The organism is Ruegeria sp. YTSC325 (assembly GCF_059609525.1).
Genome location: NZ_JBXWLY010000002.1, coordinates 55,242 through 112,479, shown reverse-complemented (window position 1 = coordinate 112,479; position 57,238 = coordinate 55,242). Strand labels below are relative to the sequence as shown.

Below are 57,238 nucleotides of genomic sequence, written 5' to 3'. Positions count from 1 at the left end.
CGCTCCGCTGCCGGAACCGGATCCGAACGACCCCGAACCGGCCGAAAAACGCAAACTGTTTGGGGCCTTCATGAGCATCGTCGTCGCCGGATTTTCCACCGTTCTGTTTATCCGGGCCGCGTTTTTCGAGCTCTCAGGCTCGAACGCTGCCAGCCAGGGCGAGCCCGCGAGGCTGGGAACGGCTGACTACATGCCCTGGTTTGCCGGCATCACGATCGTTGCCCTTCTGCTGATCTTCTTCGTCTTTGGCAGAGAGCGCGCTAAAATCGGGTGGGAAATGGGCAAAGGCCTCGTCGCTCCGCTGGTCGTCATCGGCGTCGTGCTCGGCTCGATCTATGGCGGGATCACAGGCATCACCGAGGCTGCGGGCATGGGCGCCTTCGCCGTTCTGATTATCGCCATCCTGCGGGGCGAAGGATCGTTCGAGCTGGTTTGGGACAGCTTGATGCGAACCCTAAAATCCACAGGCACCATCATCTGGGTTACGATCGGGGCCGCCGCGCTGGCGGGTGCCTACACCATTGCTGGCGGGCCCCAATACGTGGCTGACCTAATCGTCGGCCAGGAGCTGCCAACCATGCTGGTCATTCTGGTGATGATGCTGATCTTGCTGTTCATGGGCGCATTCATGGATTGGGTCGGCATCGTGCTGTTAATTATTCCGGTCTTTCTGCCGATCGTCCTGCGCCTTCCTATCGAAGAAATCGGAGTCTTTGGCCAGTTGGAGCCGAGTCATGTCGCCATCTGGTTCGGCGTCGTGTTCTGTATGAACATGCAGGTCAGCTTCCTCTCGCCCCCATTTGGCCCGGCCGCGTTCTACCTGAAGTCGGTGGCCCCGCCACATATCAGTCTGACGGATATCTTCCGCGGCTTCCTGCCATTCATCGGGATCCAGTTGCTGGCGCTTTCCGTTCTTCTGATTTGGCCGGGCATAATCGCGCTGCTGTTGTGAGGTCGCACCCATGCTGACACAAGATCAGATTGGCAAGTTCCAGACGGACGGATACCTCGTGGTCGAGGATGTTATCCCTGCCGATGTCCTTGATCGTGTACAGACCGAATACTCGGATGTCCTGAGCCGGCTCTATGACGGTTGGTACGAAAAAGGGCTGGTCAAGGACGAACCGTCTGGAATGACCTTCTGGGACAAACTTCTGTCCGCTTATCAGGCCGGTTGCGACTATTTCCAGCCGCTGGACATCTCGTTGCCCGGCGATCGGATCATGGCGGACACACCGTTCCATATCGGGCCTGCAGTGTTCGACTTGCTAACGGCCCGGCCCATGCTTGACATTGTCGAGCAGTTGATCGGGCCAGAGTTGGTGAGCAATCCAATCCAGCACGTTCGGCTGAAGCCCCCCGCTCTCAAGCTGTCCAAGGATGAGGTGCGCGCGCACATCACAGCGACGGACTGGCATCAGGACCGGGCGGTTGCGTTGGAGGATGCGGATCAGACCGACATGGTCACGGTGTGGATTGCCGTCAACGATGCAACGCTCGAAAACGGCTGCCTGCAAGTGCTGCCAAAGGCACAGGACCAATCCATCCTACCGCATTGCGCGCGGACGCAGACTGGTATTGCCGACGGATTCATTGACGAAGGCCGGGCTGTGCCCCTTCCTGTCAAGGCGGGCGGGATCATCCTGTTTCACCCTCTGACGCCACATGCTTCGCTGGTCAATGAAACGGACCGGTTCCGCTGGTCGTTCGACGTTCGCTTCAGTGCGGCAGGCCAGCCCACCGGTCGAGACCATTTCCCCAGCTTCATCGCGAGGTCCAGATCGCACCCCGAAACCGAACTGCGAGATTGGCGTGTCTGCAATTCCAATTGGGAAGCGGCGCGAGCAAGGCTGTCCGGACAACCGCACATAGATATTCACCGATGGACATCGGACTCACCATTCTGCGCCTAGCTGCTGCCGCCAGGAAAGCTAATTATGACTTTTGTACGTTTAGATCGAACGGATAGCGTGGTTGTTGCAACTCGGTCCCTGGAGGCCGGCAGTATGGTGGAGGATGTCATGACCAATACGCGCATCCCCTCGGGACACAAGGTCGCCACGCGGAATCTTGCACCCGGCGATCCTGTCAGAAAATACGCCCAGATTATCGGTTACGCCACCCAACCGATCGAACCTGGCGACCATGTGCACACCCACAATATCGAGTTCCGCAACACTAGTGTGGACTACGAGTTTGCGACGGATCACAGGCCCATGAAACCCGCCACCTCGGTCGATACGTTCATGGGCTACCACCGGGACAGTGGTCGGGTCGGCACGCGCAATTACATCGCGGTTCTGACAACAGTTAATTGTTCGGCGACTGCGGCCCGTATGATCGCCAACCACTTCACGCCGGACAAGTTGGCCGAGTTTCCGAACGTCGACGGCGTGGTGGCCTTTGTCCACGGAACGGGCTGCGGAATGGCCGATTCCGGCGACGGTTTCGAAGCACTTCAACGGGTCATGTGGGGGTTTGCGAAACATCCCAACCACGCTGCCGTTCTAATGGTCGGTCTGGGCTGCGAGATGAACCAGATCGACTGGCTGCTGGACGCATATGGTCTGAAGCAAAGTCCCACCTTCCAGACGATGAACATCCAGAACGTCGCCGGATTGCGCCGGACCGTGGAAGCGGGCATCGGCAAGATTAACAAGATGCTGCCCATTGCGAATGAGGTGAGGCGCAGCGAAGCCCCGGCGTCTGAATTGATAGTTGCGCTGCAATGCGGTGGATCGGACGCTTGGTCAGGCGTGACCGCAAACCCTGCGCTCGGACACGCCTGCGACCTGTTGGTTGCCCAAGGCGGCACCGGTGTCCTTGCGGAAACGCCCGAAATCTACGGAGCCGAACATCTTTTGACCCGCCGCGCCCTTGGTCGCGTAACTGGGCAAAAACTTATCGGACTGATCGATTGGTGGCAGGACTATACCGCTCGCAATCACGGCTCGATGGACAACAACCCAAGCCCCGGCAACAAGCACGGGGGGCTGACGACCATCCTTGAGAAATCGCTGGGGGCAGCGGCGAAGGGTGGAACCACCCCTTTGACCGGTGTATTCAAATACGCTGAACCCATCACCGCCAAAGGCTTCACCTTCATGGACAGCCCCGGATATGACCCGGCCTCGGTGACCGGGCAGATCGCGGCCGGGTGCAACCTAGTGTGCTTCACCACGGGGCGCGGCTCTGCCTTTGGGTCCAAACCAGCGCCCACGCTGAAAATCGCTACCAACTCTGAGTTGGCAGCGCGCATGCCTGAAGACATGGACGTGGATACGGGTGATATTCTGACCAAAGGTGCCAGCGTCGAAGAAAAAGGACAGGAAATATACCGGCGGCTGCTCCAAGTCGCCTCGGGCGCGCGAACCAAGTCCGAGGCGCAGGGCCTGGGTGACTACGAATTCGTTCCTTGGCAAATCGGAGCGGTGATGTGAAACGGATCCTTGTAGCTGGCGGCGGGTTGATCGGCATCCGCCACGTCCGCGCCGTGATTGAGCATCCCGACTGCATGTTGGTCGGGTTGGCCGATCCAGATGGTTCGATCCAGATCGACGCGCCGCGTTTTGCCAGTATGGACGAGGTGCAGAGCCCCGTAGATGGCGTCATCATCGCGACGCCCACCCGCCTGCATGCCGAACATGGCATTCTAGCCGCATCCCGCGGTTGGCACATGCTGATCGAAAAGCCGGTTGCCGCATCGGTCGATGATGCCCTGCGCCTGAGAACGGCCGTTCGCCAGGCCGATGTCCGCAGCCTTGTGGGCCACCATCGGCGGTATCATACAACCTTGCAGCACCTGAAAGAGGTGATCGCGCAAGGTACGATCGGACAAGTCATCAACGTCTCGTTGCTGTGGGCCATGCGTAAACCCGAGAGCTATTTTGAACAGAACTGGCGGACTTCTGATGGCAGCCCAGTCATGATCAATCTGGTGCATGATATCGATGTCCTGCGGTTTGTGATCGGAGAAATCTCGGATGTCGTCGCCCTGCCCGGCGCGTCGATCCGCGGATCGGATCGGATAGAAAGTGGGGCTATCGCGACCGCGTTCGAAAACGGCGCGACGGGCACTATCAGCTTTGCCGACACAGCACCCAGCCCTTGGGGGTTTGAGGCTGGAACCGGCGAGAACCCGAACATCGGCACGACCCACCAGGACATGATGTGGATCACGGGAACCAGTGGTGCTGTGAGTTTTCCCTCCATGACTCTGTGGCGTGGAAAGGATTGGGGGACTGCGGCCCAAAAGGACCAGCTTACACGACCGGAACAGCAACGCGCACCATTGGAGGTGCAACTGGATCATTTCCTTGACGTGATCGACGGCGCCCCTCCACTGATCGACGTCGAGGATGCAGCCCGGACGCTCGAGGTCACATCATGGATAGAAGAGGGGCTAAAGGCGCGAACAACTCGAGCGCGGGCGCCGGCCTGATGGACATGCGGCCCGGCAAAATACCGGACCACTCAAAAATCAATGATATTCCACCGGGCAAAATGAGCAATTAAACTGAAAAGCCGCCCGCACCAGACACAAGAATGGAAACCTTACACATTCACGGAAAGGGAGACCTATGAGCAAACCATCAATCGGGTTTATCGGCTTGGGACTAATGGGCGGCGCCATGGTGAGCCGACTGTTGGACCAAGGATACTCGGTCGCTGTACTGGGAAACCGCGACCGCACGCACCTGGACGCCGCGATTGACCGAGGCGCCCGCGAGATGCAAAACGCCCAAGAACTGGCTGAAGCCAGCGACATCGTGATGCTGTGCATGGGCACCTCCGAACAGGTCGAGGGTCGTATGCGGGGTACAGATGGAGTGATTGCGGGATTGAAACCCGGGGCGGTCGTCATCGACTTTGGCACCTCTCTCCCAGGCAGTACACGCGCCTTGGCCGAAGAGGTTGCCGCAGCCGGTGGAAGCTATCTTGATGCGCCGCTTGGCCGGACGCCGGCGCACGCGCACGAAGGCAAGCTCAACATAATGACTTCCGGCAACAAGGTTGCCTTCGACAAAGCCGAGCCGACACTGAAGGATTTGGGCGAAAACGTCTTTTTCCTTGGCCCCGTTGGGTCCGGGCACACGGTAAAGCTGATCAACAACTTCTTCGGAATGACCGTCGCGAACGCGATGGCCGAAGCCTTTGCCATGGCAGATATCACCGGTGTTGACCGCAAGCAGCTGTATGACGTTATGGCCGCAGGGCCGCTGCATTCCGGAATGATGGATTTTGTCAAAGCCTACGGCCTTGAGAGCGACCCAAATCAGCTGGCCTTTGCCATCAAGAATGCGGCAAAAGACCTCGGGTATTATGACCGAATGGCGCGCGAGGCGGGCGTTGCCAGCGTGATGTCGCAGGGCGCGCTTTCGGCGCTGAATGACGCGCGCGACCACGGTCAGGCGGATGATATGGTCAGCCAGATGGTTGACTACTACGTCAAGCGTTTCAACACCTGATCGATGGCTGTCACCGCCAACCCCAATGCGGACCTGCCGCGCCTTGGCATCGTGCTGATGCTGACGGCGTGGCTATTCTTTTCGCTGGTGGACCTTGGGGCCAAGTGGTTGGCATTGGCCGGCGTGCCGGCATTTCAGTTGGCGTTCATGCGCTACGCGGGGCACTTCGTGATCTCTGTGGGCGTGATCGCCAAGGGCGGGATTGAGGCCAGCCGGTTCAAGACCGACCATCCATGGCAGGTCATTAGCCGGGCCTTGCTGCTGATCTCGGCGACCGTTTTCAATTTTTTTGCCCTGCGGTTTTTGCCTCTGACCGTCGTGTCGGCAATCATGTTCTCAAGCCCGGTCATCGTGTGCTTCCTGTCCGTTTTCGTTTTGAAGGAGAGAGTGGGACCATGGCGTTGGGCGGCTATCATCCTGGGTTTTCTGGGGGTGTTGGTTGTCGTGCGGCCCTTTGGTTCGGCCTTTCATCCGACCATGCTGCTGATCGTTTACAACGCCACCGCGTTGGCTTTTTACTCGATCATGACGCGCAGGCTGTCCGGGGTTGTTGCCGTGGACACCATGCAATTCTACCTCGGGCTTACCGGGACGGTGGTCCTGCTGCCCTTCGCCATCTGGTTTTGGGTTCGGCCGGAAAACATGTGGAGCCTGATAGTCCTGATCAGCCTAGGCGTCTTTGGCTGGTGCGGGCATCAACTGCTGACGAACGCGCATCGGTTCGGAACGGCGAACCAGTTGATGCCATTCACCTATTCGTTCCTGATCTACGTTGCGATCTGGGGCTATCTGTTCTTTGACACAGTACCGGACGCATTCACGTTGGCAGGGGCTGCGCTGATCATGGTCGCCGGGCTCATCATCTGGAAAAGAGAAAAGAAATGACGCGAATTGCCTGCATCGGTGAAGCAATGATCGAATTGTCCATGCTGGAGACCGGCGCGAAGGTGGGCGTCGCGGGGGATACGCTGAACACAGCCATCTACATGCACCGCGCGGCTCCTGATCTGCAGGTGGAGTATGTGACATGTCTGGGCGACGACCCGTTCTCAGGGCGCATCGCGGACTTTATCGCCAGCCATGGCATCGGGACATCCGGCATCCGCATCATTCCCAACGCTTCTCCGGGACTATACGCGATCACGACCTCTGCGGACGGTGAACGCAGCTTCACCTATTGGCGCAGCGAGGCGGCCGCCCGCCAGCTTTTTGCCGATCATGACTTCAGCTCGCTGAAAGGTTACGACGTGCTGTACTTGTCAGGGATTTCCGTGGCCATTCTTCCGCATTCAGTAAGGCTTGCGCTTCTGGACTGGCTCGAAGGCTCTTCAGTCCGGTTGGTCTATGACAGCAATTTTCGTCCGCGTCTTTGGGACAGCGCCGAACACGCCCGGCAGATCAACCAACGGCTTTGGCAGCGTGCAGATATTGCCCTACCATCTATCGACGACGAGATGGCACTGTTCGGGGAATGCGCGGATCAAGTGGCGGCACGCTTTACCGATCATCACGGTGTCGGTGCATTGAAACGCGGAGAAGATGGCCCTCTGTCCATTGGTCAGAACATTGACCAAACCTATGAGCCTGCCAAAAACGTGCTGGATACCACAGCGGCGGGCGACAGTTTCAACGGTGGGTACCTCGCAGCCTTGCTGACAGGAAAATCGCAGGCCAAGGCCCTGATGGCCGGACACAATCTGGCGTCCACCGTTGTTCAGTTCCGCGGCGCGATCACTCCCGGATAAGTGACGCGAGATCCTCAGCGCCAACAAGGTCCAAAAGCGGCACTACCGGATCTGGCTGTGTGACAGCCGAGGCGATTTCCAACGCGCAAGGATCGTTCAGCGTCCTGCCCTTGGCGATCTCGGACATGCAAAAGGAGATCCAGGCCCGCATCCCTGCGATCACCGCCTGAGAGCCGGTCTCACGGAGTGTGGGAACAAACCGATACGGCAGCTTCTGGCTGCCATCCATCGCGATTTGGTCCAGACGGTGCGCCAGCTCGAGGTTTTCAAAGCGGCGCAACAAAGCCTCGGCATAGTCCGGAACCTGTACTTGCAGTGCTGCGGGCAGCGTTGCGCCCGCATCCTTCATCAACTCGGTAACCAGCGGGCGCAAAACCGGGTCTTGAACCGCTTCGTGAACGTAGGTCAGGCCTCGCTCCAACCCGGCATAAGCCAAGAGGGAATGAGCACCGTTCAACATGCGTAGCTTTCGCATCTCGTGCGGGGCCACGTCATCGACCAGTTGCACGCCCGGCCAATCCGGATGTGGCCCGACGAAATTGTCCTCGACCACCCACTCCGAGAACGCCTCGGTTGGAACAGCCATAGGATCGCCGCTGATTGCGCGAACGGCGTCCGTGGTAGCCGGGGTGATCCGGTCGACCATCGCGTTGGGAAAGCGAACTGCGTCCCAATTCACGTCCAGACCGGCTGCATTTGCAAAATCGGCAACTGCCGTTTCAAGCGTTTTGCCGTTTTCCATGCGATTGTCGCAGCTTAGCACCGTCACTGGCTTGCGCCGTTCCGCGAGGCCAAAAGCGAGAAACCCGATCAGCGTTGCGGGCCCCTGCCCCGCCAGATCGGCAGCAATCGCTGGGTCCTGAAGGTTCAGATTGCCCGCTGCGTCCAAGTGATAACCTTTTTCGGTGACGGTCGCCGAGATGATCTCGGCATCCGCCATCACATTGAGAATCTCGGCGCGATCCTCGGGCGCGACCAGAACGTCCCGCAGAGCTTTTATGCGCCGGACGCCCTGCCCCTGTACGCACAAATCGTACTCGAAACCCTGGCCGGCCAATCCATCCCGAACCGAGGATGAACGCAGGCTAACGCCGACAACGTCCCATCCGCCCGCTTGATCGGTGTAGTCCAGCAAATGCGCCCGGGCGAAGTTTCCAAGACCGAAGTGAAGAATGGTACCCATCTAGCTTTGCAACCCGTAAACCTGTTTCGCCAGATCGACCGCCAGCAATCGCGCCAGATGCTCGGCACTGTCCCGGTCGAAATAGCCGCGCGCAACCTGCTCGGCCAAATGAATAGAAACACCTCGTCGCCACAGGTCGTGACGAGCTGGAATGGACAGAAAAGCCCGCGTGTCGTCATTGAATCCGGCCAGATTGTAGTATCCGGCCGTTTCAACGACCTGATCGAAATACCGCGCAATCCCGGCTGGGCTGTCGTGGAACCACCAAGGCGGCCCGATCCGAAGGCACGGCCAATGCCCCGCCATTGGCGCCAGTTCACGGGCATAGGTGCTTTCGTCCAATGTGAAGAGAATGATCCGCAGTTCCGGCGAGTTTCCGACCCGGTTCAACAGCGCCTCAAGGCCCGTGACCCAATCCATCGCGATTGGAATGTCAGCCCCCTTGTCCCGTCCGAAGTCCCGCATTACCGCGTCGTTCGTGTTGCGCTTGCTGCCCGCATGTATCTGCATGATTAGACCATCATCGACAGACATCTGCGCCATTTCGATCAGCATATGCCCGTAGAAACGGCGAGCATCCTGTTCGGCCCCTTCCCGCCGTCTCAGCCGTTGGTACAGCGCATCCGGGTCTTCCAGCCACTCGGTCTGCACACGTTCGATACCGTGGTCGGTAGCCGTACAGCCCAGCCGGATGAAATAAGCCCGCCGCATTCGCAGCGCATTGAGGTAGCCATCATAGCTGCCCAGATCGCAGCCTGTCAGCTCGGCCAACTTGTTCAGGTTCTGTACGAACTCCGGGTCTGCCCCATCCAAAACCCCGTCTGGGCGGAACGTCGGAATAACTCGCCCGCCCCAACCGCTTGCACGGATATCCCGATGCTCCGCGAGGCCGTCGAGAGCGGAATCCGTGGTGGCCAGAACCTCGATCCCAAACTTGTCGAACAAAGCCCTCGGGCGAAATTCGGGTCGCGCCAGCTTTTCGGCGATCTTATCATAGATCAGGTCTGCTGTGCGTGAAGACAACTCCTCAGACACGCCCAGCGTTTCATGCAGCACGTAGTTCACCCAGATCCGGGATGGCGTTCCCAGAAACAGATGCCAGTGCTCGGCAAAGGTGCGAAACACGTCGCGAGGATCATTCTTTCGCCCCTCTTCCCCAACGCCAAGTTCGGACAAGGGAACACCCTGCGAATAGAGCATTCGGAACACGTAATGGTCGGGAACCACCAGCAGCTCTGCCGGATTGGGAAACGGCGCATCGGTTGCGAACCACCCCGGATCGCAGTGACCATGCGGAGACACGATCGGGAGGTCCTTGATGCCCAGGTACAGGCCTTCTGCCATCCCATTCAAATTACCAGTCAATTCTGCCTCCGATACTGCTGCCCGCAATTGTTAACACAGTTTTTAATGGTTGCATCTTTCCCGTTCGAACCCGCAGACTGACCGGGTGATCCGGGGGAATGAATGAATATTGCGCTGATTGGTTTGGGGATGGTTTCGGGAACGCATGTTGCTGCCATTCAGGCATCGGAGCGAGGTCTCAATCTTGCTGGCGTCCTAGGGCGCAATCCTGAAAAAGCAGCTGAGTTCGCGCAGCGAAACGACACCCGCGCGTTCAGCTCGGTTGAGGAAATCGCAAACGACTCAAACGTCGACTTTGCGATCATCGCAACCCCGCCTGATCAGCGCACAGAGTTGGTGCGGGTTCTTTCGACCGCTTCGAAACCGATCCTAATGGAAAAGCCTATCGAAAGAACGCTGGGCGCCGCGACAGCCATAGTCGAGCAGTGCGAGGTGTCTGGCGTGCTGCTGGGCATCGTTTTTCAGCACCGCGCTCGCACCGCCTCGCAGGCGCTGAAATCAGCCATTGTACAGGGTGAGTTGGGCGCGATCGCCACGGTGGAAATCCGTGTCCCCTGGTGGCGCAATCAGAGCTACTATGACGAGCCAGGTCGCGGCACTTATGCACGCGACGGAGGCGGTGTCATGATTTCGCAGGCAATCCACACGCTTGACCTCGCGATGTGGCTGCTGGGGCCGATCTCGGACATTCAAACCATGATGAGAAAAACTCCGTTGCACGATCTCGAGGCCGAGGATTGGGCAGGTGCAATCTTTGAAATGGATAACGGCGCGGTGGGAACGTTGATGGCAACCACCGCCGTATTTCCCGGGGCCGCTGAATCTATCACGATCCAGGGCACGCACGCTAAAGCGCATCTGGAATCAGGTGTTCTGACCTTGACCACTTTCGACGGTCAGAAATCCACGGTTGGCGAAACGTCCGCCACAGGCGGCGGGGCCGATCCCATGGCGTTCACCCATGAATGGCACCAGGCGGTCATAGAGGATTTTGCCAACGCACTCGCCGGTGGAACGCGACCCATGGCCACCGGACGCAGTGCCCTTTTGACCCACGCCGTCATAGACGCGATGCAGATCGCCAATCGAACCGGCCAGAAAACACGAGTCATCTCATGAGCCTAACCTGCGTCGCCCTTGGCCTGGACCACCGCCATATCTATGGCATGACGGAAAACATGCGCAAAATCGGCGTGGACTGCGTTGGCTATTGGACACAAGGCGAACCCGAAACGCTGGCGGGCTACGTCAAAAGGTTTCCCGATATTCCACGATTGGCCCGACTGGAAGACGCTTTAGCCTGCGGGGCGGATTTGGCGCTGATTTCCGCAATTCCGGCAGATAGGGCCGCGTTGACGATCCGTGCCATGCAGAACGGTATGGATGTCATGAGCGACAAGCCGGGCTGCACGTCGTTCGAGCAACTCGACCAGATCAAACGGGCGGTTGCGGACACCAGTCGAATCTGGTCGGTGGATTTTTCCGAAAGGTTTGAAACGCCGGTCAGCACCCGGGCGACCGAGTTGATCGAGGCCGGTGCCATCGGGCGCGTGATCCAGACGGTCGGACTTGGCCCGCACCGATTGAACCGGGCAACCCGGCCGGAATGGTTTTTTCAGCGTGACCGCTATGGCGGCATTCTGACCGATATAGCCTCGCATCAGATCGATCAGTTCTTGCACTACACAGGTTCGAAAACCGCAGAAATCACAAACGCCTATGTAGCGAACTACGCAAACCCCAATGATCCCGGATTGCAGGATTTCGGAGAGCTCAATCTTCGAAGCGAGAATGGCACCGGGTACATCCGGGTTGACTGGTTCACTCCGGATGCCTTGCCAAACTGGGGGGATGGTCGCCTGACGATCCTAGGCACCGAAGGCTATATCGAGTTGCGGAAATACGTCGATGTGGGTGGTGCCTCGGGAACAGACCATCTGATCCTCGTCAATGGTGAAACCTGCCAAAAGATCGACGCAACCAACGCCGACCTTCCCTACTTTTCGCGCCTCGCCGATGACGTCCGTAACCGGACCGAAACCGCAATGGCGCAGACCCACTGCTTTACGGTCATGGAACTGGCGCTGCGTGCACAGGAAATGGCGGAACGAAGATGATCAACGTTGCGATCCTTGGCGCAGGTATCGGTGCGCAACATCTGAGCGCACTGGAACGGCTTGACCGCACCTTCCGCGTAGCCGCCGTCGTCGACCAGAATACGGACCGGATCGAGCAGATTCGACAAAACTCGGATTTTCAAGCATTGACCAACATTCAAGACGCTCTGGATGATCCGGCGATTGATGTCATCGACATCTGCCTGCCACCCCATCTGCATGTACCGACCACCCTTGCGGCACTGGCCGCAGGAAAACACGTTGTATGCGAAAAGCCCCTTGCGACCTCTATGCAGGATGTAGATCGGATCACGGAAACCGCCCGCAGCACGGGCAAGCATGTGTTTCCGGTCTTTCAATACCGGTGGGGCCCGTCACTGGCCCAATTGCGCCAGTTGCAACGTTCAGGCCTCACCGGAGCGGTCCAAACTGCCGCGCTTGAAACTCATTGGTCCCGGGGGGCAGACTATTACGCGGTGCCGTGGCGGGGAACATGGGCCGGTGAACGCGGCGGCGCAGTGCTGGGCCATGCCATCCACAACCATGATCTGCTGACTCATATTGCGGGTGATATCGCCTGGGTGTCCGCAATGGCCACAACGCGAGTTAACCCGATCGAGACGGAAGACTGCGCTGCGATCTGCTTTGGCATGACTTCTGGAGCTTTGTGCACAAGCAACATCACACTAGGCGCCGCTAAGGACGAAACCCGCCTGCGGTTCGTCTTTGAAAAAGTGACCGCCACCTCTGGCACAGAACCCTATGCCCCGGGTCAAATGCCTTGGACATTCGTCGCGCGGGACCCGTTGGATCAAGCCACTATCGACGACGCTCTTGCCGCCTCCGCTATGGAGCCAACAGGTTTCGAAGGGTTCTTTACCCAAGTCGGCAAGGCGCTACGGTCCGAGGCAAATTCAGGCGTTACACTGCAGGACGGTGCTGCGTCCATCGGCCTTGTGACGGCGATTTATCACGCGGCGCGCACCGGGCAGCGTGTTGCCCTTCCCATCGAGCCCGATCACCCTCTGTATGAAGGATGGCTGCCATGAAACAATGCTGGCGTTGGTTCGGACCCGAAGATCCGATCGCCCTGGTCGATCTCCATCAAGTCGGGGTTCAGGGCATTGTCACCGCGCTGCATCACATCCCACCGGGACAGCCCTGGGACGAACAGAGCATCGCCGACCGGCAGGCCGTTCTGACCGCTGACGGGTACAGTTGGGACGTTGTCGAAAGCCTGCCCGTCTCCGAGGCGATCAAGACGCAATCCACAGACATGGCCGAACATCTCCAGGCTTACAAGTCCAGCCTCAGAGCCCTGTCCGCCCGTGGAGTCAAAGTCGTTTGCTACAACTTCATGCCAATCCTGGATTGGACACGCACCGCCCTTCGCGCCCCGCAGCCGCATGGCGGAACGGCCATGCTGTTCGACCTGACCGATTTTGCTGCATTCGACATATATATTCTCGAACGTCCAGGTGCGTCGGAAGACTATTCCAGCGACGTCCAGCAAACGGCCAAGGATCGTTTCTTGCGCATGTCGGATGAATCCAAAGCCCAGTTGCAGCACAATGTCACTGCGGGGCTGCCCGGCGCCAACGATCAGTGGAGCGTGCAGGACGTACGCTCTTTGTTGCGGACATATGCGCACATAGGCCGTGACCAGCTTCGCGCAAACCTCATAGACTTCCTTTCCGAGGTCGCCCCAGAGGCCCAAGAACTAGATCTACGCTTGTGCTGTCATCCGGATGATCCGCCGTTCTCGTTGCTCGGTCTGCCGCGGGTCATGTCCAGCACCGATGACTACGGCGCCGTTCTGAATGCGGTTGATTTGCAGGCGAACGGCGCAACGTTGTGTACCGGCTCGCTGGGAGTGTCCCCCGAATTCGATGGGCCGGACTTCGTGCGTAGACATGGCGGCCGGATTCACTTTGTTCACTTGCGGAACACCAGACGCATCGCGGGGTCATACAGCCAGAAGCCAGACTTCTTTGAGGCCCCGCATCTGGAGGGCGACACCGACATGGTCGGCACCATTCGCGAGTTGATGAACGAACAGCGCCGCCGCAAATCCCAAGGGCGTGGCGACTGGCAAATTCCGATGCGGCCTGACCACGGACAAGAACTGCTGAGCGATCTGGGCGGACACAGTACTCCCGGTTATCCGCTGATCGGACGAATGCGCGGGCTGGCGGAACTGCGCGGCATCATGGCGGCGTTTTCCTAACGCGTCGGATCAGACAGTTTCTTTCCACCCGCAACACTTCTTTGCTTGCCTGCGCGCCGCATTCTTCGTTTACTTACATTACGTATACGGGCAGCGGGGTGTCTTCCGGACTCGCCCGACGTCTGTTCAAGACGCGTGAAACTCCCGCGAAAACCGATGCGATTGGGCATCATTTTTCGAAACGTCTGCCATACGGAAATGGCGGAAAACGGGAGGATTATTTATGAAAACTGCAGGCGTAATCGGTCTTGGCGACATGGGCAGCGGCCTTGCCAAGAACCTGATCAAGAATGGCTTTGAAACATCAGGTTTCGACCTGAGCGAGACGCGCATGAAGGCATTTACCGACATGGGCGGCTTGGCCAAGGACAGCGTGGGACAGGTCGGCCGTCACGCCGCCGCTGTGTTTGTCATGGTGATGAACGGAGATCAGGCCCGCGATGTCATTCTGGGTGAAAATGGCTTGGTTGCGAACATGGCCAAAGGCGGAACTGTCATCCTATCGGCGACCATTACCCCGGCCGAAGCAAGCGCTATCGGGCAAGACATGGAGGGCGCAGGCATCCACCTGATCGACACTCCGGTCTCGGGTGGATTTCCCGGCGCGCAGACCGGCACATTGACGATGATGGCTGCCGGCGCTGCGGATGTGCTGGACCAAAATGCCGAAGTCATGCAGGCAGTGTCGGCAACCATTCATCGGGTTGGAGAAAACGCCGGCGACGGGCAAACCGTGAAAGCCTGCCTGCAATCCCTTATCGGATCGATCTTTTCCGCCACATTCGAGGCTGCGGCCCTGGCGGCCAAAGCCGGTGTCAGCGGTCAGGCATTGCTTGATGTGTTCTCCTCATCCAGCGCGGGGTGCGGCGTCGTGAATACCGCCCTTGAAAACATCATTGATCGCAAGTTCGAAGCCACCGGTAGTCATATCGCAACCATGCATAAGGACCTGACGATCTCTCTAGCACTGGCCGGTGCATTGGGCGTTCCCATGCACACAGCGTCATCCGCAATGCAGATCTTTCACGCCGGAAAAACCAAGTACCCGAATGGCGACAACTGGGTGTGTACTCGCGTCATCGAAGAGATCGTTGGCGCAGAATTGCATCGCTGAGGGGACCGGACATGAAATTAGGTGTAATTTGCGACGGCATTTCCCGCGATCTGCGGCATGCCGTGGACGTAATGGACGAATTCGGTCTGGACTATGCAGAGCTTCAATTCGTTGGCGATTCAGAGGTCGGAGACCATTCCCCGCAGGAAATTGCCGAGATCGACGCGCTTTTGCGCGACCGGGGCAAGCCTGTGTCGTGTCTGTCGCGCCATATCTTTGCGGGGATGACAGCTGCCAACAGGCCCGGCGACGACCTGCACACTCGGCATATGGACGCCTTGAAACGCGTGATCGACATGGCGCATGTTGTTGCGTCTCCGCTGGTTCGGATCATGACGCAACGAAAAGAGCAGATACTCTGGGGAAAAAACGGCGCCGAGAAGTGGAACGTGGCGCATGGGGTATGGGACTCGATGCCGCCGCTGATCGCGCCGGCGGTTGAACTGGCAAGAGCTGAGGGCGTGACGCTTGTCGTGGAAACCGGAAACGGCACGCTGGTCAATTCCAACTATACAGCCCGCAAGCTGATTGACGAGTTAGACGCAAAAGACTCTTTGAAAGTGCTGTGGGACCCCGGAAACAACTGCTGGTGCCATGAACTGGCATACCCAGACGGTTATGAAGAACTGCGCGGCGGCTACCTGGGTCACATTCACATCAAGGACGTAAAGGTCGACACGCCGCGGGCAACGCTGGAAGTGCGCCGCATGGGGGAAGGTCAGCTTGCGCCTTTGTTCCAACCCATCGCGGACGCGCTCAGATCCGACGGCTATGATGGCGTCATTTCTTTCGAAAGCGTTTATCAACCCGGCAACGGGAACTTCGAAGATGGTTTTCGTCTGTGTGTGGACCAGTTTAAAAGCCTGTTTGCATGAAAATGCAGTCAATATGCGTTCAAAATCAAAAGTTTGACCCCCATTGCTGAATGCCAAGTGAGATGTAGAAAGCTGGGCGCGTTCGCGTGAAATCAAGGAAAGGGCCTGCTGGATGAAACAACAGTTTTTTGACCTGTCCATTGAAACGCCGGGCAAATCCCTCATCGACATCAGCGGGATCGTTCAGCGTGCGGTGTTCGAACACGAATTTGTCTCGGGCTTGCTGACCCTTTGGTGCGCCCACACCGGTGCCGCGCTGTTGGTGCAGGCCAATGCCGATCCCGAAGTGCTCAAGGATATCGAGACGTTCTTCGAGAAACTCGTACCCAAGTCACCAGGCAAGTATCACCACCGCCCGACCGAGGACGACAACGCTCCATCGCATCTGCGGGCGCTGTTGACGCAAACTCAGGTATCGATCCCGGTCGAACAGGGGCAGCTTCCGCTGGGTCGCGTACAAAGCCTGTACCTGTTCGAACATCGGGAAGCACCCAATGCACGCCGATTGAAGGTGCACTACATCGGGAGGTGATGCCTTGGATGACATGGAGCGTTGGCAGTGCTAACGCCCCATCCAGCCCCCGTCGACTACAAGGATTTCACCGTTGACGAAGTCCGACGCAGCAGAGGCCAGAAAGACCACCGGTCCGGCAAAATCAACGGGCGTACCCCAACGGCCTTGGGGTGTTCGTTCCAGGATCGACTTCGACCGGACCGGATCATCCCGCAGGGCTTGGGTGTTGTCGGTCGCGATGTAGCCAGGCGCGATCGCATTCACGTTTACGCCCTGCCCGGCCCATTCGTTGGCCAAGGCTTTGGTCAGCTGTCCAATCCCGCCTTTCGAGGCCGCATAGCCCGGAACGGTGATGCCGCCCTGAAATGTCAGCAGCGATGCAGTGAAGATGATCTTCCCCGAGCCGCGCGCCAGCATGTCCTTGCCGATCTCGCGTGACAGAACGAACTGCGAGGACAGGTTCACCTCCATCACTTCGTCCCACCAGTCGTCCGGGTGTTCGGCGGCGGGTTTGCGTTTGATCGTGCCGGCATTGTTGACAAGTATATCAGGGATTTGTCCGTCGGCCCTCAACTGATCAATGAACCCATGCAGCGCGGCGCGATCCGAGAAGTCGCATTGGTAGGCCCGGAAATTGCGTCCCATCGCCGTCACGGCTTTTTCGACATCCGAGCCAGACAGCTCGAGCGAGGCGGACACTCCGATGATATTGGCTCCGGCCGATGCCAATGCTTCAGCCATACCGCGCCCGATACCGCGTTTGCACCCGGTCACAAGGGCCGTCTTTCCCGTCAGGTCGAAACTTTGCAAAACACTCATGAACGCGGTCCTACTTCGATCAGGCTTTTCATCGCGGTTGGGCTGCGATCCAGTGCTTCGAACGCGGCCTGGATGTCTGCCAGTGGGCTGACGTCCGTGATCACAACATCCGCGTCCACTCCGCCCGAGGCGACAACTGCAATGGCTCTCTCGTAATCCTCTGGCTCATAGACCCGAGCACCGATCAGTTGCAGCTCTCGCCAGAAGAACTGGAACAGGTCTATCTGAGGTTTTTGAGCATGAATCGCGACCATTACGATCCGGGCCCGAGTCGCGGCAACGGCGGTCATTGCATCGACACCGGGCTGCGTTCCTGACACCTCGAAAACCACATCTGCCCCTTTGTCGCCCGTGCGCGCATTGATTGTGGACACTAGGTCGGTTTCGGTTGGGTTGATCGTGTCAAAGCCAAGTTTTTCAGCTATCGCAAGACGGTTCGGATTCACTTCGGAAATTACGACATTTCCACCCGCGTCCCGCGCAACCATGGCAACCAGGATGCCAATCGGGCCGCCGCCGATAACGACAACGTCCTCTCCAGGTTGCAGGTCAGACAGCCGCACATCGTGGCAGGCAACGGCAACCGGCTCGATCAGCGCCGCGTGATCCATGCGCAAGTCATCCGGCAGAACGTGCAACGTGTGGGCCGGAACAGTCCAGATCTCTTGCATCGCGCCATCGGTGTCGAGGCCGAGAAACTTGAGATTCTGACAGATATGCTGATGCCCCCGCTTGCAAGCTGGGCATTCTCCGCAGTGATCAAGCGGTCGGACAACGACCTTCTGGCCGGGTTCGACCGTATCGACGCCCTCGCCCACCGCTTCGACGACACCTGACATCTCATGCCCAATCACCCGGTTCAGGCCGACGCGGGCATCCATGTTGCCGTGGTAGACGTGCATATCCGTCCCGCAAATCCCGCAATAGGCAACGCGAACGGCAACCTCGCCTGGGCCCGGAGCAGTCGCTTGGGCTTGCTCTACAGCAAAGCTCTTATCGCCCCTGTAGTATGCCGCAGAGATCGTCTGGGTCGTCATTATTGCATCTCCTTGTGTTCCGCATTCAATTTTTCCCAGTCGAACGCCACTCCGGTTCCCGGGGTATCCGGGGCTACGGCCAGACAGTCTTCCACAACCAGCGGACGGGTCGTGTACTGGTCTATCGGAAATGAGTGTACTTCCAGCCACCCTGCGTTGGGTTGCGCAGAAACAAGGCTGACGTGCAGTTCCTGCATCCCATGACTGCAAACCGGAATGCCGTGTTGTGCGCTTAGCGCGGCCACGCGCAGCCAGCCGGTGATTCCACCGCAGTTTGAGGCATCGGGCTGGATAAAACTCAGTTTCGCGTCATCAAAGGCGTATTCAAATTCGTGCATGGTGTGCAAGTTTTCACCCATGGCAAGGGGAACGCCCGTCGCTTCGACAATTCGGCCATAACCTTTGTAGTCGTCTGGAATTGTCGGTTCCTCGAACCACAGGATATCGCAGTCGGCGAACCCTCTGGCAGCGACGATGGCCTGTTCGACACTCATAGAGTAATTCGCATCGACCATGAAGAACCGGTCCGGCCCTAGCATCTCGCGCACCGCCCGGGCACGTGCAAGATCGTCGGCCAGGTCTGGTTGACCGACCTTGATCTTGACTGCGTTGAACCCACGCGCAAGGTACCCTTCGGTCTGACGCAGCAGTTTCTCCAACGAGAAATTCAGGTCGATCCCGCCGGCATAGGCCTTGCACCTTTTCGACGCTCCACCGGCCATCTGCCACAATGGCGCATTCTGCGTTCTGCCGCGAATATCCCACAGTGCAATATCCACGGCCGAGATGGCAAACGAGGCGATCCCGCCCCGTGCGACGTAGTGCACGTGCCACTGCATGGCATCGTACAGGCTTTCGATCTGTTCGGCGTCTTGTCCAACAAGGAACGGTGACAGGTCATGCTTGATCATCGCCAGAATGGCGTGACCACCCTTGCCCCCGGTATAGGTATACCCGACCCCCTCGACCCCATCCGAGGTTTGAATGGTGACCGTGATCAATTGAAAAAACGTGTGATCCCCATGTTTGGCGTCGACCAGGACCTCTGCGAGCGGAACGTTGAACAGCCGCGCTGATACACTTTCTATGCGATTCATTAACCCAAGACCTTCTGCTGCCTGGCAATAACCCGAGACTGTAAAAGGATGACCGCAAATAGAAAGCCTCCACGTATGACCATTTGCCAATAGGCACTGAAACTGATGGTGCCCTGACCGTTTTCAAAGTTTAGAACGTTGAAAACCAGCCCCAGCAACAACGCGCCGGCGACCGTCGCAGGGATCGATCCCATCCCACCCGTCAACAAAGTGCCGCCTACAACCACGGAAGCGATAGCTGACAATTCCCATCCGATGCCTTCAAGGGGTTGCCCAGCTCCAAAACCCGAGGCCAGAAAGACTCCGGCCAGCCCCGCACAGCCACCCGACAGCAGGTAGCCAAAAGCCTTGGCGCGATTGACCTTCAGGCCCATGAGGTTCGAGGCATCCTCGCTGCCACCGATCGCCAAGACGGTCCGCCCGATGGTGGTTCTTTCCAGCACCAGCCAAAGTGCCAGAGTCAGTCCGGCCACGATGACGATTGCCCATGGAAACAGGCCAAACGCCTGCCCCATGCCAAGCTTGGTGAAGTTCGACCCCCAATCGACCGAAATTGTCTGGGCGCCCGAAATCACCAATGCGCCGCCTTTTGCGGCCAGCATGGTGGCCAGCGTGGCGATGAAGGGCGGGATCCGAAGGATGATTATGCAAAAGCCGTTGATCGCCCCGAAACCAACCCCGGCAAGAACGGCCCCCGGCAACGCAACCTGAATCCCATACGGGCTGAGATAGGCCGCAACAACCGAGGTAAAGGCCGCCACTGATCCGACCGACAGATCAATCCCGCCGGTCATGATCACAAAACACATGCCCAGCGCAATCGCGATGAACATCGCGTTGTAATTCAGGAAAGACGAGAAATTGTAGGCGCTGCCAAAGTTGTCATAGCGCATCAGCCCGAACAGAATCAAAGCCAGCAGTGCGATCCAAACCGTCACCGAGGCCGAATTACGCCGAAGGTATTTTCGCAGGTCAAAAGCCGTTTCATCCAACATCGATTAAGCCCTCCGAAACTGCTGGACCCAAACGGCCAGGATAATGATGACGGCCTTGGCGATCAGTGCAACTTCGTCCTCTACCCCGTTGGCCAACAATGTATATTTGACCAACTGGATGATGACGGCACCCAGTATGGCACCAAAGATCGGCGCTCGCCCGCCTTGCAAAAGAGCCCCGCCAACAACAGCGGCCGCGATGGCATCAAGCTCCATCAGATTGCCGTTGCGCGCGGCGTCCGAGGCCGAGTTGATTGCAACCACGATCAAACCGGCTAGGCCCGCAAGCACCGCGCAGATGACATAGGCCCCGATCTTGACCCGTCGGACGGGACCACCCGACAGATAGGCCGCGCGTTCATTGCCCCCTATGGCCAGCAAGTAACGGCCCCATGTGGTTCTGGTGATCACCCAAAACAGCACACAGGCAATGGCCAGCGCCAGCCAGCCCTGGAACGGCAATCCAAGCACTTTACCAGTTCCAAGATAACTGAATGAAGGGTTTGAAAACGTCTGCAAGTTCCCGTTCGTCAGGACTTGGGCAATACCGCGACCAGAGATGAAGAGAATGAGCGTCGCAACGATGGGCTGCACGTTCAACACGGCAACCATCACGCCGTTGAATACCCCGCATAGCCCCGCAATGAACAGCGGCAGGACAATGGCCAAAGTGACGCCTAGCATCGGATTGGCAGAGCCCAGATCCGACAGAAAGATCAACGGAGCAAGCGCCCCCGCCAGCGCCATGACCGCCCCAACCGACAGATCGATCCCACCCGTGGCGATTACCAGCGTCATCCCCATGGCCACGATGGCGATCGTAGCGACCTGGCTGATATTTACGAACAGGGTTTGCAGTTGCAGGAAATTAGGTGTGAAAAACGCGTTGAACACCAGCAGGGCGACTAACGCGGCGATGCCGCCGTGAAAGCGGAAGGGCATTGATGCGACCCGTTGCGGCAACTTCATTGCGCGTTCCATGAACCAGTTCCTTCTTCATGATGCGCAAGCGCGCGCACCAGTATGTTCTCGGTGACCCCGGGGTTGGTCAGTTCCTTGACCGAGCGTCCCTCGTGCATGACCACGATGCGATCGGCGCCTTCCACCAGTTCTTCGAATTCCGAACTGATGAGAACGACGCCAAACCCCTTCTCGACATAAGACCGAATGAACGATTGGATCTCTCGCTTGGCGCCAACATCCACGCCTCGGGTCGGCTCGTCGAGTATCAGGATGTCGGGCTGCGTCGCCAGCCAACGGGCAAGCAGCACCTTCTGCTGGTTGCCGCCGGACAATTCGCGAATGGGTTGGTCCATATGCGCCGCCTTGATGCCCAGATCGTCGATAAAGGCCTGAACAATCTCGCGCTCGCGGGCAAAGTCGATTTGACCACGACTGGCCAGTTTCGGCAGCAGGGCCAGCGTCATGTTCTCGCGCACGGACATGTCTGGAATGATCCCTTCGGCCTTGCGATCTTCGGTCAGAAAGCCGACGCCGTTTACGATCGCGTCACCCGGTCCGGACGGTTGCCCGACCACGCCATGCAACTCGATTGCGCCGCTGCGTTTCCCGTCCACTCCGAACAAAGCGCGCGCCGCCTCGGTCCGGCCTGAGCCCAGCAATCCGCCCAGCCCAACGATTTCCCCGCGGTGGAGAGTGAGGTCGAAATGCGTCAGCCGCGGGCCTGTTGAAACAGAGTCCGCCCGCAAAACGATATCGCCTTTCTTGGCCTTGGCACCTGCGAAGTCCGTCAAACCGTCTGCCGCGATCTCATCCTTGTTGCGGCCCAGCATGTCCGCGATCATTTCCAGTTTGGTCGTATCCTGGACGTTACGCGTGCTGACGGTGCGCCCATCTCGCATCGTTGTGACTCGATCGCATATTTGGAACAGCTCATCGAGGAAATGCGAAACATAAAGAACAGACACGCCCTGTTTCTTCAACTCGCGCACAACACCGAACAGCACCTCGACTTCGCTGGCATCCAGCGACGACGTGGGTTCGTCCATGATGACAAGTTTCGCATCCAGCGAAACAGCCCGCGCAATCGCAACCAACTGCTGGATCGCTGTCGAGAAATTTCCTAGCGGCTCGGTCACGTCGATATCTATGCCAAAGCGCGTAAGAACCTCGCGTGCGCGCCTGTTGCCCTCGCGCCAGTCGACCAGAAAGCCGAGACGTTTGGGCTCGTACCCCATGATGATGTTTTCAGTCACTGACCGCAGCGGCACCAGGTTGAGCTCTTGATAGATGGTGGCAATTCCGGATTCCTGCGCTTCGCGCGGAGTGGAAATGCGGCTTGGCACACCCGCCAGATGAACGTCGCCGGCATCCCGATCGTAAACTCCGGTCAGAACCTTGATCATCGTCGATTTGCCCGCACCGTTCTGGCCGATCAGCGCATGAACCTCGCCGGGCACGATTTCCAGGTTGGCCTGGCTAAGTGCCGGCACGCCGGCAAAGGACTTTTCAATTCCCGACATCGAGACGAGCGCATTCATGAGATGTCTTCCTCCGATTGCTTGCAGGTGGCGCCGACCACAGGCCAGCACCACCCACCAGGGAGAATCAATAGGCTTCGTCGATGTGATCGGCCGCATTGTCCTTGGTAAAGATGCGATCTTCGACTTTCACCCATTCCGGGATCGCCTCGCCAGCCGCGTATTTATTCATGACTTCACAAGCCAGAGGGCCGAAGAAGGGTGAGCTTTCCACCGTCACCCCCATCTTGCCATCGATAATAGCCTGAAGTGCATCGCGTGTCCCGTCGATCGAAACGATGGTCACGTCCTCGCCAGGCTTGCGGCCGGCCAGTTCCAGAGCCTGGATCGCACCGATTGCCATCTCGTCATTGTGGGCGTAGACCACGTTCACATCGGGGTGCGCCTGCAGCAGGGTTTCCATCACCTGACGACCCAGGTCGCGCGCAAAGTCACCGGTCTGAGAAGCCACGATCTCAAAGCGGTCATCCCTTGCAATCGCGTCGTCGAAACCTTTTTTGCGGTCATTTGCAGGTGAAGAACCAGTCGTGCCTTCCAACTGGACGATGACGCCATTGTCGCCGTCGAAATTCTCCATCAGCCACTGTGCGGCACGGTTGCCCTGATCAATGAAATCCGACCCAAGGAACGCCACAAAATGCTCGCCCGGCTTGGCAACGGCCGGATCAACCGAGCGGTCCACCAAAAAAGTCGGGATTCCCGCGGCACGGGCCTTCATAACGGCTGGGATCAACGGCTTTTCTTCCCGCGGGGGCAGGAACAGAACGTCGATGCCTTGGGCGATCATGCTGTCCACATCCGCAACCTGCTTTGCTGCAGATCCGGCTGCATCCGTCGCGATAAGGTCCCAGCCGCAGGCCTCGGCCGTGTCATGGAACGATTTTGTCTCGGCAATGCGCCACGGATTGTTCGACTCCATCTGCGCAAAGCCGACCTTGTAGCGATCCTTCTGCTCAAGCGGTGGCAGATCCTGCGCTATCGCAGTCGTGCCCAACAGCGCACCCGCGACAACCGTCGAGATCAAAAGAGTTCTGCGTTTCATGGTTATTCCTCCTCCATTGGTGCGGTCGCCTCCGTTTTGACCGCGAGTTTTAGGTCATGCCCAATTCATGTAAGTCGTCTGTTTCCTCAGATAGCCATCGAAGCCATACGCGCCGTCTTCGCCCCCAACCCCGGACAAACCCCAACCGGTGTGAAATCCCTGTACGGCCTCACCATTGGAGCGGTTCAGGTACAATTCGCCGAACTTCAAACGGCTCGGGGCCTCCATCAATCGCCGGTGCGATGCCGTAAAGAGATAGGCGGACAGCCCGAATGACGTGTCATTCGCAAAACTTATCGCCTGATCAAAATCATCGACTCGCATGGCTGTCGCCACGGGTCCAAAGACCTCCTCCTGCATCGCGGCATTGCCGTTGTCGGAGACCTCGAGAACCGTTGGGGACATCCAGTGCCCTTCGCGGTGCGCGCCGTCCGTCAAAGGCCCGCCTTCCAGATGGACCGTGGCACCTTCGGCGATGCTGCGCTGGATGATTTCGGCGACCTTGGTCATTTCGACCTTGCTGACTTTGGGCCCCAGGTCGCAGTCCTCCATCGGATCTCCGATCGACAATGCGCGGGCTGCTGTCACGAATTTTTCCAAGAACTGATCCGCAATACCGCGATGCAGATACATACGCTCGTTGCAGGTGCAAATCTGGCCGCAATTGGCAAACCGGGCGGCAATGGCGGCCGAAACAGCAGCGTCAATATCCGCATCCTCCATCACGATGAACGGCGCCTTGCCGCCAAGCTCGAGCCGGACAACCTTGATCCGGTCGGCCGCGGCGCGAAAAATCTCTTTACCGGCTCGTGTGCTGCCGGTCATTGTGATCAGTGAGGTATCGGGGTGTTCGACCAACCGCTGCCCTACCACCGGCCCCTTGCCTGTCAGAACATTCAGAACACCGGGCGGAAACCCGACCTTTTCGGCAAGCTCGGCGATCGCGAGACCGGACAGCGGCGTGATTTCGTGTCCCAACAGAACAACAGTGTTGCCCGCGACCAGCGCAGGCCCGACTTTCCTGGCGGCCAATGCCAGCGGATAGTTCCAAGCCGTCAACGCAACAACAACGCCATAAGGATGACGCCGGATCTGGATTTCCTCGGACTTGTTGTCCGATGCCACTATGTCACCCGAAATCCTCCGGGCCTCTTCAGCCGCATGGCAAAGAAAGGTAACAGCGGCATCAACTTCACTTCGGGCCTGCGTGATGGGTTTGCCCTGCTCGACCGTGATCAGAGCGGCCAGACGCCCGGCGTCAATCCGGATGGCTTCGGCCAACCGCTGAACCAGTCGCGCCCGCTCGATCGCCGGGCGCGAGGACCACGAGCCAAAAGCACGATGGGCCGCCTCGACGGCCGCATCCGCATGAGCGGCACCGCCATCTGGAACTTGCGCAACGATCTCTTCATTTGCAGGGTTCTCGACACCAACCGTGTCCGCGTCAGAGTCGGCAAAGCGGCCATCGATGAACATCGAATGCCGAACCACCTGACCCAACTCCCCCACTACAGACCGCAATTTCGCCTCCCACGCTTACTCGGTCAGACCACATTGGCGACCCCACCATCGATCAAAACACTAATAATATTATTTCGTCAACACTAATATTAATTACTATTCACTAATATTAGTTGCGCGTCCTCCGTATAGTCGATAAAAAGGATGCGAACAAAAAGGTTGAGCGATGAATGATCAAGCGAATAAAGCTGGGCAGCACAGGGGTGTGGGACGAGTCGCAGGCCGGCAGCGCGTAACGATGCACGACATTGCGCGCGTCGCTGGATGCTCGCAGACGACAGTATCGCTGGTTCTCAACAAAAACGATTCCGTCAAGATATCCCAGGACACGAAGCAACGTGTCCTGGATGCCGCGAAAACGCTTGGATACGCAATGCCCTCTCAGCTCAGGAAACCTCAGGACAGCGCGCGTCGTCCAGCGGCGTTGGACGGCACCATCGCTTTCGTCGTGGACGATCTGGCGTCGAGCCCTGAAATGGTAAATGCGTTCAACGGCGTGAAACAGGCCGTTCGTGACACCGGAAACCTTGTATTGCTGGCAGAAACCCAAAACGACCCCGAGGTCGAGCCCAGAACGCTCCGGTATTTTCTCGACCAACAGGTCGCAGGCATCATTTACGCAACCGTTTTCACCCGGCGGGTGATCGTTCCGGATATCCTACGTCAGACGGCGACCCCGGTTCTGCTGCTGAACTGCTTTTGCGACGATCTCACCTTTCCTGCGGTGATCCCCGGCGAAGTCGCTGCGGGACATACGGCGACTAACGCCCTGATCAAGGCCGGGCACAAGCGAATCGCCACCATCACCGGCGAGCCGTTCATGGAATGTGCCGCGGGGCGTACGACCGGCTACAGAAACGCCCTTGCTTCCGCCGACATCCCATTTGACGAAGATTTGGTCATCGAAGGCAACTGGCTACCCAGCGCAGGCTATGCTGCCACGCGCGAATTAATGGACCTGCCCTCTCCGCCAACCGCCATTTTCTGTCAGAATGACCGCATGGCCATCGGTTGCTATGAGGCGCTCAAGGAACTTGGCCTATCCATTCCCGAAGATATCTCGGTGATCGGTTTTGACGATGACGAAACTGCGCGCCACCTGTCGCCGCCTCTGACCTCGATGATTCTTCCGACCCGGGCGATGGGGCGCTGGGTGATTGAACAGCTGTTCCACGGACCGACGGATAGTCAGCGGCACCCCCTGGTCAAGCTTGAATGCGAACTGGTCGAGCGCGACTCGATCAGCGAACCCAAGCGTTGGACCTGAAGGCAAAATCATGACGGAAACCTTCGATCACATCGTCATCGGCGGCGGCTCGGCCGGCGCCGCTGCAGCAGCGCGTCTGGTCAATCAGGGCAAGTGCAGGGTTCTGGTGCTGGAGGCAGGACATTCGCACCGCCATCCGTTGCTGGACATGCCGCCGGGCATCTTCAAGATGATCAACGGGTCCAAGTTCATGACCTACCACCAGACTGAACCGCAGGATCACCTGGATGGTCGCGTGCATGACATTCCCCAGGCCAATGTGTTGGGCGGCGGATCGTCGGTTAATGCGCAGGTCTATATGCGTGGCCGCCCTTCTGACTATGACGCGTGGGACGACCTGCTACGACACACCAACGACGGGGTCAGTTGGGGATGGGACGATGTTCTGCCCTATTTCCGAAGGATGGAAGGCAACAACAGGCTTCACAATGACCTGCATGGCAGCGACGGCCCGGTGCAGGTCTCTGATCCGGGGTACATCGACGACATGTCCCGTTGGTTCGTTCAGTCGGTGCAGGCCCTTGGTGAACCATTCAACACGGACTTCAACGGCGCAACACAGCGCGGTGTCGGATTCTATCAGTTCACCAATCGCGCCGGAAAACGCAGCTCGTCAGCCTATGCTTTCCTCGCCCCACTTGAGACAAACCCGAACTTGACCATTCGGCTTGGCGCAACGGTCAGCAAAGTCATCATCGAAAACGAAAAGGCCGTCGGGGTGCAGTATCGAGACAAACGCGGAGCCCACACTGTCCGGTGCGATGGTGAGGTTGTCCTTGCGGCGGGCGCTCTGGTCACGCCGAAAATCCTCATGCTGTCAGGCATCGGACCAGAGGCACATCTTGCTGAGCACGACATTCCCTTGGTCTGCCCATTGCCCGGGGTTGGCCAGAACCTGATCGACCACCCCGAAGTGCCCATCACTGCCTTTGCAAACGGTCCCTACGGATACTTCAAACAAGGTGAGGGCTGGCGGATGCTTCGCAACGGCATCCAGTTCAAACTGTTCGGCAGCGGACCGGTGACTTCCGCCGGAGTCGAAGCCGGCGCGTTTGTCAATCCGTCGATTCCTGATGGAGAACCGACCATCCAAGCCTTTTGCGTGCCAATTGTTTATCTGGATCGCGACGCTCTGGACGAGGTGCAGGATGACTTTGGCCTGACCGTTACGACCGTCGTGGTCAAACCGAAATCACGCGGAGAGGTCCGACTTCGCTCGGCCGATCCTCACACCATGCCAGTGGTCTCGCCCAACCTTCTGAAGCATGAAGACGACATGCAAGAGATGATCCGGGGGCAGCGGTTCTTTCGCCGGGCATTCACGTCGGGCCCGCTTGCTCAAAGGGTTCGCGAAATCGTCATTCCGATAGCGGACGACGAACAGACGCTGCGAACACATTGTAAGAGATTCGTAAAAACCAACTATCACCCGGCGGGCACTGCCAAAATGGGTCGGGACGGCGACGGAATGGCAGTGCTGGACGCCAGAATGCGTGTGCGCGGGATCGAGCGCTTACGGGTTTGCGACATGTCCGCAGTGCCTGACATCAACGCCGGCAACACAAACGCACCTGCCATGATGCTTGGCGAACGATGCGCCGACCTGATCCTTGGCATCGGATCAGCACGCGAGGGACGCAATTCTTAACCTAAGCTGCGGCGTCGTCCGTCATTGATCCGATTTCTGGCGCAAAAAATGGCGTCGCGCTGCCCGCCCGACCGAAAACGGATTTCCCTAGATGTTTTCCGACTAATTCGAACTAGCCTCAGTTTGCCGCGGAAACCGCGAACCTATCCGGAACAAAGTTGACGCCACTCGCTAAGGGCGGCGGCGCGGGTCAGCTTGAATGTATCTCTGCTGGTGAGATCGCTCCTCGTTAAAGTGGTTGTAGACGGAGGAATGGACGGGGGCGAATGTCTGTAAACTTCGCACCCGTATGAACCGCTGCATTACGCGTTCGCGTCGTCGAAACGGCAGGTGCGAATTCTCGACGCGGTTGTTGAGCCACCTGCTCGTCCTTTGTTTTTCGGTAACGCCAAGCTCTCTGAGAGCGGCTCTGTATGAGGCAAAGAGATCCGTGACGATAGTTTCCGCTTTGCCGTGTCGCTTCATCAATTTCTCAAGGAATTTCAATGCTGCAGCATTGTTTTGGCGCTTGGTGACAACAGCTTCCAGTACCTCGCCTTCCTGATAAACGGCCCGCCAAATATAATGCCGCTTGCCATTTACCTTCACGAAAACCTCGTCAACGTGCCACTTCCATTTGGAGAACGCGCGCAGCAGCTGAACACGCTTCCGCCTTATATCAGCAGCAAACATCGGGCCAAACCTGTGCCACCAAAATCGAACAGTTTCGTGGCGCACGTCGATGCCTCGCTCGTGCACCAGATCTTCGACATTCCGAAGCAAGAGCGGGAAAGGATGTACAGCATCACCGCAAAGCGGATGATCTCGGGACTGGTTTTGAAGCATTTAAATGGTGATCGTCTTTCCATCCACAAAGGCTATGAATGCCCCCTTGCCCGCCTCAAGCCAAGTTCTTCTGACAAAACCTACATTGCAGCGATTCAGACATCAGTCAGAGAGCCGCGCGCGCCAGACCTCAAATCGTTCGAGAACGTCTGGGTCGGTTGCAGGATAAAGTCCAATTACGGGGGTGCTTTTTCGCACCTCTTCCAGAACGAAGCGTTCGAACAGCTCCATTGGGCCTGCCTCGATCGCAATGTCATCGGCGAGGTGGCGTGGGATAATCATGACACCATCGCCATCACCCAGAACGATGTCACCAGGATAGACCGCCACGCCGCCACACCCGATTGGCAAACCGATATCTACCGCATGATGTTTCGTAAGGTTGGTTGGGGCAGACGGTTTTGCAGCAAAGACTGGCATCTCAAGTGCTGCGGCACCGTCGGCGTCGCGAATTCCACCATCCGTGACAACGCCCGCTGCTCCGCGCATTTCCAGTCGCGTCAAAAGGATCGAACCTGCCGAGGCCGCCGATGCATCCTGCCGACAATCCATGACCAATACCGCGCGTTCAGGACATGTTTCCACGGCCACGCGCTGCGGGTGATCTGGCTCACGAAACGCCTCGATCGGGTCGGTGTCAGGCCGAGCAGGAATGTAGCGCAGTGTAAAAGCCGGGCCGACAAGGGAGGGCTTGCCCTTGCCCAATGGGGCAACGCCTTGAACATAGGCGTTTTGATAACCGCGTTTGTAAAGCAGCGTGGCCACAGTCGCTGTGCTGACCTTTGACAAGCGATCAAGCGTATCCGGATGCAGTCTGATCGTTTCGGCAGGCTGAGGGTTCGGCAAGGGCTGGATCCTTCTGCTAAGGCTGTTGGCAACTATCGAGCAGGCTTTGGTTGACGGGAACAAGTGCACCTTTGCCTTGCACGACATGCCCTGCCAGTTTGCAGGCCAGTGCTATGCTGTCAGGTAAGGATTTTTCCGTTGCCAGCCCCGCCAGAATGCCAGCGTTGAAACTGTCGCCTGCAGCAGTCGTATCCACAACCGAGGCCAGAGGCGGAACATGGACAGAGCCCTCTGCGCCGCGAGTACGAAAAATGACCGTTTCTGCGCCATTCTTGACAACGATCGTTTCTGCACCCGCCCTTGCATAGCGCTGCAAAGTGGCCGCGGGGTTCATGTCGCTGAACCAAAGTGCCTCGTCCTCGAATGATGGCAAGGCAATATCGCTAACGGCGGCCGCCTGCATGATGTTCTCGGTCATCTCAGAGGGGCTGTCCCAAAGATGCGGGCGCAGATTGGGGTCGAAGGCAATCCGTTTTCCGGCACGCCGCGCTGACCGAGCAACGTCAAGCAAGGCAGCGCGCCCTTCAGGGTTCAAGATTGCCAGAGTGATGCCCGAGAAATAAATGAGATCAGATTGCGTCATGGCGTGGGCAAGTGCTTGCTTGTCTTGGGCCAATAGGCGTGCGGCCGACTGGCCGCGCCAATAGGTAAAACTGCGTTCCCCGTTGTTTAGCGTGATAAGATACAACCCCACTGAACGGTTTGGCACGATCCGCACCTTCTGGGTGTTGACCCCGCTTTCGCGCATGACACTCAGCATCCGTGATGAGATGGCGTCATCTCCGACGGCTGTAAAATAGGACAAGGGCGTTTCGGGTGTGAGTTGGGCCAGATACCAAGCTGTATTGAACGTGTCTCCGGCGAACCCCATTTGATACGTGCTTGGCGCGTCAGTTGGGGCCATTTCGGCCATACATTCACCTATCGCGAGAATTCGCATATTCCGGTTTCCAGTACTTCGAAGTTTGGCAAACGGTAGCGTTCGACAATTAGGTAACCTGTTCTGCAGTGGTCACGAGAACAGCATCCCACCATTGATATCGACATTGGTCCCGGTCAGATAAGCCGAGTCCTCGCTTGCCAGAAACGCCACGAGGTTCGCAACGTCCTGAGACTGGCCTTGCCGCTTGAGCGGCGCAGCAGCTTCTAGCCCCCGACGGCCTGCATCGGGAGTATGGATGTTATGGAAATCCGTGTCGATCATGCCTGGGCAGATTGCGTTGACACGGATATCCGGACCCAGTTCTTTTGCAAGACTACGGGTGAGCGTCATGACCCCGCCTTTTGACGTTGCATAAGCCGACGCACCCGGGCCACCACCGTCGCGACCCGCCTGACTGGCGATGTTTACAATGGCCCCGGATTTCATATGCAGCAGTGCCGCTTTGACCATAAGAAACGTGCTGGTCAGGTTGAGATCCATGACAGCCTGCCAATGCTCAAGCGACATCTCGGCGATTTTCTTGCGCGCGATCAAACCTCCGGCATTGTTCACCAGAATATTCAGGCTGCCATAGGTATCGACCGTCTTGGCGATCAACGCATCGACCTCTTCGGGTTTGTTCAGGTCGCCTTGCATTGCAAACGCCTGTCCACCGATCTTTTTGATCTCGGCTACGGTTTCCTCGGCGCCGGCACTACTGGCGAAGTAGTTCACCGCGACATTTACCCCTTCGGAGGCGAGTTTGACAGCGCAGGCGCGCCCGATATCGCGGCCACCACCCGTGACAATTGCGGTCTTTCCCTGAAGTCTCATGGTTGCTCTTTCCCGTTCAATTGGTGCTGCTATGCGTGACTGATGGATCTGACGCTAAAGCTTGGCAAAATAGTCGAAGATTTCCGGCACGTTGCCGTCGCCCATGCCTGCGTCCGCTGCTGCCTGAAGGTTGTTCGCGGTTCCTTCAGCGATCTCGGCACGAGTGCCCACGTCCTCGGCCAGCTTCAGGAAGTATCCAAGATCCTTGTTGGCGTTGTTAATCGAAAACCCCAAATCGCTGACACCATCCACCGCGTAGTTCTTACAAAACTGCATAAAGGGGGAATTGGACGGTCCAGCTGACATGATGTCAAAAAGCTGCTGTTTGTTTACCCCTGAGCGTTCAGCCACAGCAAAGGCTTGGCTCATGGTGCAAGCTGTCGTCATGCCCATATAATTGTTGATGAGCTTGGTCACATGGCCCGCACCCAGTTCGCCGAGGTGAAAGACATTTTCCCCCAGTACATCCAGGACAGGTTTCACCTTCTCAAAGGTGGCTATATCGCCCGCTGCCATGATGTTCAGCAAACCGTCCTTGGCGTGCGCGGGTGTGCGTCCCAGCGGCGCATCAATCATACCAGCACCTTTTGCGGCCAAGTCTGTGCCGATTTTGCGTGTGGACGCTGGGATCGAGGTGCCAAAGTCAATGACCACAGCACTATCTTTGATGCCTGCCAGGATGCCGTCATCGCCGTAGATCAGGCTTTCGACGACATCCGATGTTGTTACACAAAGCATCACGATATCGCTGTTTTCAGCAAGCTCGCGTGGCGTTGTAACCTCTACAGCACCGCGGTTGACAGTGGCTGCGACGGCTTCCTTGTTCCGACCCATAACAACCAGATCAAAACTGTTGTTTTGCAGGCACTTTGCCATGTTACCGCCCATAAGACCGAGGCCGATGAAACCGATGACGGGTTTTGTCATATCTGACTCCTTAAACTCTTTCCAATTGGGCTTCGCAGAGCGCCGTGACCCCTGCCTGCGCAACTTCGAGATCCTGAGCTGGCGAGCCCGAGCTGACACCGATCCCGCCAACCACCTGTCCGTCGACCGTCACGGGAAGGCCACCTGCAACGGTCACCATTCGCCCACCCAGCGTTGAGGATATTCCGTGTGCGGCCATGCCTGGCTGATTTGCTTCACCAAGAGCATCGGTTCCTTTTTGGATGCCGGTTGCAGTGAAACTCTTGTCGATGGCCAAAATGATGCTGGTAATCTTGCCACCATCCATCCGCTCAAAGGCAATGAGGTTGCCGCTTTCGTCTGTGACGGCAATACACATCGGTACGCCGATTTCCTGCGCTTTGGCTCGCGCTCCTGCGATCAACTTGCCCGCGTCATCGATGTCCAGGCGTCTTATTGTCAGCATCGCCTCATTCTCCTTTGATTTAGGGGCCAATGATTAGGTTCGGCAGCGTCAGCGATATTGCCGGTACAAAAGTGATCAGCATGAGCGCGGCAAAGATGGCGAGGTAGAAAGGCCAAATCGTTTTGACCGCTTTCTCCATCGGTAGTTTTCCAACAGCACAACCCACAAAGAGACAGGTCCCGACAGGTGGGGTGCAAAGACCAAGACCGAGGTTCACCAAAAGGATCATGCCGAACTGTAGCGGATCGATGCCCAGCATGTTCATCACCGGCAGGAAAATCGGTGTGCAGATCAGGATCAACGCGGCCATATCCATGATCATCCCCAAGAGCAACAGCACAGCGTTGATCATCAACAAGATCAGGATCGGGTTTTCTGTGATACCCAACAGGAATTCGACTGTTTTTGTCGGCACCCGGTTGAACGTCAGCATATAGGCAAAGGCACCGGCGCAGGCGATCAGGATCATCACCATAGACGTTGTGCGCACCGAAGAGATAACGGCGGTTTTGAAGTTTTCCCAGGACAGGCTGCGATAGACAACAAGTGTCACCACAAATGCATACATTGCCCCGAACGCGCCGGATTCAGTGACCGTAAAGACGCCTGACAAGACCCCTCCAACAATGATCACGGCCGTCAACAAGCCAGGGATCGATCCAACAAAGGCGATGGCCAGTGCGGTCCAACCCGGAAACTGTTCGGCCTGATAGCCGCGCTTGACCGCCACGACATAGGCGGCAATCGCAAGGCAGCAACACATAAGGACACCGGGCACAACTCCGGCCAAGAACAGTTTTGAGATTGAAACTACACCGCCTGTTGCGAGGGCAAAGATGATCATGTTGTGGCTGGGTGGGATAATGATCCCGGCAATTGATGATGTCACTGTGACGTTCACCGCATAGTCGGCGTCATAACCTTTGTCTTTCATCACTGGGATCAGAATTGACCCAAGCGCCGAGATATCTGCAATTGCCGATCCGGAAATGCCACCAAACAACATGGACGAGAAGACATTGACGATACCAAGCCCACCGCGCACAGCGCCTACGGCGGCCTGCGCGAACCGAACCAACCGGATCGCGATTCCACCGTGAAACATCAGCTCGCCCGCAAAGATGAAAAACGGGATCGCCATTAGGGAAAAGACGTTGATCCCGGACACGATACGCTGGAACCCAACAAACATCGGCAATCCTTCAAACCAAAAGGAAGCCAATGCAGCGATACCAAGGGCGTATGCCACTGGAGCGCCGATGATGACACATAGGGCAAAAACCCCCAAAAGAATCATGAGTCCCATGACTATCCCTGATCTATGTTGTCTTGGCGTTCGTCTCGGCCCTGAAACAGGCGGATCAGATGGCCAGTGGAAAAAAGGAACACCAACGCGCCGCTGATTGTCAGTGGCAAGGAGCGCAAGCCCTCTGACCATTGGATGAGCGGGATCAGGGTGTTCCATTTGAATATTGTCAGCTCGATCCCGTACCAAAACATCATGCCACCGAAACCTGCCATCAGGACATCAGTGAGCACGACGAAAACCGTTCGCACAGAGGGTGGGACTAAATTGCGGAACACGACAACAGAGAGGTGCGTGTGATTGTGCACACCCGCAGCCGCTCCGAGAAACGCGATGACCATAACCAAAAGCAGTGAAACCTGCTCAACCCAAGTGGGCGTGTTGTTCAGAACGTAGCGACCGAACACCAGCCAGGCAAAGATCGCAGTCATAACGACAATGGCGATGCCAGACAGCAACATGCAAACTCGTGCGAGCAGATCAAGAATCCTGTCCATGTTGCGCATGGCGGCAGGGGCGGTATCGGGCTCTTGCATTGGATTTCCTCTGAGACAAAACGCCCGGCATCCAATTGGCGGAGCCGGGCGCTCAAAGTTGAACTGTTAAGACAACTTATTCAGTGGCTTGCGCCATTTCTACCAACGCTTTCATATCAGGATTTGCAGCCAAGTAGTCTGCATAAACCGAATCCATTGCGGACTGGAATGGGCCTTTGTCGGCGATTTCATTGACGGTGATGCCGGCCGCTTCAACATCTTTACGCGCTTGTTCAGAACCAATTGCCCAAAGCTCACGCTGGACCAATGCGGCTTCTTCTGCTGCACCGCGCACAGCGGCTTGCAATTCAGGAGACAGCGCATTGAATTTGGCCGTGTTAACGCAGATGCACTCCGGGATAATCAGGTGTTCGGACAAAGAATAATTTGTGGTCACTTCATAGTGACCGACATTCTTGAACGACGGGAAGTTGTTCTCCGCACCATCAACAACGCCGGTTTTCAGCGCTTGCTGAACTTCGGAGAATGCCATTGGAGACGGGTTACCGCCCATAGCTGAAATCATAGATGTATAAAGATCGTTGTTCATCACACGGATTTTCAGACCTTCGACATCTGCGGGCGTGTTGATCGGCTTTTGGCTGTAGAAAGAACGCGCACCGGCATCAAACCATGCCAGTGGCAGAACACCTGCTTCACCCATCGCAGCTGAAACAACCTCACCGGCGTCGCCGTCCAGCACGCGGAACATGTGCGGCACATCTTTGAAGATGAAAGGAAGCGATACAAGGTTAGCTTCTTTCACCATTGGGCCAATAGGACCGAGGTTGAAGTTACCAACCTCGATTGCGCCGATACGAACCTGTTCTAGGGCATCCGGTTGGGAACCAAGAACACCACCGTGGAACACATCGACGGTAACTTCGCCGTCTGTAGCGGCGTCAACCAGTTCGGCAAACTTGTCCATTGCAGCCGTGTTGGGATGGCCGTCGTTGTGGATATTCCAGGCTCGCCAGTTTTCGGCTGAAGCTGACGTTGCAATGAATGCCACAGCGGTCGCAGTTGCAAAGAACGATTTCGTGAAAGTCATGGGTTCTCCTCCCCGGTTATTTTTGGACAGGATTTGGCTTTCATGGAATTTCAGAGACCGTAAGCCACGTAGCTTTCGATTTCCCCCAAGAACCAGAATCGCTGCTGCCCTTAAAGGGACACTAGTATCCAAGTTATGTCAACTGTAGGCTTTTAGTATGTCAGATTGCTTGACAGTCGAAAGCGCAGGGCATTTGATAGGTGACAGGCCTACATTGGTTCACTCAAGCAAAACAAAATAGAATATTCTATTTGTTTCAATGCCATAACAGTGGATCTGTAATTTGAAACGTGACTAAGACAGAGGGCGCAAGCAACATACCGTGGAAGAAATTGTCAGACGAACCACAACCGATGCGGTCTATGAAGCGCTACACGACGAGATCGTTTCGCTTGAAATTCTTCCCGGTACAAAGCTATCCGAAACAGAGGTAGCCAGCCGATTCGGCGTATCACGCCAACCTGTTCGCAACGCATTCACAAGGCTCGGTAACGAAGATCTGCTCTTAATACGACCACAAAAGGCGACCGTAGTTCGAGGGTTTTCTATGGAGCGTGTGGCTCTCGCGCGATTGGTTCGAATGGCGGTGGAGCTAGAGATCGTCCATCGAGCAATGGAAGTTTGGGGCGCAGCAAGTGAAGCAAAACTTGAAGAAAATCTCGCCTTACAAGAGCAGGCGATCAGTGACGGTGATCTATCGGCGTTTCACTCGCTGGACTATGATTTTCACAAACTGATCTACGTGCTCAGCGGCAATCCGATGGCATTTGATGTAATGCTAGAATCCAAGCAAAAGGTTGACCGGCTTTGTATGCTCAGTCTTGAAAAGGGCAGTGCCGCAGACGCAATCCTCGCCGATCACCGAGAGATTGCACAGGCCATGGCGGCAGGAGACCATGACCAAGCGCAAGCCGCTGTCAGAAAACACCTGTCCCGCCTCGACGAAACCATCGACTTCATCCACAAGACGCACCCAGGCTATTTTGAGTAACCGAGGCCATGCGATCTGGTGGTCTCAGGCCGTTCCTCGTTCCGGACGATCATTATCAATATTGAATTTCATGCCGTCCAAAAGCTCTTCCAAATCGGGACGTGCCGCAGGGCCGTTAGAGATATCGGCCAGCATCAGTGTTCCATTCGGACGGATGGCAAACGCGCCAGGTTCGGCGAACAGACCCGTCGTTTCTGCATCAGATAGAGGCGATGACACGTAAAGACCAAGCGCGCGCATTTGCGCTTCAGTCATTCCATAGCAAAGATCAAAATCCCAGCCGAATTCTGCTTTGTCTGCCGCAGCTTTTTCTTTGGTGTCGGCAGAGACAACAATAACGTCCATAACGTCAGCCCATGCCGACAGCGCCGCATTCAACTTGTTCAAAAAGCGCTTGCAGCGTGGACAATGCTTACCTCGATAAACAAACAAAATGGTCCAGCGGTCTTTTTGTTGACCGATCGTAACCTGGTCATCAGACCCCAGCCTTAAAAAACTCATTTGCTCGATTTGCGCGCCGACATTTGGTTTGGCTGAGGTCATGAGTCGTTCCTTTCTTCTACAAACAAGGGCTTTGCGCGGATACCGTTAGCTTAGTTCATGTCACGTCAAGGCAATTATTGAAACCAAGATCGCGATATCATTTAGTGCTTGAAAGGCACGCTCGATCTAAGATTGCTGTCAGTTAACGAGGAATCACCGATACCTACCCGCCGTCACTCTACGCCCCTCATTGCAGCCGGGCTTCTAATGCCGTAACAGGTGTGAGCGCAACCAGCGTACTTGTGTCGAATTCAACGCGACCTGATCACCTGTGGCCCCCAAGAAAACTTTAGAATCGAGACCAGAACGTTCAAACGATCGGTCCGGTGAAACCCAAAACGTCACCGTTACTAGTTAACTGTAACTTTAGGCTCGAAGCCGTCGGTCGCTGCGCTTTGTACGAATGGCCGGTTTTGGTGAAAGCAACCATCAGCCGATTGCATCGTCAATGACCGCTATGCGGACAAAGCCGACCTTGCAGAAAAGTGAGGGAATCCTTGAAAAAGCTTGCTTCCGCTGGGATGGTTTCTCCGACAGAATTTTCTGAGGAAATTAGAATGCATTTTCCCAAACTTGCGGCGGTTTCGTCGGTTTTTCTCACTATAGCCAGTTCGCAAGCGCTCTCCCAGGATGGGGGGCCGATACTGTTCACAAACGTCAACGTGTTTGATGGTGTGAATGAGAAAATGATTACAAATGCCAATGTCGTTGTAACCGACAATCTGATCACAGATGTGTCCTCAGAACCCCTCGCCGTCGCCAATGGTATCGTGATCGACGGCGGCGGGCGCACGTTGATGCCGGGCCTGATCGACGTACACTGGCACACGCTTTACTGTTGCAATCCGCAGAGTGTGGTTGTGACCGGCGATATTCTTGAAGTCGCGGTGCGGGGTGCCATCGGGTCCGAAGGCACGTTAATGCGCGGCTTTACAACGGTGCGCGACGTTGGCGGCAATTCATTTGCCATAAAACGGATGATTGACGCAGGCGAGATCGAAGGCCCCCGTATCCTGCCGTCCGGCCCACCCGTGACACAAACCGGCGGCCACTTTGACTATCGCCCCTACCAAGCGGTTCCGACGAACGGCGCGGATTCGCAATGGTACTGGTACAGCGTTGGTTTGATGGCGCAGGCTGATGGTGTTCCGGAAGTGGTCAAACGCGCGCGTGAAATCATGCGCATGGGCGCAAGCCAGCTTAAGATTTCCACCGGTGGCGGGGTGTCATCCACTTATGACCCTCTGGATGTACGCCAATATACCAAGGCCGAAATCGAGGCTTTCGTAGAGGTGGCCGACACCTACAACACCTATGTTGCTTCTCATGTCTTCACGGACGAGGCCGTGGAAATTGCCGTTGCCGCTGGCGTTAAGTCCATCGAGCATGGCTTCTTGATGAGCCGCGAAACGATGGAACTGATGCGCGACAATGAAGTTTGGTTGTCAGTGCAGCCCCTGCTGGATGACGAGGATGGCTTTTCTTTCGACGACCCTGTTAGCCAGCAGAAATGGATCGACGTCACCAACGGTACAGATTTCACCTACAAAACGGCGAAAGAAGTTGGCGTGAAAGTCGCCTTTGGCACCGATATCCTGTTCGATCCCAAACTGGCCGAACGTCAAGGCGCGTTCCTTGCCAAATTGCAGCGCTGGTACACGCCATACGAGGTGCTGAAAATGGCGACTTCAACCAATGCTGAACTGCTCAAACTCTCAGGCCCGCGCCACCCCTATCAACAAGGTGATTTGGGTGTAATCGCAAAGGGCGCTTATGCCGACTTAATCCTTGTGGACGGCAATCCGCTGCAAGATATCGACCTGATCGCAGACCCGCATGAGAATTTCGATCTGATCATGAAAGACGGCAAAGTCTACAAGAACACGCTGGACTGAGTTCCAGATGAAGTCCTTTGCTCAAAGCATATTTTGTAACGACTGCTTTGGGCTCAAACCTGCCCAATGCATCCGCGGCGTTTCCCAAAGAACACGCAACCTGACAACGGCCATTCAAGCCACCAGTAAACTGAGGCGTCAGCGCTGTGCTGATGTCTGGGATTGGCGGGAGGATTGGAGAGCAAACTATGTCAAGAGTCCAACTTCCCGCTGTTACCCCGAAACGAAGAGCCTGGAACAAGGGCCGGATCATCGGCCAGAAACGACCACTGTTGCCGAAACAGGTCTGGGCGATCCGCGCGCGGCTCGAACTGGCGGGCAACCTGCGCGATCTAGCACTGTTCAACGTGGCAATAGATAGCAAGCTTCGCGGATGCGACTTGGTGAAACTGGCCGTCACCGACCTAGTGAGGGATGATCGCGTCCGCGAAAGGGTGTCCGTGATCCAGAGCAAAACCAAGCGGCCCGTTCAGTTTGAACTCTCTGAAAACACGCGGGATACCATTGCCGCATGGATCAAGTCACCGGAGATGCTCGGCTGCCGTTTCATGTTTCCCAGCAGGTTTCATGACCGCCCGCATATCTCAACGCGCCAATATGGCCGGCTTGTGAGGGGTTGGGTGGCCGCGATTGGGCTAGAACCCAGTGGATACGGCACCCATTCGCTGCGCCGGACCAAAGCAGCTGAGATTTACCGCAAAACCGGAAATCTAAGAGCGGTTCAACTTCTGCTCGGTCACACCAAGGTAGACAGCACAGTACGGTACCTTGGTGTCGAACTCGAAGATGCGCTGAGCATTGCCGAGCAAATCGACATTTGATCCACGTTGGCGGGCGGCTCTTGCCGTTCGCCAATCCTGAGCGGACCTGCGTTCGCGGCGCAGCGGTGGGTCGGATCGAGCCCATACTTCCCCGATGCTGCATGCCGCACCAGAGGCGGCCATGCCGACCGTGCGGATTTTCGCCGTGAGCACAAAGTCAATGTGGGCATGGAAGCAGAAGCGGTTAAGGTGGGCGGTTTCCGGAGCTTGGCCGCGGATACGGCCTATGGCGGCTTTGTGAATTCTCAAATTTAAACTTCAGTGTTAGCATTTTCGAATGTCGGACACTTGCAACACTACCAGACTGGAATGTCCGATCTCTGGAAACGTGAGCGCGCTTGAAAATTCGTCGACGAGGAGACCCATGATGCGCCTGGCATTCGCACTTTGCATTGCCTTTGCTGTCCCGCTGATGCCCGCAAATGCCAGGGCGCAATCGGCGAGCTTTCAGGAGCGTATAGCCGGTGCCGAGGTTCGATCTGGAGTCTTCGACCTCTACCAAAAAGACGGCGATCTGTTGCTTGCGATACCGCGCGACATGTTCGAACGCAGCCTGATCTGGTACGCCGAAGTTTCCAGATATCCCACCGACGCAGTGGCATTCGGCGGAAACGCCTTGGGGGCCCGCCTGATCCAGTTGGAACGGCGGCCCGATCGGGTCATGGTGCGGTCCCTTTCAGGGACCTCGTTCGAAAAGGTTTCGGGCGATCCCTATTACACTGGCGGGCGTGACAAGCTTCGCCCTGTGAACCTCGCTGTGGAACGCGCCAACCTTGGTCCCATCATCGTCGATTTCCCGATCCTCGCGGAAAGCAACACTGGCGCCGTACTCGTGGATTTGCAGGAGGCGTTCGGGGGCGATATTGTGGGATACTCGGTCGCCGCCCAATTGGCATCCACTGGTCTCGTTCCTGGGCCGAACGACCCCGACCGATCCTACGTTGCTGAAGCATCGGTCTATCCCGACAACCTCTTTGTCCGCTCGCAACTGACCTTCGAAGCGACCGATCAGGCCGGGCTGGCACAGCCGATTTCGGTGGAAACGGCGCATTCGATTGCCGTATTGCCGGAAACCCCGATTGAGCGTCGCCCCTATGACGACAGGGTTGGATTTTTCTTCACCGAATATCTGGTTTTTGAAAGCGCGTTCGGCGAGGTGCAATCACGCGACCGTGCCGCCCTTCGCTTCCGCCTGGAACACGCCGACCCGGATGCACCACGCCCGTCGGACCCGGTTGAACCGATCGTTTTCTATCTATCCCGTGAAATCCCTGATCGTTGGCGTCCCTACATTCGCCAGGCGGTTGAGGACTGGCAGACCGCCTTCGAGGCCGCGGGCTTCACCAATGCAATCATAGCCCGTGACGCGCCAAGCCGGGATGAAGTCCCCGGCTGGTCCCCGGAAGATGTTCGCCACAGTGTCATCCGCTGGGTTGCACAGCCGGTGCAGAACGCGATGGGGCCGAACATCCACGACCCCCGGTCCGGCGAAATTCTCTCCGCCCATATTCTGGTTTGGCCGGACGTCTTGAACCTTTTCAGCCGCTACTACTATTTGCTGATGCACCGGACCGATCCCGCCGCGGCCAAACTGCCGCTGCCGGAGGAATTGCAGGGGCGCATCCTGCGGTACGTCGTGTCACATGAGGTGGGCCATACGCTCGGGTTGCGGCACAACCACCGCGCCTCGACGGCCTGGTCGACGGCACAGCTCAGGGACCCGTTATTCACTGCGGAGAACGGCAGCACGTCCTCCATCATGGCCTATGGGCGGTTCAACTACGTGGCGGAGCCGGATGATGGCGTCACGCAACTCATTCCTATCATTGGCTCCTACGATCGGCACGCCATCCGATGGGGGTATTCCTCCGATGTCGACGCAGAGGAGCTTGATTCCATCGCGGCGGAAGCCGAGGAGCGTCCGGAACTCATTTGGGGAGCAGGCGAACGTGGCGAGGAGTATCTTGCCCAGTTCGATCACCGTGTTCAGACTGAGAACATTGGGGCAGACAGGATCTTGGCAACGCGTGCGGGGATCGCCGCGCTGCACGCGAGCCTTGCGGCGTTGCCCCTCGCAGTAGAGGACGCGCGCAATCCACAAGCCATGCTAGAGGAGATCTACGGAGACGCGCTCAATCGCTATGTCGGTATCGCTGGAAGCGTCGGCAAGCTGATCGGCGGTGTTACACAGACCTCCGGCGACGACCGACCGTTCGCCTATGTAGACCCTGAAGAGCAGAGGAGAGCCGTAGAGTTTCTTACCGGTGAAGCCATCCATGGCCTCAATGCTTTTGCAGACCCGGACTTGCTCGGACGTTTTCGGCCCATCGGAGGGTTGATTTCGGTCGAAAACGCAGCGGCGCAGATCATGGACGAAGTCATGAACCGGAAGAGCGTCAGGATGGTTTACATGCAACGTCGTCTCCTGGGCGACACAGCCATGTCGCTGCAGGAATACGTCTCGCTGGTCACCGAAACACTATTGAGCGATCTGCCGTCAAAGGAACTGGTTTCGCCAGCGCAGAACGGTGCAATAATAGCCTATATCGACATCCTGACCGACCTAACCACCGAGGATCGCAATGCCGAGGATCTTGTCGCACTGGTCGATGCCGAGTACCCGTTGGAGGTTGCCATGGTCGCAGTTGGCGGACTGAAGGGAACCTCCATCGGGGAGATAGCGAGCGCGGAACTCGACCGTGTGAACGCTATGCTGGGTAAGGGTCTTTCCGAACAAGGCGCAGAGAAGCAGTAGCGGTGCTGGCTCGTCGGTCCAGCGCAAGAATTGAAGGTCCAGAAACAACATATTCTGTTTGACGAAGTCTGATGGCGAACTAAGCTTGGGTTTAAGCTGGTTGATATGGAAATCTGTGAGGACATTTTCAATGCTAAAAACTATCGGCGCCTGCCTTGTTTTCGTGGTTGCAGCCAATGCTGCTCAAGCCTTTGACAGGCAGACAACCAACGCCCTCAAAACCTGTCACGACTACCTTTGGCAAGTTCCCGAGTTCGCGGATCTGCCCAATGCTGCGATTTCGGTGTTCCCCGCTTCGGAAAACGGCGACACCATCGTCGTGAACTGGAATGTCAACAGGGACCAGCCGACAATTCAAGCCGCAGGTAACTGCACGGTCATCGGCGGCAATGTCGAAGGGTTCGAGGATTACACCAAGTGACATCGCAAAACAGACGAGCTCTGGCACCGGCAATTGCCATCTGTCTAAGTGTGCTGGCCGCCTGCGACTCCAGCGAAGACGAGGTGCGGACGGCCGCGACTATCGGGACCTCGGCTGCGCTTGCAGCCGAAGTCGCTGAGGAAGCCAACAAAGCGACGAATTACGATGCGATCGCACAGGAAGCTGTCGCCAATGTTGATACATCCGATTTCGATGCGCTTACGAAATAATCGCGTTGTACAGGGGCCGGATGAGCTATGAAATGGTTGGCGTGGACTGGGACCTTGTCCTGTCTGGCCTTTGCGGTCGTCGTTCTGGCCGTTCCACAGGTTCGGTTCCTGTTCTTCGGGCTTCCGGAGCAACGGCTGGAAGGTAGCGTATTTTCCAAAGCCGAAACAGGATCGGCGCCTGTTGCCGAGGCGAACCGAGTTCAAGTGGAAGAGGCGTTGCGAGATGCGGGCCTGAGCGAAGAGCCAGTTCTGGGCGACATTTCTATCTCCGGTCATCTCGCCCGCCTCGATGACGGTGTGGTCACATCCGAGCAACTGATGGAGTATGCCGAGGGGCTCAGGACGCTCGCTCTTCGAACCGGTGATTTCGGCCGCCAGATTCCATCGACCTTCTGGGACGTGGATACCGACCAGTTGCGCGCAGATGGTTGGGATGCCTATCGCGTTGTCGACGCGCTTGCGTCAGAAGAGGGCGAACCATACCTTGAAGCGCTCGGCGGGGCCTACACCCGGTTTCACGCCTTCAAGCTGGCCGATATGTCAGGGGGCGGCACTGATGACACAGCGCTCGACACGGCGCTTGACCTGTTCGAGGCAGCAATCAAACTGATTGATATAGTTCCGCCGGAGCACATGCTGGAGACTTCGGAATACATTCGCGGAAGGGAGCAGGCTGCGCTCTACCTCTGGCAGCAATTGATTGTGGGGTCCTCGCGCCGCAACCCACTCACACATATCAAGCTGTTCAACCACGGATTCACCACGCGTTTCCATGTCGGAACGATCTGGCAATACGAAACCGGGATCGCACTGGACAACTCATCGATCTGGGGCGTTTCCGGCTTCGCACCCGAATTCGTTGGCCCGCCGGAGAACAACAACCAGGTCGAACATATGTCGATCAGCATGACGGTTCAGGGCATCCTGCGAGAGCCGCTTCTAGTCCTTGAGGCTTTTGAGGAGTTCGAGACTCTTTCCGGATCGGCCACCGCAGCCGAGGCAGTTGCCGACGACGCATTGAATGCTGCGGTCCAGCAGGCGTTCATTCCCGGTTTCGAGGACGATCTTCCGTCTGCAATTGCTGCGCTGCGTGAGCAACTGCATGAGCGCTAATTGTTTCAATAGCCAGTAATATCTGCAGCTTGCAAAAACGGTTTATGAAACCCACCTGTGACCAGCACATCTTGCCGAACAAGGTGCCCTTTGCGGTCGTCCGCTTAGAGTTTTGACTAACGGCCGCATTGCGCCGTTCGCTGCACGCGGAGTTATGTTGCACTTGCGAAGCCGTCACAATGCGAGAAGGCTGGCAAAGCTCAGTTAGCCGTCGTCTGGCTGAGTCTGGTGAGCGGCGGGTTTGTCCGCAACCTGTAGATTGCAGCTGACAACCTCGCTGCATCCCGAGCGAATGGCCGCGCTTCACGCCGCATGGCGGCGCTGAAGATGATGCAATCGCGGCGATTATTGTGCTGCGAGCGCACGCAGCGAGAAATGGCAATGGCAGCCTTGGGCTCGAAGCAGTCATCCGACGGCATTAGCGATGAGACTGGTTTGTGGTTGCGAGCGGTCATTGGGGCCGCTCTCAGGATTGGTCCGACATCGGCCCTCCCTGCACTATTCAACGAGTTTTCAAGCTTGACGCTGAGGTTCTACCGCCGTCTGACCCTCTCTCGATTGCGCTCCCGACGTTCGATGTTGATCCGGTGGTCCCGGCCCAATGCCCGGTAGAATCCCAGTCCCTTGGACCAGTTCAGAAAATGGGCAAAGCTGTCGACCTGATCGTCGTTGCGCCCGCGTGGAAAGGACTGAAGCTCTCGTTTGAATACCGGCAGCCAGGGTGCGTCTGCAGGCAGATACACCTTGCCCTCTTCGACAGGACCGCAAGCGGACTGGAACCGGGTTTCCTTGTCCTTGTCGGGTTTAATGCGTTCGTAGCGCCGACGGTCATCACGAAACAGCTCGTCCAAAAGAGGTTTGCCTGAGGCAGCATCTTCGATCAGAACGCGATCCGGTTCCCAACGGTGAACAAGCTGCAGTGCCTTGGCTTTTAGGTCTGGGTAGTCTACCTGCCCGCGCCAGGCGTCGATAAGATACCACGCATTTTCGCGGAACCCCCAGGTTGTACAGGCCGAGAAGTCGGATCGGGGATCCGCTGACATGCCCGTATCCCAGCTCTGAACGACCAGCTGGAACCAACGACGATCTTCGATGGTCTCGTAGGTGCCAAACCACTCCCAGCGCAAGGGTGATCCGTCTGGCGCAATGGGGTTCTGCTGATACTGGCAATTGAACACGGCTGCGCCCATTTCACGACGCTTGGTATCCAGCGTGTTCTGATCCAGGCGCGACGGGCACAGAAGATCACCCGGCTTGCGGCGCATGACCCTTCCACGCCCAAGAGGAACCGTTTCATGGTCTTCGGCGATGGCAGGCAGATCCAGATGCCGATAGGTGCCGCGTTCGAGCAGATAACCCGGCGGATCCATCTCGTGCAGCCGCTGTGCAACCATAACCACACGCCCTTCGGCCGGGTTGTCGAAGCGCGACAGCAAGGTCCCCTCAATGAACTCCTGTGCCTTGACCAGCTCGGCCTCGGAACCCGCATCACCAGCTTTCAGCAGGTCATCGATGATGATGTAATCGGCGCCATGGCCAGTAACAGAACTGCCGATGGAGACAGCCTTGCGACTGCCTCCCTTTGTGGTGCGGATTTCTTCTGAGGTGTTGCCCTTTTTAGCCAAGACAGTTTCAGGGAACATTTCCCGGTACCAGCGCGCAGACATGATCCGACGACAATCTTCGGAATGCTTGCGCGCCAGATCCAGCCCGTAGCTGGCAACAATAATCTTGGCGCTCGGTGAGTGCCCAAGAAGATAAGCGACATATGCAACGGCCACGGTGACCGATTTCAGGCAACGCGGCGGAATGTTGATGATCAACCGCTTGTTCTCGCCGACGCGAACGTTGTCCAACTCATGGCACATGGCCCGCACATGCCAGGCCGGATCAAAGCTGCGGTCACTCCCCTGGTGCAGCGTGTCAAACACACGCCACACGAAGGGAAAGAAATTGTCCCGGCAAACCTCGCGCGCGGCTTGCTGGACCATTCTGGGATCAGGAGCCGTCATCTTCCGCCTCCTCATCTTCAGGACCGCCGTCACTGCCCAGTTGGCCGGAAAAGAAATCCCGGAGGATATCAAAGTCAACACTGTCCGGCTCAACCGCACAGGCGCTTTCTTGCGGCTCCATGTCACTCGTGTTGAACAGATCTGTGTCCAGCTTCAGCAGCGCCATCAGCATTTTCGTGTCACCCTTCAATGCGCTGGCCGTGACCCGCTTGGCAATTGCCTCCGCCTTGGAAATCCGGACTTCCCGGTTGCCTTCGCGGACGGTGATCTTGGCTTCCAATTCGCGTTTCAGGCTGGCATTAACCCCTTTAGCACCTTTCGGGCGCCCTTTTGGATTGCCGGAGCGGCCTTTCTTGAACTGGGTTGCTTTGGGCGGTTTGCCGTAACCCACCTCATAGTCCTTCGTATCGTCAGACATGATCCGCCTCCAGCTCTGAGGTGGCATTGGTTGCCGCAGAACGCGCATCGAACGTCTCGCCTGTCACCGCGTGCACGGCGTTCTCACCGGTCATCTTCTGCCAACGGCGGATCGCGACATCGACATAAGCCGGATCGAGCTCAATCAATCGCGCCCAGCGTCCGGTCTTCTCAGCCGCCAGCAAGGTTGCACCGGACCCTCCAAAGGCGTCCAGCACGAGATCGCCACGATGGCTCACATCCATGATGGCATCTGCAACCAGTGCCGTTGGCTTTACTGTGGGATGATCTGAAAGATCGGCCTCGCGCTCTGCCCCAAAGCTGTTCACTCCGGCATAATCCCATATATTGGTGCGGTTGCGCCCGTGTTTGCCCAATTCGACATTGTTGATATGCGCAGCACCGGGCTTCTTAAAGATTGCGACCAGCTCGTGCTTGGAGCGGTAAAGGCTGCCCATGCCTCCGTTTGTCTTGTTCCAGACGCAGAGGTTGATGAGGTCCAATCCACCTGCCTTGCCCGCCGCAATCAACTCTTCAATGTGACGCCAGTCCATGCAGATCATCGCAATGCCCCCGTCTGGCAGACGGCCAAACAAATGGGTAATCATGCCTGAAAGAAAGCCGCGGAACTCGCTATCCGACATTTCTCCCGACGCCATGGCAAATTCGCGATGAGCGCCATCGGTGCCACAGCGGACATGCCCATTGACCGGTACGTTGTAAGGCGGATCAGTGAAGATCATCTGTGGTGTCTCGCCTTCCAGCAAGGTGTCGTAGCTCTGGGCGTGCAAGGCATCTCCGCAGAAGATGCGGTGATCTCCGAGAAGCCAGAGGTCGCCCGGCTGCGTGATGACAGGTGCCGCAGGGTCCGGGGTGTCTACAGTTTCAGCTTCGGTCTCCGCAGCCTCGCTCGCAGCGTCGATGATGATGTCGATCTCCGGCGTTTCGAACCCGGTGATATCCAGATCAAAATCGAGCTCGCCATCAAGGCTGAGATCCATCAGCTTGGCAAACTCGATCTGCAGAGCAGCTTCGTTCCAATCCGACAGTTCCGCCAGCTTGTTATCCGCGATCCGCAGGGCGCGCACTTCCGCTTTTGACAAGTGATCCGCGACAACAGTCGGCACGGACATCAACCCCAGGGCCTTAGCGGCCTCATAGCGGCCATGACCCGCAATGATTGTGCCCGAACCATCCAAAAGGATCGGAGTGACAAATCCAAACTGAGCCACCGACGCCTTCAGCTTGTCAATACTCTTGGCCGCGTGCACGCGGTTGTTGTTGGCGTATGGCTTGATCTGGCTGATCTGAGATTGGACGACTTTGTCCGCCATCCAGATCGGTGTGTTGGACGCCTTGGCGTCGCTCTGTGTTTTTTTGGCAGACATAGCCGCCTCCTTTCGTTTGACGCTCGTTAGCGTCGACAAGAAAGGATCGTGTTGGGAATTCGGAGAGAGCACGATTAACAACTCTCCGGACCAATCGATCCGGTTCGTTGCCCCTTCGAATGCTCTCTGCGGAAACCTGTGTTTCCAATGAGTGCTGCCTGCGGGAGCAGTTTCCCGCCCCGATAGTCCGGGCGATTGAGCCAAATGTAGGTGTCATCAATACGAGACGCAACCCCCAAACCAAAAGTAACCAAATCGTAACCAATTAAGATTGTTGACGAAAAATCGGGGGTACAACAGCAGCGCCCTGCAAAACACACCCCTTCTGAGGCTGCTCCAGAAAGGGCTGGACTGTTGCTATAAACCACGCACCAATGGTTCTACGCCCGAGCCAATCGGGCGCTCCTCGGTACCGGGGTTCGGCATCTCGCTGACCCAAGATCAGAGGAGACAGTTCATGGCCAAGCGGAAGCAAACCAAAATTGACAAGGTAAAAGCCTTGTTGCGCCGCCCGAGTGGCGCCAGCCTTGAGGCGCTCCGCAAAACAATAGGGTGGCAGCCTCATTCGGTCCGAGCGGCATTAAGTGGGTTACGGAAGAAAGGTGTCACAATTGAACGGCGCGCATCCGACAAGCCACATGGTTTTTCCACATATCACCTCACAGCAAACAAGGGCGGCGAGTCATGACCAAGACGAGCGATGTCGCCGATCTCGCCGCCATGGGTCGATCGGATCTGGTCACGCTTTGGCAGCAACTGTTTGATCAACCCGCCCCCACCATGCTCAGCCAACCCTTCCTGCGCCGTTTTATCGCCTTTGAGATGCAGTCCCGCCGTCATGGCGGGCTACCCCGGCAGGTCAAAGCCACGCTGGAAAAGGGCTCTAAGAAGAAGCCCCGGCCTATATGCCCTGCTCTTAAGCCCGGCGGGCGCCTGCTGCGCGAGTGGAATGGCGTAACCCATATGGTCGATGTGACAGGGGATGGTTTTACCTGGAACGGTCGGTCCTATCGCTCGCTCTCCGCCATCGCCCGAGAGATTACCGGCGCGCATTGGTCAGGGCCGCGTTTCTTCGGACTCACCGGAAAGATCGCCAAATGAGCCCGCGCCGTAAAATCCGATGCGCCATCTATACGCGCAAGTCCTCAGAAGATGGTCTGGACCAGGACTTCAATTCCCTGGACGCGCAATATGAGGCCTGCGCGGCTTATGTCGCCAGTCAACGACACGAAGGTTGGACCACTTTGCCAGACCGCTACGATGATGGCGGGCTGTCCGGCGGCACGCTCGAACGCCCCGCCCTTCGACGGCTGCTTGAAGAGATCGATGCAGGGCGTGTAGACATGGTGGTGGTTTACAAGATCGACCGGCTGACCCGGTCGCTTGCCGACTTCTCGAAGCTGGTCGAACGGCTGGAACAGGCAAACTGTTCCTTTGTTTCGGTTACACAGGCGTTCAATACCTCATCTTCCATGGGCCGGTTGACCCTGAACGTACTGTTGTCCTTCGCTCAGTTTGAGCGGGAAGTCACCGCCGAACGTGTTCGCGACAAAATAGCGGCGTCGAAGAAAAAGGGGCTCTGGATGGGTGGCAACCTGCCCCTGGGCTATGATCGCCACCCCGATCCGAAGGCAAGAACGCTGGTGGTGAATGAGGAGGAGGCCAGAACGGTCCGGCATCTCTTTCGGGTTTATGGCGAACTGGGTTGCCTGCGCCAAGTAGAAGAACGGGCAACGGCAGCAGACCTGCGGTCAAAACGCGTTGTTCGGACGGATGGAAGCGTGAAGGGGAATTGCCCACTTTCACGCGGCCAAATCTATTACCTACTGCGCAACCCGGTCTATCTCGGAAAAATCCGCCACAAGGATAAGATCTGGAACGGACAACACCCGGCGATCATCGACCAGGGCGTTTGGGACCGGGTGCAGGAGAAAATGCGCCAAGCGTCGCGGCGATCCCGTGCAGACCCTACACCCAATGAGCGCCAACACTCCACTGACCCCGGGGCTTGGCTCACCGGTCTGCTGCAGGACGAAACTGGTGATCGGTTGACGCCAACCCACACCACGCGCACAGGCCGACGGTTGCGCTACTACATCTCCAATCGGCTGATCTCGGGCGGCAAGGATACCTCCGGCTGGCGACTGCCCGGCCCGGCGCTGGAACACGCAGTCATTGATGTCATCGCCAGACATCTGCAAGACGCCGCCGCCGCGCATCAGGTACTGGCGCAGCCGGAGGCCGGGTCAGCGGAGGCGGTACAGACTTCAGTTGCGGATTTAGTAACCCGGCTTCAACGCCAAGCCGGTCAGGTCGGCGCTGCTCTTCTGACCAAAGGCAAGATTGCACGAGGACACATTGATCTCGAACTAAACCCCAAAACTCTGGCAAGCGCAATTTGCATTGCTGCCGACCATCTGCACCCAGATCTCACCCACATCACAGCATCCTTCGATCTGCGCCGCCGCGGCGTCGAGACCAAGGTCATCGCTGGAGACATGGCACCCCAACCTGATCCCCACCTCCGGTCCATGCTGATCCGAGCCCATGGCTGGGCGCGCGATCTGAAAGCCGGAGTTCAACTGATGGAGATTGCACGCCGCGAACGCGTCCCCGGCGCCTTCATCCGCACCCGTGCTCAGCTCGCGTTTCTTTCACCGAAGATTCAAGCCGCGATTCTCGACGGCACACAGCCGCCCGAACTCACACTCAAGCGCCTGGTCAGCGTGGCTCACCCACTTGACTGGGCCGAGCAAGAGCGCCTGTTCGGCTTCTAACACCTCCAGATCCGGCGTCCCTGATACGGGGTTCGCTCTCCCTGATCCGTCGGCACAATTCTCTGTTCCCGCAAGAAAATTCCCTGTTTAACGTTTTAGGGAATTTGCAGCATAAACCTCTGTAAAATATGCAGTTCTGACCCGAGAAATGACGGAACTCAGAGCCTTTTCGCGAAATTCCCCTGTAAATTGCCGGGTATCAGGGAAATTCGCCCCAAAGCGACCCCGCCAAAATGCACCACTGAGACCAGGGCCGGAATTGCGCCCTGAGTGTACGGTCTGCTCTGCCTCTGATTGAAAGCACATGCGCCAACGCACGGGAATTGCGGCACAATTCCGGGTCAGAAAACACAGCTGAAGTGAACCAGGTATGAGTGGCGGGGAGACAGGGATTCGAACCCTGGGAACGCTCTCACGTTCAACGGTTTTCAAGACCGCCGCATTCGACCACTCTGCCACCTCCCCGCGTGATGCTGGGTCTAAGGCGAACGCAAACCGGTGGCAAGACCAAATAGGGAATTCTTGCCGAAGCTGTCGCAGCGGTCTTTCCTTGATACCTTGCTCACGCTATGATCGGGCCACAAACCGTATCAGACCGGCGTTGCAGAACCGGCGAAACGCGGTGGGGTTCAGGAAACCGACCCCTTACAGGCAAGGGATAAAACGATGGATCGAGCGACCGAAACACGCGCAAAGCCGCTGGCGTTGGCGGTTCTGGCCGTGATGTCTTTGGTTCTGGCCGGATGCGAAGAAGCACTTGAAACCGGCAACGAAGCGACCGAGGCGTCTTCGGACAGCACCCAGAACTCAGCAAAACGAGAGATTTTCCCCGAAGCGACCGGAAACCCCCGTGACGATGTCGAGGCACCCGAGGTGTTTGCATTGACCGAGGCCGGGTTGTGGGATGGCCGTCCGTCTCTTGGTGGAATCTGGATCGCACATCCTGACGTCACCCAGCCAGAGCGCGTTCGCATCAAGAACACCGCAAACAACAAGACAGTCACAGGCGCTTTGTTCCGGCGGGAACGCAACTTACCGGGCCCTGCATTGCAGCTGTCGTCTGACGCAGCAGTAAAGCTTGGCATTCTCGCCGGTTCTCCAACACGGGTCGAGGTCGTCGCCCTGCGGCGTAAACCCGTCGAGCCTGCGCCAAAAGCAGAACCCGAAACCTCTCCGGAACCCGAGGTCGCAGAACCGGTTACAGGCGACGCTCCGACCGAAGATCAAACCGCCGAGGCCGAAGATAAACCCAAGCGGAAGTGGTGGCAGAAAAAGGAAACCGCTGCTGCTGCGGGCACTGCCGCTGTGGCAGCGGATGCCGCCGCCGAGACCACGACCGAAGTTGCCGAGACTGCCGTGGAAGCTGCGCCTGAGGTGGCGACTTCCACTCTGTCTGATCCCGAAGTCACCCCGCCTGCGGACGCGTCCACCAAGAAGAAATGGTGGCAAAAGAAATCTTCTGACGAAATCACCCAGACATCGCTCGACCCGATTGAAGGGGCTGCGGCGGCGATCGAGGCGTCTGAACCAACCCCGCCCACCGCTGCGGCATCGGCAGAATCCGATACTGCTTCGGTATCCAAACCATATGTTCAGGTTGGCACATTCAGCGTCGAAGAAAATGCTGAAAGCGCTGCTCGGAAAATTCGCCGCAATGGCCTGACAACCGAAGTACGCGAGTTAAAAACCGGCGAGAAATCAGTCTGGAGAGTTCTTGTCGGCCCTGCCAAAACCCGGGGCGAACGCACCGCTTTGCAGCGCGACGTCAAGGATCTGGGCTTTACCGACGCTTTCGTCGTCAAGAACTGAAAAGCAGGAGGTTACTGTGCTGTCCACTTTGCGATCATCCGTTCTGGCAATGGGGTTGGCGCTGACCGCTCTGCCCGCCTTCGCCTTTGATACATCCGCCCGCGCAGCCTATGTGATGGACCAGACAACAGGCACTGTGCTTTTGTCGAAAGACGCCGAACAACCCTTGCCCCCGGCCTCAATGTCGAAGCTCATGACCCTATATGTCGCGTTCGAGGCGTTGCGGGATGGACGTCTTACTCTGAACGAAACCCTACCCGTGTCTGAACACGCCATGAGCTATGGCGGCTCGACGATGTTCCTGAACACACAAGACCGCGTGTCAGTCGAGGACTTGCTGCGCGGCATCATCGTTCTGTCCGGCAATGACGCCTGTGTTGTCATCGCCGAGGCGCTCAGCCCCGACGGAACCGAGGCGGGTTTCGCTCGGTATATGACACAGCGCGCGGAACAGTTGGGCATGGACAATTCCACTTTTGCCAACTCGAACGGCTGGCCTGCAGCCGGGCACATGATGTCGGTTCACGATCTTGCCATACTGGCCGATCGGTTGATCACAGATTTCCCAGAATATTATCCCCTGTTCGCCGAGGAAGAGTTTGAATTCGATGGCCGCGCGCCTTCGAACAAGCGCAACCGCAACCCGTTGTTGAAGCTGGGGATCGGTGCGGATGGTTTGAAAACCGGCCACACGCAAGAGGCCGGCTATGGACTTGTGGGCTCGGCCAAGCAGGGTGATCGCAGGGTGATCTTTGTGCTCACCGGCCTGGACAGTACCGGCGCCCGGGCAGAGGAGGCCGAGGCCGTGGTTAACTGGTCGTTTCGAAATTTTGTCGAGAGGACAATTGCCAACAAAGACGCGCCGATAGCCGAAGCCGAGGTTTGGATGGGGGCGCAAAAGACGGTTGGCCTTGTACCCGAAGACGATCTGAACATGCTGCTGCCGGTTCTGGGCGACGAAAACGTAGCTGCCGAGGTCGTCTATGACGGCCCGATCAACGCTCCGATTGCCAAGGGTCAGAAACTGGCCGAACTGGTCATCAAGCCTGAAGGTCTGCCCGAAATTCGGCGCCCTCTGGTCGCGGTACAGGATGTGGCCGCGGGTGGTTTTCTGGTTCGGATGATGACCGTTGGAGGGATCGTTCTGACCGATGTGATCGGCAACCCTCTGGACGCTTTTTGACAAGGGCACCGCGTGTTTCTGACTTTTGAAGGCATTGATGGGTCGGGCAAGTCCTCGCAGGCGCGTATGCTGGCCGATCACTTGCGCGGATTGGGTCGCGACGTTGTTCTGACCCGCGAACCCGGCGGTTCAGCCGGGGCCGAGGAAATCCGCCGGCTGGTACTGGAAGGTGATCCGGACCGTTGGTCAGCCGAGACCGAGCTGCTGCTGTTCACCGCCGCCCGCCGCGACCATATGGAACGCACTATTGAACCAGCGCTGGCGGCTGGAAAGGTCGTAATTTGCGACCGCTTCGCCGACAGCACCCGCATGTATCAGGGCATGTCGCGCGGCAATCTGCGCCCTCTGGTCGATCAGTTGCACAAGCTGATGATCGGGCGCGAACCCGACCTGACCGTCCTGATCGACATGGACCCGGAAATCGGCCTGTCCCGCGCCAAAGGGCGGCAAGGCACAGAAGAACGGTTCGAGGATTTCGGACTGGAATTACAACAGAAAATGCGCTCCGGGTTTCTGGCGCTGGCCGATGAGTTCTCGGACCGCTTTCGCGTGATTGATGGCAACCGAGACATGGACAGTGTAGCCCGCGATGTGACAGATATCGTCCTGCAATCCTTGTGACGGACGACCCATGAGCGACGACACCCCCACCCCGGATCAGGCCCCCGGTGCCCCGCACCCGCGCGAAACTGCGACCTTGTTCGGGCAGTCCGAGGCTGAACAGGCGTTTCTGAACGCTTATAACTCGGACCGCTTGCATCATGGTTGGCTGCTGACCGGACCCCGCGGGGTGGGTAAAGCGACCCTGGCTTGGCAGATCGCAAGGTTCCTGCTGGCGACCCCTCCGGCCGAGGATGACGGGCTGTTCGGTGCCCCCCCGCCCCCTGAGACGCTCGCGATCGACCCCGACCACCCCGTCGCCCACCGCATTCAGGCCGGGGCCGAGCCCGGCCTTGCCGCTATCACCCGGTCATTGAACGATCAGGGACGGTTGCGGACCGAAATCGTAGTGGATGACATCCGCAAGCTGGGCAAATTCTTCGGCCTGTCTTCGGCCGATGGCGGGCGGCGCGTGGTGATCGTGGATTCAGCCGATGAGATGAATGTTAGTGCAGCCAACGCCCTTTTGAAAATGCTGGAAGAACCGCCCGCGCGCACGACTCTGCTGTTGATCTCGCACCAGCCCTCACGCCTTCTACCAACAATCCGGTCGCGCTGCCGAACCCTGCGCCTATCCCCGTTAAGGGCCGAAGACATGCAGTCCGCACTGGCGCAGACCGGGGCCGAATTGCCCGCGCAGCCGGATCATCTGGCCGCCCTCGCCGCTGGCTCTGTCGGGGACGCGGTGCGCCTGATCAACCTCGGCGGGCTCGAAATCTACGCCGAATTCATCGCCATCCTCGGCACCCTGCCCCGCATGGACCGTCAACGCGCCCTGAAACTGGCCGAGGTCGCCGCCCAGCGCGGCGCAGCTGAGCGGTTCGAGTTGCTGCTGACCCTGATCGACGTGGCCTTGTCCCGTCTTGCCCTGACCGGCGCGACTGGAGCAGCACCCCTGCCCGAAGCCGCTCCACATGAGGCCGAAATCCTGTCGCGCCTGTCCCAATCCCCCCATCAGGCCCGCAAATGGGCTGAGGTGGCTGCAACAATCACCGCCCGCGCACGACATGGTCAGGCGGTGAACCTTGACCCTGCCGCTCTGGTCCTAGATACGGTGTTCAAGATACAGGAAACCGCCGGTCAGAGCAGATGAGCGACACCCCTCAGATCACCGACAGCCATTGCCATCTGGACTTCCCCGATTTCGAAGGCCAGTTGGACCAGATCGTTGCCAATGCGATTGGCGCGGGCGTAACCCGTATGGTCACAATCTGCACCAAACTGCGCAACGAACCCAGCGTCCGCGCGATAGCCGACACCCACGCTCCCGTCTTCTACGCCGCGGGCACCCACCCCATGAGCGCTGCGGATGAGCCGATGGCCACCGTAGGCGAACTGGTCGCTCTGGCGCAGCATCCAAAATTCGTTGGTATTGGTGAAACCGGGCTGGATTACCACTACACCGCCGACAGCGCCGAAGTGCAAAAACAATCTCTGCGTGTCCATATCGAGGCGGCCCAGCGCACCGGCCTACCCCTGATTATCCACGCCCGTGCAGCGGACGAGGACATGGCCCGCATTCTGGCCGAGGAACATCGCAACGCGCCTTATTCCTGTGTGATGCACTGCTTTTCGTCGTCGGCGGAACTGGCCAAAGCCGCGCTGGATCTGGGTTTTTACCTGTCCATGTCCGGCATCGCGGCCTTCCCCAAAAGCCAGGAGCTGCGCGATATCTTCGCCACCGCCCCGGTCGACCGCGTTCTGGTTGAAACCGATGCGCCCTATCTGGCCCCGCCCCCGTTTCGCGGCAAACGCAACGAGCCCGCCTATACCGCCCACACCGCCCGAAAGGGGGCCGAGGTGTTCGGCATGGACTATGCCGATTTCGCCGCGCAGACCCAGTTGAACTTCGAGCGGCTGTTTACCAAAGCCGCGACCTACAAGGCGGCTGCATGACCCAGCTGCGCTGCACCATTTTGGGCTGCGGATCTTCCGGCGGCGTGCCTCGGCTGGGCGGGCACTGGGGCGAGTGTGATCCCGAGAACCCAAAGAACAT

At 57.5% G+C, this 57,238-nt stretch carries 53 protein-coding genes, 1 tRNA gene and 2 pseudogenes (2 of these 56 only partly in view); 32 read left to right on the top strand and 24 right to left on the bottom strand.

The genetic code is table 11. From position 1 onward, the window contains the following. From AC2FF7_RS03365 to AC2FF7_RS03335, 7 genes and pseudogenes are all read left to right on the top strand, one after another. On the top strand, positions 1–952 hold the 3' portion of the coding sequence (locus AC2FF7_RS03365) for a TRAP transporter large permease (protein WP_170558359.1). The gene continues 671 nt to the left of window position 1, outside the view; 952 of the gene's 1,623 nt are visible here — the last part of the coding sequence; its start codon lies off the left edge, out of view; the stop codon is at positions 950–952. A gap of 10 nt (positions 953–962) precedes the next feature. Further along, positions 963–1,913 carry a phytanoyl-CoA dioxygenase family protein gene (locus AC2FF7_RS03360; protein WP_170750458.1) on the top strand — a complete coding sequence of 317 codons (951 nt, stop codon included), beginning with the start codon at positions 963–965 and terminating at the stop codon, positions 1,911–1,913. 24 nt (positions 1,914–1,937) lie between these two features. Next, on the top strand, positions 1,938–3,440 hold the full coding sequence (locus tag AC2FF7_RS03355) for a UxaA family hydrolase (protein ID WP_058277416.1): 1,503 nt from the start codon (positions 1,938–1,940) through the stop codon (positions 3,438–3,440). Beyond that, positions 3,437–4,441 (top strand): Gfo/Idh/MocA family protein, encoded by a 1,005-nt coding sequence (locus tag AC2FF7_RS03350; RefSeq protein WP_058277415.1) that lies wholly within the window; start codon positions 3,437–3,439, stop codon positions 4,439–4,441. The genes AC2FF7_RS03355 and AC2FF7_RS03350 overlap by 4 nt, the downstream gene beginning before the upstream one ends. 100 nt (positions 4,442–4,541) lie before the next feature. Next, positions 4,542–5,468 (top strand): annotated as a pseudogene (locus tag AC2FF7_RS03345) (NAD(P)-dependent oxidoreductase); the annotation flags it as partial. 3 nt (positions 5,469–5,471) lie between these two features. Then, positions 5,472–6,353 (top strand): DMT family transporter, encoded by an 882-nt coding sequence (locus tag AC2FF7_RS03340; protein WP_170750452.1) that lies wholly within the window; start codon positions 5,472–5,474, stop codon positions 6,351–6,353. Then, complete coding sequence (locus AC2FF7_RS03335) at positions 6,350–7,213, top strand: sugar kinase (RefSeq protein ID WP_170558369.1); 864 nt, start codon at positions 6,350–6,352, stop codon at positions 7,211–7,213. Before AC2FF7_RS03340 ends, AC2FF7_RS03335 begins: the two co-directional genes overlap by 4 nt. On the opposite strand, the gene AC2FF7_RS03330 is transcribed toward AC2FF7_RS03335, so the two are convergent. Next, a complete protein-coding gene (locus AC2FF7_RS03330; protein ID WP_480720320.1) occupies positions 7,200–8,396 on the bottom strand; it encodes a mannitol dehydrogenase family protein in 1,197 nt (398 codons plus the stop codon). The genes AC2FF7_RS03335 and AC2FF7_RS03330 overlap by 14 nt on opposite strands. Beyond that, entirely contained in the window at positions 8,397–9,740 is a 1,344-nt protein-coding gene (gene uxaC, locus AC2FF7_RS03325) for a glucuronate isomerase (RefSeq protein WP_170751354.1), read from the bottom strand. A gap of 123 nt (positions 9,741–9,863) precedes the next feature. Here uxaC and AC2FF7_RS03320 point away from each other — a divergent pair, with 123 nt between their 5' ends. The 7 genes from AC2FF7_RS03320 (at position 9,864) to AC2FF7_RS03290 (ending at position 16,626) form a co-directional block, all read left to right on the top strand. Next, positions 9,864–10,880, top strand: coding sequence for a Gfo/Idh/MocA family protein (locus tag AC2FF7_RS03320; RefSeq protein WP_480869237.1), 1,017 nt, complete (start codon positions 9,864–9,866; stop codon positions 10,878–10,880). Next, on the top strand, positions 10,877–11,878 hold the full coding sequence (locus tag AC2FF7_RS03315; protein ID WP_170558375.1) for a Gfo/Idh/MocA family protein: 1,002 nt from the start codon (positions 10,877–10,879) through the stop codon (positions 11,876–11,878). The genes AC2FF7_RS03320 and AC2FF7_RS03315 overlap by 4 nt, the downstream gene beginning before the upstream one ends. Next, positions 11,875–12,927, top strand: coding sequence for a Gfo/Idh/MocA family protein (locus tag AC2FF7_RS03310; protein ID WP_170750446.1), 1,053 nt, complete (start codon positions 11,875–11,877; stop codon positions 12,925–12,927). Before AC2FF7_RS03315 ends, AC2FF7_RS03310 begins: the two co-directional genes overlap by 4 nt. Then, on the top strand, positions 12,924–14,105 hold the full coding sequence (gene uxuA / locus AC2FF7_RS03305; protein WP_058277440.1) for a mannonate dehydratase: 1,182 nt from the start codon (positions 12,924–12,926) through the stop codon (positions 14,103–14,105). Before AC2FF7_RS03310 ends, uxuA begins: the two co-directional genes overlap by 4 nt. 223 nt (positions 14,106–14,328) lie before the next feature. Further along, a complete protein-coding gene (locus AC2FF7_RS03300) occupies positions 14,329–15,219 on the top strand; it encodes an NAD(P)-dependent oxidoreductase (RefSeq protein WP_058277406.1) in 891 nt (296 codons plus the stop codon). Between the two features lie 11 nt (positions 15,220–15,230). Next, on the top strand, positions 15,231–16,094 hold the full coding sequence (locus AC2FF7_RS03295; protein WP_170750442.1) for a sugar phosphate isomerase/epimerase family protein: 864 nt from the start codon (positions 15,231–15,233) through the stop codon (positions 16,092–16,094). A 112-nt stretch (positions 16,095–16,206) separates the two neighbouring features. Beyond that, entirely contained in the window at positions 16,207–16,626 is a 420-nt protein-coding gene (locus tag AC2FF7_RS03290; RefSeq protein ID WP_496905193.1) for a secondary thiamine-phosphate synthase enzyme YjbQ, read from the top strand. A gap of 30 nt (positions 16,627–16,656) precedes the next feature. Here the strand turns inward: AC2FF7_RS03290 and AC2FF7_RS03285 are convergent, their stop codons facing one another. The 8 genes from AC2FF7_RS03285 to AC2FF7_RS03250 form a co-directional block, all read right to left on the bottom strand. Then, on the bottom strand, positions 16,657–17,427 hold the full coding sequence (locus AC2FF7_RS03285) for an SDR family oxidoreductase (RefSeq protein ID WP_058277403.1): 771 nt from the start codon (positions 17,425–17,427) through the stop codon (positions 16,657–16,659). Then, positions 17,424–18,464: a zinc-dependent alcohol dehydrogenase gene (locus AC2FF7_RS03280; protein WP_480869244.1), complete on the bottom strand. Its 1,041-nt coding sequence runs from the start codon at positions 18,462–18,464 to the stop codon at positions 17,424–17,426. Before AC2FF7_RS03280 ends, AC2FF7_RS03285 begins: the two co-directional genes overlap by 4 nt. Next, positions 18,464–19,561, bottom strand: coding sequence for a mandelate racemase/muconate lactonizing enzyme family protein (locus AC2FF7_RS03275; protein WP_170750438.1), 1,098 nt, complete (start codon positions 19,559–19,561; stop codon positions 18,464–18,466). The genes AC2FF7_RS03280 and AC2FF7_RS03275 overlap by 1 nt, the downstream gene beginning before the upstream one ends. Continuing rightward, complete coding sequence (locus AC2FF7_RS03270) at positions 19,561–20,556, bottom strand: ABC transporter permease (RefSeq protein WP_496905192.1); 996 nt, start codon at positions 20,554–20,556, stop codon at positions 19,561–19,563. Before AC2FF7_RS03270 ends, AC2FF7_RS03275 begins: the two co-directional genes overlap by 1 nt. 3 nt (positions 20,557–20,559) lie before the next feature. Further along, positions 20,560–21,537: an ABC transporter permease gene (locus tag AC2FF7_RS03265; protein ID WP_170750436.1), complete on the bottom strand. Its 978-nt coding sequence runs from the start codon at positions 21,535–21,537 to the stop codon at positions 20,560–20,562. Then, positions 21,522–23,057: a sugar ABC transporter ATP-binding protein gene (locus AC2FF7_RS03260; protein ID WP_496905191.1), complete on the bottom strand. Its 1,536-nt coding sequence runs from the start codon at positions 23,055–23,057 to the stop codon at positions 21,522–21,524. The genes AC2FF7_RS03265 and AC2FF7_RS03260 overlap by 16 nt, the downstream gene beginning before the upstream one ends. Before the next feature lie 67 nt (positions 23,058–23,124). Then, positions 23,125–24,099, bottom strand: coding sequence for an ABC transporter substrate-binding protein (locus AC2FF7_RS03255; RefSeq protein ID WP_496905190.1), 975 nt, complete (start codon positions 24,097–24,099; stop codon positions 23,125–23,127). A gap of 54 nt (positions 24,100–24,153) precedes the next feature. Beyond that, complete coding sequence (locus AC2FF7_RS03250) at positions 24,154–25,620, bottom strand: aldehyde dehydrogenase family protein (protein ID WP_496905189.1); 1,467 nt, start codon at positions 25,618–25,620, stop codon at positions 24,154–24,156. Between the two features lie 238 nt (positions 25,621–25,858). Here AC2FF7_RS03250 and AC2FF7_RS03245 point away from each other — a divergent pair, with 238 nt between their 5' ends. Further along, positions 25,859–26,887 carry a LacI family DNA-binding transcriptional regulator gene (locus tag AC2FF7_RS03245; RefSeq protein WP_496905188.1) on the top strand — a complete coding sequence of 343 codons (1,029 nt, stop codon included), beginning with the start codon at positions 25,859–25,861 and terminating at the stop codon, positions 26,885–26,887. 10 nt (positions 26,888–26,897) lie between these two features. Further along, complete coding sequence (locus tag AC2FF7_RS03240; RefSeq protein ID WP_496905187.1) at positions 26,898–28,535, top strand: GMC family oxidoreductase; 1,638 nt, start codon at positions 26,898–26,900, stop codon at positions 28,533–28,535. 143 nt (positions 28,536–28,678) lie between these two features. On the opposite strand, the pseudogene AC2FF7_RS03235 reads toward AC2FF7_RS03240, so the two are convergent. The 9 genes and pseudogenes from AC2FF7_RS03235 to AC2FF7_RS03195 form a co-directional block, all read right to left on the bottom strand. Next, positions 28,679–29,383, bottom strand: a pseudogene (locus AC2FF7_RS03235) (IS6 family transposase). Positions 29,384–29,462: 79 nt separating this feature from the next. Continuing rightward, positions 29,463–30,206 (bottom strand): ribonuclease activity regulator RraA, encoded by a 744-nt coding sequence (locus AC2FF7_RS03230; RefSeq protein WP_496905186.1) that lies wholly within the window; start codon positions 30,204–30,206, stop codon positions 29,463–29,465. Positions 30,207–30,222: 16 nt separating this feature from the next. Then, positions 30,223–31,146, bottom strand: a complete 924-nt coding sequence (locus AC2FF7_RS03225; protein WP_480720339.1) for a sugar kinase — start codon at positions 31,144–31,146, stop codon at positions 30,223–30,225. A gap of 72 nt (positions 31,147–31,218) precedes the next feature. Next, positions 31,219–31,962 carry an SDR family NAD(P)-dependent oxidoreductase gene (locus AC2FF7_RS03220; protein ID WP_170750426.1) on the bottom strand — a complete coding sequence of 248 codons (744 nt, stop codon included), beginning with the start codon at positions 31,960–31,962 and terminating at the stop codon, positions 31,219–31,221. Positions 31,963–32,016: 54 nt separating this feature from the next. Beyond that, positions 32,017–32,889 carry an NAD(P)-dependent oxidoreductase gene (locus AC2FF7_RS03215; protein ID WP_170750424.1) on the bottom strand — a complete coding sequence of 291 codons (873 nt, stop codon included), beginning with the start codon at positions 32,887–32,889 and terminating at the stop codon, positions 32,017–32,019. Between the two features lie 10 nt (positions 32,890–32,899). Continuing rightward, on the bottom strand, positions 32,900–33,334 hold the full coding sequence (locus AC2FF7_RS03210; RefSeq protein WP_170519537.1) for a GlcG/HbpS family heme-binding protein: 435 nt from the start codon (positions 33,332–33,334) through the stop codon (positions 32,900–32,902). Positions 33,335–33,353: 19 nt separating this feature from the next. Next, complete coding sequence (locus AC2FF7_RS03205) at positions 33,354–34,640, bottom strand: TRAP transporter large permease (protein ID WP_170750422.1); 1,287 nt, start codon at positions 34,638–34,640, stop codon at positions 33,354–33,356. A 2-nt stretch (positions 34,641–34,642) separates the two neighbouring features. Beyond that, positions 34,643–35,176, bottom strand: a complete 534-nt coding sequence (locus tag AC2FF7_RS03200) for a TRAP transporter small permease (protein WP_170558405.1) — start codon at positions 35,174–35,176, stop codon at positions 34,643–34,645. A gap of 76 nt (positions 35,177–35,252) precedes the next feature. Next, positions 35,253–36,188, bottom strand: a complete 936-nt coding sequence (locus AC2FF7_RS03195; RefSeq protein ID WP_331251779.1) for a TRAP transporter substrate-binding protein — start codon at positions 36,186–36,188, stop codon at positions 35,253–35,255. A gap of 361 nt (positions 36,189–36,549) precedes the next feature. Between AC2FF7_RS03195 and AC2FF7_RS03190 the strand changes: the two genes are divergently transcribed. Further along, positions 36,550–37,218 (top strand): GntR family transcriptional regulator, encoded by a 669-nt coding sequence (locus AC2FF7_RS03190; protein ID WP_480869257.1) that lies wholly within the window; start codon positions 36,550–36,552, stop codon positions 37,216–37,218. Between the two features lie 24 nt (positions 37,219–37,242). Here the strand turns inward: AC2FF7_RS03190 and AC2FF7_RS03185 are convergent, their stop codons facing one another. Then, a complete protein-coding gene (locus AC2FF7_RS03185; protein WP_480869259.1) occupies positions 37,243–37,761 on the bottom strand; it encodes a redoxin domain-containing protein in 519 nt (172 codons plus the stop codon). Between the two features lie 557 nt (positions 37,762–38,318). On the opposite strand from AC2FF7_RS03185, the gene AC2FF7_RS03180 reads away from it, so the two are divergent. The 6 genes from AC2FF7_RS03180 (at position 38,319) to AC2FF7_RS03155 (ending at position 44,996) form a co-directional block, all read left to right on the top strand. Beyond that, complete coding sequence (locus tag AC2FF7_RS03180; RefSeq protein WP_480869027.1) at positions 38,319–39,656, top strand: metal-dependent hydrolase family protein; 1,338 nt, start codon at positions 38,319–38,321, stop codon at positions 39,654–39,656. A gap of 188 nt (positions 39,657–39,844) precedes the next feature. Then, on the top strand, positions 39,845–40,477 hold the full coding sequence (locus tag AC2FF7_RS03175) for a tyrosine-type recombinase/integrase (protein WP_093965098.1): 633 nt from the start codon (positions 39,845–39,847) through the stop codon (positions 40,475–40,477). 367 nt (positions 40,478–40,844) lie between these two features. Continuing rightward, complete coding sequence (locus AC2FF7_RS03170; protein WP_481668632.1) at positions 40,845–43,232, top strand: zinc-dependent metalloprotease; 2,388 nt, start codon at positions 40,845–40,847, stop codon at positions 43,230–43,232. 130 nt (positions 43,233–43,362) lie between these two features. Beyond that, entirely contained in the window at positions 43,363–43,653 is a 291-nt protein-coding gene (locus AC2FF7_RS03165) for a hypothetical protein (RefSeq protein ID WP_496905185.1), read from the top strand. Continuing rightward, complete coding sequence (locus tag AC2FF7_RS03160; RefSeq protein ID WP_496905184.1) at positions 43,650–43,883, top strand: hypothetical protein; 234 nt, start codon at positions 43,650–43,652, stop codon at positions 43,881–43,883. The genes AC2FF7_RS03165 and AC2FF7_RS03160 overlap by 4 nt, the downstream gene beginning before the upstream one ends. 27 nt (positions 43,884–43,910) lie before the next feature. Beyond that, positions 43,911–44,996, top strand: coding sequence for a hypothetical protein (locus AC2FF7_RS03155; protein WP_496905183.1), 1,086 nt, complete (start codon positions 43,911–43,913; stop codon positions 44,994–44,996). Positions 44,997–45,529: 533 nt separating this feature from the next. Here AC2FF7_RS03155 and terL read toward each other — a convergent pair. The 3 genes from terL to AC2FF7_RS03140 are packed head-to-tail and all read right to left on the bottom strand — an operon-like array spanning position 45,530 to position 48,813. After that, positions 45,530–47,008 (bottom strand): phage terminase large subunit, encoded by a 1,479-nt coding sequence (gene terL, locus AC2FF7_RS03150; RefSeq protein WP_496905182.1) that lies wholly within the window; start codon positions 47,006–47,008, stop codon positions 45,530–45,532. Then, on the bottom strand, positions 46,995–47,426 hold the full coding sequence (locus tag AC2FF7_RS03145; RefSeq protein ID WP_170752099.1) for a DUF5681 domain-containing protein: 432 nt from the start codon (positions 47,424–47,426) through the stop codon (positions 46,995–46,997). Before AC2FF7_RS03145 ends, terL begins: the two co-directional genes overlap by 14 nt. Continuing rightward, positions 47,419–48,813 (bottom strand): site-specific DNA-methyltransferase, encoded by a 1,395-nt coding sequence (locus tag AC2FF7_RS03140; protein ID WP_496905181.1) that lies wholly within the window; start codon positions 48,811–48,813, stop codon positions 47,419–47,421. The genes AC2FF7_RS03145 and AC2FF7_RS03140 overlap by 8 nt, the downstream gene beginning before the upstream one ends. Before the next feature lie 457 nt (positions 48,814–49,270). Between AC2FF7_RS03140 and AC2FF7_RS03135 the strand changes: the two genes are divergently transcribed. The 3 genes from AC2FF7_RS03135 to AC2FF7_RS03125 are packed head-to-tail and all read left to right on the top strand — an operon-like array spanning position 49,271 to position 51,590. After that, positions 49,271–49,501 carry a DUF3489 domain-containing protein gene (locus AC2FF7_RS03135; protein ID WP_496905180.1) on the top strand — a complete coding sequence of 77 codons (231 nt, stop codon included), beginning with the start codon at positions 49,271–49,273 and terminating at the stop codon, positions 49,499–49,501. After that, positions 49,498–49,914, top strand: a complete 417-nt coding sequence (locus AC2FF7_RS03130; protein ID WP_480869270.1) for a DUF2924 domain-containing protein — start codon at positions 49,498–49,500, stop codon at positions 49,912–49,914. The genes AC2FF7_RS03135 and AC2FF7_RS03130 overlap by 4 nt, the downstream gene beginning before the upstream one ends. Continuing rightward, a complete protein-coding gene (locus AC2FF7_RS03125; RefSeq protein ID WP_496905179.1) occupies positions 49,911–51,590 on the top strand; it encodes a recombinase family protein in 1,680 nt (559 codons plus the stop codon). Before AC2FF7_RS03130 ends, AC2FF7_RS03125 begins: the two co-directional genes overlap by 4 nt. A 375-nt stretch (positions 51,591–51,965) precedes the next feature. Here AC2FF7_RS03125 and AC2FF7_RS03120 read toward each other — a convergent pair. Continuing rightward, positions 51,966–52,055, bottom strand: a tRNA-Ser gene (locus tag AC2FF7_RS03120). Positions 52,056–52,256: 201 nt separating this feature from the next. Between AC2FF7_RS03120 and AC2FF7_RS03115 the strand changes: the two genes are divergently transcribed. The 6 genes in view from AC2FF7_RS03115 to AC2FF7_RS03090 are tightly spaced (at most 49 nt apart) and all read left to right on the top strand, a layout consistent with a single transcriptional unit that may run on beyond the window. Next, entirely contained in the window at positions 52,257–53,399 is a 1,143-nt protein-coding gene (locus tag AC2FF7_RS03115) for an SPOR domain-containing protein (RefSeq protein ID WP_480869274.1), read from the top strand. 49 nt (positions 53,400–53,448) lie between these two features. Further along, entirely contained in the window at positions 53,449–54,582 is a 1,134-nt protein-coding gene (locus tag AC2FF7_RS03110) for a D-alanyl-D-alanine carboxypeptidase family protein (protein ID WP_496905298.1), read from the top strand. 12 nt (positions 54,583–54,594) lie between these two features. Next, positions 54,595–55,203 (top strand): dTMP kinase, encoded by a 609-nt coding sequence (gene tmk / locus AC2FF7_RS03105; protein WP_480869276.1) that lies wholly within the window; start codon positions 54,595–54,597, stop codon positions 55,201–55,203. A 10-nt stretch (positions 55,204–55,213) separates the two neighbouring features. Beyond that, positions 55,214–56,335 carry a DNA polymerase III subunit delta' gene (locus AC2FF7_RS03100; RefSeq protein ID WP_480869278.1) on the top strand — a complete coding sequence of 374 codons (1,122 nt, stop codon included), beginning with the start codon at positions 55,214–55,216 and terminating at the stop codon, positions 56,333–56,335. Then, on the top strand, positions 56,332–57,138 hold the full coding sequence (locus AC2FF7_RS03095; protein WP_480869280.1) for a TatD family hydrolase: 807 nt from the start codon (positions 56,332–56,334) through the stop codon (positions 57,136–57,138). The genes AC2FF7_RS03100 and AC2FF7_RS03095 overlap by 4 nt, the downstream gene beginning before the upstream one ends. Next, positions 57,135–57,238 carry the 5' portion of an MBL fold metallo-hydrolase gene (locus AC2FF7_RS03090; protein WP_480869282.1) on the top strand. It continues 694 nt past the right edge of the window, so 104 of the gene's 798 nt are visible here — the first part of the coding sequence; the start codon lies at positions 57,135–57,137; its stop codon lies beyond the right edge, outside the window. The genes AC2FF7_RS03095 and AC2FF7_RS03090 overlap by 4 nt, the downstream gene beginning before the upstream one ends.

What these genes read in the sequence shown, in the direction of transcription:
- AC2FF7_RS03360 (WP_170750458.1), top strand. Translation starts at nt 963, where the DNA reads ATGCTGACACAAGATCAGATTGGCAAGTTCCAGACGGACGGATACCTC.
- AC2FF7_RS03355 (WP_058277416.1), top strand. Translation starts at nt 1,938, where the DNA reads ATGACTTTTGTACGTTTAGATCGAACGGATAGCGTGGTTGTTGCAACT.
- AC2FF7_RS03340 (WP_170750452.1), top strand. Translation starts at nt 5,472, where the DNA reads ATGGCTGTCACCGCCAACCCCAATGCGGACCTGCCGCGCCTTGGCATC.
- AC2FF7_RS03335 (WP_170558369.1), top strand. Translation starts at nt 6,350, where the DNA reads ATGACGCGAATTGCCTGCATCGGTGAAGCAATGATCGAATTGTCCATG.
- AC2FF7_RS03330 (WP_480720320.1), bottom strand. Translation starts at nt 8,396, where the DNA reads ATGGGTACCATTCTTCACTTCGGTCTTGGAAACTTCGCCCGGGCGCAT.
- uxaC (WP_170751354.1), bottom strand. Translation starts at nt 9,740, where the DNA reads ATGGCAGAAGGCCTGTACCTGGGCATCAAGGACCTCCCGATCGTGTCT.
- AC2FF7_RS03320 (WP_480869237.1), top strand. Translation starts at nt 9,864, where the DNA reads ATGAATATTGCGCTGATTGGTTTGGGGATGGTTTCGGGAACGCATGTT.
- AC2FF7_RS03315 (WP_170558375.1), top strand. Translation starts at nt 10,877, where the DNA reads ATGAGCCTAACCTGCGTCGCCCTTGGCCTGGACCACCGCCATATCTAT.
- AC2FF7_RS03310 (WP_170750446.1), top strand. Translation starts at nt 11,875, where the DNA reads ATGATCAACGTTGCGATCCTTGGCGCAGGTATCGGTGCGCAACATCTG.
- uxuA (WP_058277440.1), top strand. Translation starts at nt 12,924, where the DNA reads ATGAAACAATGCTGGCGTTGGTTCGGACCCGAAGATCCGATCGCCCTG.
- AC2FF7_RS03300 (WP_058277406.1), top strand. Translation starts at nt 14,329, where the DNA reads ATGAAAACTGCAGGCGTAATCGGTCTTGGCGACATGGGCAGCGGCCTT.
- AC2FF7_RS03295 (WP_170750442.1), top strand. Translation starts at nt 15,231, where the DNA reads ATGAAATTAGGTGTAATTTGCGACGGCATTTCCCGCGATCTGCGGCAT.
- AC2FF7_RS03290 (WP_496905193.1), top strand. Translation starts at nt 16,207, where the DNA reads ATGAAACAACAGTTTTTTGACCTGTCCATTGAAACGCCGGGCAAATCC.
- AC2FF7_RS03285 (WP_058277403.1), bottom strand. Translation starts at nt 17,427, where the DNA reads ATGAGTGTTTTGCAAAGTTTCGACCTGACGGGAAAGACGGCCCTTGTG.
- AC2FF7_RS03280 (WP_480869244.1), bottom strand. Translation starts at nt 18,464, where the DNA reads ATGACGACCCAGACGATCTCTGCGGCATACTACAGGGGCGATAAGAGC.
- AC2FF7_RS03275 (WP_170750438.1), bottom strand. Translation starts at nt 19,561, where the DNA reads ATGAATCGCATAGAAAGTGTATCAGCGCGGCTGTTCAACGTTCCGCTC.
- AC2FF7_RS03270 (WP_496905192.1), bottom strand. Translation starts at nt 20,556, where the DNA reads ATGTTGGATGAAACGGCTTTTGACCTGCGAAAATACCTTCGGCGTAAT.
- AC2FF7_RS03265 (WP_170750436.1), bottom strand. Translation starts at nt 21,537, where the DNA reads ATGGAACGCGCAATGAAGTTGCCGCAACGGGTCGCATCAATGCCCTTC.
- AC2FF7_RS03260 (WP_496905191.1), bottom strand. Translation starts at nt 23,057, where the DNA reads ATGAATGCGCTCGTCTCGATGTCGGGAATTGAAAAGTCCTTTGCCGGC.
- AC2FF7_RS03255 (WP_496905190.1), bottom strand. Translation starts at nt 24,099, where the DNA reads ATGAAACGCAGAACTCTTTTGATCTCGACGGTTGTCGCGGGTGCGCTG.
- AC2FF7_RS03245 (WP_496905188.1), top strand. Translation starts at nt 25,859, where the DNA reads ATGCACGACATTGCGCGCGTCGCTGGATGCTCGCAGACGACAGTATCG.
- AC2FF7_RS03240 (WP_496905187.1), top strand. Translation starts at nt 26,898, where the DNA reads ATGACGGAAACCTTCGATCACATCGTCATCGGCGGCGGCTCGGCCGGC.
- AC2FF7_RS03225 (WP_480720339.1), bottom strand. Translation starts at nt 31,146, where the DNA reads ATGCGAATTCTCGCGATAGGTGAATGTATGGCCGAAATGGCCCCAACT.
- AC2FF7_RS03220 (WP_170750426.1), bottom strand. Translation starts at nt 31,962, where the DNA reads ATGAGACTTCAGGGAAAGACCGCAATTGTCACGGGTGGTGGCCGCGAT.
- AC2FF7_RS03215 (WP_170750424.1), bottom strand. Translation starts at nt 32,889, where the DNA reads ATGACAAAACCCGTCATCGGTTTCATCGGCCTCGGTCTTATGGGCGGT.
- AC2FF7_RS03210 (WP_170519537.1), bottom strand. Translation starts at nt 33,334, where the DNA reads ATGCTGACAATAAGACGCCTGGACATCGATGACGCGGGCAAGTTGATC.
- AC2FF7_RS03205 (WP_170750422.1), bottom strand. Translation starts at nt 34,640, where the DNA reads ATGGGACTCATGATTCTTTTGGGGGTTTTTGCCCTATGTGTCATCATC.
- AC2FF7_RS03200 (WP_170558405.1), bottom strand. Translation starts at nt 35,176, where the DNA reads ATGCAAGAGCCCGATACCGCCCCTGCCGCCATGCGCAACATGGACAGG.
- AC2FF7_RS03185 (WP_480869259.1), bottom strand. Translation starts at nt 37,761, where the DNA reads ATGACCTCAGCCAAACCAAATGTCGGCGCGCAAATCGAGCAAATGAGT.
- AC2FF7_RS03180 (WP_480869027.1), top strand. Translation starts at nt 38,319, where the DNA reads ATGCATTTTCCCAAACTTGCGGCGGTTTCGTCGGTTTTTCTCACTATA.
- AC2FF7_RS03175 (WP_093965098.1), top strand. Translation starts at nt 39,845, where the DNA reads ATGTCAAGAGTCCAACTTCCCGCTGTTACCCCGAAACGAAGAGCCTGG.
- AC2FF7_RS03170 (WP_481668632.1), top strand. Translation starts at nt 40,845, where the DNA reads ATGCGCCTGGCATTCGCACTTTGCATTGCCTTTGCTGTCCCGCTGATG.
- AC2FF7_RS03165 (WP_496905185.1), top strand. Translation starts at nt 43,363, where the DNA reads ATGCTAAAAACTATCGGCGCCTGCCTTGTTTTCGTGGTTGCAGCCAAT.
- AC2FF7_RS03155 (WP_496905183.1), top strand. Translation starts at nt 43,911, where the DNA reads ATGAAATGGTTGGCGTGGACTGGGACCTTGTCCTGTCTGGCCTTTGCG.
- terL (WP_496905182.1), bottom strand. Translation starts at nt 47,008, where the DNA reads ATGACGGCTCCTGATCCCAGAATGGTCCAGCAAGCCGCGCGCGAGGTT.
- AC2FF7_RS03145 (WP_170752099.1), bottom strand. Translation starts at nt 47,426, where the DNA reads ATGTCTGACGATACGAAGGACTATGAGGTGGGTTACGGCAAACCGCCC.
- AC2FF7_RS03140 (WP_496905181.1), bottom strand. Translation starts at nt 48,813, where the DNA reads ATGTCTGCCAAAAAAACACAGAGCGACGCCAAGGCGTCCAACACACCG.
- AC2FF7_RS03135 (WP_496905180.1), top strand. Translation starts at nt 49,271, where the DNA reads ATGGCCAAGCGGAAGCAAACCAAAATTGACAAGGTAAAAGCCTTGTTG.
- AC2FF7_RS03130 (WP_480869270.1), top strand. Translation starts at nt 49,498, where the DNA reads ATGACCAAGACGAGCGATGTCGCCGATCTCGCCGCCATGGGTCGATCG.
- AC2FF7_RS03125 (WP_496905179.1), top strand. Translation starts at nt 49,911, where the DNA reads ATGAGCCCGCGCCGTAAAATCCGATGCGCCATCTATACGCGCAAGTCC.
- AC2FF7_RS03115 (WP_480869274.1), top strand. Translation starts at nt 52,257, where the DNA reads ATGGATCGAGCGACCGAAACACGCGCAAAGCCGCTGGCGTTGGCGGTT.
- AC2FF7_RS03110 (WP_496905298.1), top strand. Translation starts at nt 53,449, where the DNA reads ATGGGGTTGGCGCTGACCGCTCTGCCCGCCTTCGCCTTTGATACATCC.
- AC2FF7_RS03100 (WP_480869278.1), top strand. Translation starts at nt 55,214, where the DNA reads ATGAGCGACGACACCCCCACCCCGGATCAGGCCCCCGGTGCCCCGCAC.
- AC2FF7_RS03095 (WP_480869280.1), top strand. Translation starts at nt 56,332, where the DNA reads ATGAGCGACACCCCTCAGATCACCGACAGCCATTGCCATCTGGACTTC.